We start from the raw sequence: 57,671 nt of genomic DNA, 5'->3' as shown, positions 1-57,671 counted from the left end.
GCCGATCCGCCCCGAGGCCACCAGCGGAGGACGGGGCCAGGCGGTCGACAGGCCGATGATCGCCACCGGCCCGCGCAGGTGCACGAAGGGGAACGCCGAGCCTCCACCGTCGCTGCCGGGCTCGACGTCGTCGCGCCCCGCCGGCGCGTCGAGCGGGAGGTCGGAGCGCAGGTACGGCGCGAAGTACTGCGAGAACCGCTGCGAGCGGTGCGCGCCCTTCGTGTACGCGTCGTGGTTCCCCGGGACGATGCTCACCCGGTCGGGAGGGAACCCGAGATCGCGCTGCAGGAAGTCGCGGACGAGGACGAACTCTCGCTCGAGCGCGAGGTTCGACACGTCGCCCGTGATGACGACGTGGTCCACGTCGAGCCGCCGGATCTCCTTCGCCGCCGCGTGCACCGCGTGCGGCTTGTGGATGGCGCGGCGCCGGAAGCGAAGGTTGATGTAGCCCGTCAGCCGCTTGTTCAGCAGCCGGAACGGGATGGCCCCCTCGAGGGACAGGAGGTGCAGATCAGAGAGGTGCGCGATCCTCACGGGCGCAGTATGGGCCCTTCGCGCGCGGCGGCCAACCGCCGCGCGGGCTCGTCGCTCGCGCTCCGGCTCAGGCGTCGCGCGCGCAGCGGAAGCCGCGCCATGCCCGGCGGCTCGTCGGAAGGTCGTGCCCTCGCGCGGCGCCGCGCAGCCAAGGCCGCCCCAGGATATAGCTGCCGCCCCGCAGCACGCGCTCCTCGCCCATGTCGGGCCCCCGCGGGTCCTTCGCGCTGCTGCCTGGATACTCGGGATGGTAGTAATCGGCGACCCACTCCTCGACGTTGCCGGCGAGATCGTCGATGCCGTCGGGGGTCCGCCCGGAGACGAGCGAGCCCACGGGAGCGAGCTCGAGGAAGCCGTCGCCGTCGTCGAACTCGTCGAACGAGAGCCTCCCGTGGTTCGCGTGGAAGGGGTTGTAGACATGGCCCCACGGGTAGCGACGCCCGGCCGCGCCGCGCGCGGCGCGCTCCCACTCGGCCTCGGTCGGCAGGCGACCGCCGGCCCAGGCGCAGTAGCGCTGCGCATCACTCCACGAGACGAGCACGACCGGATAATCCGGCCGATCGAACCGCTGCCCGCCGGACGCATAGGGAGGCTCGGTGCAGAGTCCGGCCGAGACGCACCGGCGATAGCTCGCGACGGTCACCTCCGTGCGGTCGATCCAGAAGTCCGACAGGTACACCTCGTGCGGTACGAGCTCGTTCGCGAAGCTCGCCTCGGTCTCGTCGACGCACAGATCGCCGCCCGGCTCGAGCTTGCAGAGCGTCACCGCGTGCGCGATCTCGATCTCGCTCGATCCCATCGTGAAGCTGCCCGCGCGCACAAGGACCGCAGGTGGGCCGGGCGCGCGCAGCGCGACGACGCTCGCGGGCGAGCGCGGTCCGCCGGCGCCCGCCGGGAGCGCGGCCTCCGCGCTCGCCGGGAGGCGCGGGGCGCGCCGCGCGCGGGCGGGGGGAGGGGCAGCCACGCCGATCATAGAGACTGCGAAAATCGAGGCCAGCGTGGCCAGCGTAAAGAGAGCCGCCGGACGCATGTCGGAGGCGTAGCATGCTCCAGGCTTGCGGACTGTTTCCGCCTGCTCCGACCGCGCTTCACTGCGCCCGAGGCGGCACCGCGCCCGAGGCGACGCGGTCTGTCGTCTGGGACGTCTTGGGCCCGGCGCGCGGCGCGCGACGCCGCGTCGCGCGCTCGACGCGGCGTCGCGCGTCATGCGCGAAGGTGAGCGCGACGCGTCGCAAAAGTGCGCCGAGCGCCGAGGAGCGATAGACTCGAGGGGCTCGATGTCAACCCTTATGGACAACGCGAACACGATGAGCGCGGAGCTCGACGCCGCGGTGATCGAAGAGCTGCATGAGGCGTTCGAGAGCGGAGAGCTCGTGCTCTTCGTGGGGGGAGGCATCTCGGCCGCGGCCGGGCTGCCGACGTGGCGCCAGCTCGTCGACCTGCTCGTCGAGAGGGTGCGAGAGCAGGTCGGCGACGACGTCGTGACCGCCGAGGTCGCGTCGCTCGCGCGATCGCAGCGCTACAGCGAGGCGCTCGCCGCGGCGGAGCACGCCCTCGGCGCGGCGGAGTTCAACGCGTTCGTCGAGGACGCGCTCGACGACGAGGGGCTCGAGCCGCCGCGCATCGCGCTCGCGATCGCCGCGCTGCGGGACAAGCTGCGCGCGGTACTCACCACGAACCTCAACCACCTGCTCGAGCGGGCCTTCGGCATCGAGTGGGACACCATGTGGCGCGTCACCGACGAGGCCGCGTGGCGGCGGCGGTTCATCCTCAAGCTGCACGGCACGCTGAAGGAGCCGGGCAGCTGGGTGTTCGAGCGCGAGCGCTTCCTCGCGTCGATCGCGGCCCCCGACGTGCGCAGGTCGCTCACGGCCGTGCTCTCGAAGTGCCCCGTGCTCTTCATCGGATTCGGGCGCGCCGACAACAACTTCGACGAGATGCTGTCGGACATCCACGCGCTCTCGGGCAGCTCGCCGCCGCCCCGCTTCGTCATCGTCCCGAGCGCGAGCCTGACGCCGTACCGCCGCGCGACGCTCGTGGACATGGGGTTCCTGCTCCTGCCCTACGACACCGCCGACGGCAGCCACGACAGGGCGCTCGCGATCCTCGAGCGCATGTGCGCGCCTCGCCCGCGCGCGGCGCCGCTCCGCTCCCGCTCGATCGTCCCGCCGCCGATCCCCGACCTGGAGCTCCCGCCGTCGTCGTCGCCGCTCGGCTTCCCGGCATACGATCTCCCGCCCGACCCGGCCGCGTACGACGACGCGGTCACCGTGCCGGGGGCGCTCGACTCTCCGCGGCGCGACCGGGTGTCCGAGCCTCCGGCGAGCCCCATCGAGGTGTTCTTCTCGTACTCGGAGAGCAACCGCGAGCTGCGCGACAAGCTCGAGACGCACCTCGCCATCCTCAAGCGCAAGGGCGTCATCCGCGGCTGGCACGACGGCGAGATCGGCGCCGGCGAGGAGCGCGACAGGGCGCTCGCCGAGCACCTCGAGACCGCGAGGGTCGTCCTCCTGCTCATCAGCGCCGATTTTCTCGCGTCGGACTTCTGTTACGACGTCGAGATGCAGAAGGCGATCGATCGTCATGAGCGGGGTGAGGCGCGCGTCATCCCGGTCATCCTCGACGCCTGTGACTGGGAGGGCGCGCCCTTCGGCAAGCTGGCCAGCCTGCCGCGGGGCGGGCGTCCGGTGACGAGCTGGGTCAACCAGAGCGAGGCCTTCACCGACATCGCCAAGGGCATCCGAAAGCAGGTCGAGCAGCTCACCCAAAACCCCCCGTAGGCTCACCGAGTACCGGCGCCCAGCCGGTGAGCCAATCAGAGGTGCCACCGCCGCCCGGGATCTGGAGCGTCCCCGCGTGGAGCAGCCGGAACCTGGCCGCGCGCGAGGATCTGCTCGCCGAGATCGGCGCCATGCTCGCGAGGCGCGGCATGGCGCCGCTCTGCGGGCTCGGCGGCACCGGCAAGACAAAGCTCGCGATCGAGTACGCGTACCGCAACGCGAGCGCCTACGACACGGTCTTCCTGATCGACGGCCAGAGCCCGGCGACGATGGACGCCGCCTTCATGGCGCTCGCCGCCGAGCTGCGGCTGCCCGATCACGAGCAGCTGGATCCGGCGCGCGCGGTCGCGGCGGTGCGCAACAGGCTCGGGCGTCGCGGGCGCTGGCTCCTCTTCTTCGACAGCGTGCGCGACCCGAGCGAGGTCGAGCCCTACGTTCCGAGCGTCTCGCAGGGAGGCCACATCCTCACGACGTCGCAGAATCCGATCTGGCGCGGGCTCACGACGGTGACCGTCCGCGGCATCGAGCGCGCCGAGTCGGTGAGCTTCCTGCTGCGGCGCACGGGCGAGACCGACGCGGAGTCGGCCGACGCGCTCGCCGAGGAGCTCGGCGACCTGCCGCTCGCCCTGGCGCAGGCCGGCGCGTACATTGAGGAGACCGGGCGCCCGCTCGCGGAGTACCTCGCGCTGTTCCGCCAGCGACCGGCCGCGCTCCTGGAGCGCCCGGTCAGCTTCCCGGTGACGGTCGCGACCACGTGGGAGAGCGCGCTCGCCGCGGTGTTCAGCCACCAGGCCGCGGCGGAGCTCCTCAGCCTCTGCTCATTCCTGCCGATGGACGCGATCCCGCGGCGGGCGCTGAACGAGTACGACCCGCTCGCGCTCGACGACGCGATCGCGATGCTGCGGCTGCACTCGCTGATCGAGGTGCGACCGCACGCGCTCAGCGTTCATCGTCTCGTAAAAATTGTCGTCCGCAACCAGCTGCGACGGGACGACCGGCGGCAATGGATGGAAGCGGCGCGCCGCATCGTCCAGGCTTCCGGCAGGTTCTTCCCCAGCACGGAAGAGGAACGCGAAGGTAGGACGGAGCCGGATTCGGGGTAAGGCAAACCCCCGAAGCAGCCATGGAGGTTCGACCCGCATGTATCCGCCGAGAGCGTCATATACCGTCTCTTCCTGGGTCTTTCCCGACCGCGTATTCTCGTTGCGCTTCAGGTCCGTCGTGAGACCTTAAGGCCCGCGAGAGGAACTATGGTTGCCTTGGCGACGAGCCCCGCCGATGTGTTCTTCTCCTACTCCCCGAGGGACGAGGACCTGCGGCCCAAGCTCGAGACGCACCTCGACGCGCTCAAACGGCAGGGGGTCATCCGGACGTACCAGGGCTTCGCGCTCGGCGGGGGGAGGGAGCGGCGAGAGGCGTTCGCGGCGAGGCTGCGCGACGCCCGGGTCGTGCTGCTGCTCGTGAGCGCGGACTTCCTCAACGCCGACGCGTGGCTCTCGCCGGAGATCCGGGAAGCGATCGCCCGGCACGAGGCGGGGGAATGTCGTGTCATCCCCGTCGTCCTGCGGCCCTGCGCCTGGGAGAAGACGGTGCTCGGCAAGCTGCAGCCGCTGCCCAACCGCGCGCGGCCCGTGACGAGCTACCCCAACCAGAGCGAGGCCTTCACCGAGATCGCGAAGGGGATACGGAGCGCCGTCCGCGAGACGGAGCCGCCGACGCAGCGGCCGCCCCCCCGGCGACAGTCGAGCTCGCCCGACGCCGAGCCGCACATCAAGAAGCTGCCGCCGCGCAACCCGAGCTTCACCGGGCGCGACCAGCTCCTCGACGAGCTGCGGAGCGCGCTCACGACGGGCGGGCCCGCGGCGCTCACGCAGGCCATCAGCGGCCTGGGCGGGATCGGCAAGACGCAGCTCGCCGCGGAGTACGCGCACCGGTACGCGAGCCAGTACAACGTCGTCTGGTGGGTCCGCGCCGAGGAGCCGGCGACGATGGCCGAGGACTTCGCGCGCCTCGCCGCGGCGCTCGACCTGCCGGAGCAGAACGAGGCCGACCAGCGGATCGCGATCGAGGCGGTCCGGTCGTGGCTGTCGCGCAACGACAAGTGGCTCGTCGTCTTCGACAACGTCAACGACCCGCGGGACGTCGCCCCATACCTCCCGCACCCGCGCACCGGGCACATCCTGATCACCTCGCGCAACCCGAGCTTTCGCGGCATCGCCACGCCGCTCACCGTGCCGGCGCTCAATCGCGCCGACTCGGTGAAGTTCCTGCTCGATCGGACCGGGCAGAGCGACGAGCGCGCCGCGGAGAAGCTCGCCGAGACGCTCGGCGGTCTGCCGCTCGCGCTGGTGCAGGCGGCGGCGACCATCAAGGAGACGAGGTCCTCGATCGCGACCTACCACGCCGTCTTCGGCGACCATCAGCGCGAGCTGTTGCTCCGCGGCGTGCCGATGGATTACCCGACGCCGGTCGCCACCACCTGGGGCCTCGCGTTCCAGGAGGCGCAGCGCTTCTCGCCCGTCGCCGTCGATCTCCTGAGCCTGTGCGCGTTCCTCGCGCCCGACGACATCCCGCGCGAGGGCCTCGCCGACGCCGCGCCGCACCTGCCGCCGGCGCTCGCGGAGGCGCTGAGCGATCCGCTGATGCTCGACGAGGCGGTCGCCGCGCTCCGCCGCTACTCGTTCATCGACGTGCACGAGGGCGCGCTCTCGGTGCACCGGCTCGTCCAGGCGGTGGTCCGTGATCGCCTCTCGCCTCAGGACCGGCGGATGTGGGCCGAGGCGGCGGTCCGCCTCGTCGATCACGCGTTCCCCGAGAGCAGCGACGACGTGGAGACGTGGCCCTTTTGCGCCCGCTGGCTGCCGCACGCGCTCGCCGCGGCGAGCCAGTCCGAGGCCTACGACGTCGCGAAGGAGGTGCGCGGGCGCCTCCTCGCCCGGTTCGCCGTCTACCTGCAGGGGCGCGCGGCGTTCGCGGAGGCGAAAGGGTATCTGGAGCGGGCGCTCGCGCTCCACGAGGCGGCGTTCGGCCACGATGACCCGAAGGTCGCGGCCGTGCTGCGCAGCCTCGGCAGCGTCCTGCACGACCTCGGCGACCTCGGCGGCGCGCGGGCCCACCTGGAGCGCGCGCTGGCGATCGACATCGCGAGCTTTGGCCCCGACCACCCGGACGTCGCGCGCGACGTGAACGACCTCGGCAGCGTGCTCATGGATCAGGGCGATCTGCCGGGCGCGCGCAAGCACCTGGAGCGTGCCCTCGCCATCGACGAGGCGACGTACGGCCCCGACGACCCGAGCGTCGCGATCCGGCTCAACAACCTGGGCGCGCTGTTCCGCGACCTCGGCGACTTCGCGGGCGCGCGCGTGCACCTCGAGCGGGCGCTCGCGATCGACATCCGCGCCTACGGGCAGGAGCACCCGACGGTCGCGATCGGGCGCACGAACCTCGGCCGGCTGCTCCACGATCTCGGCGACCTGAAGGGCGCGCGCGAGCAATTCGAGGAGGCGCTCAAGATCGACGAGCACAGCTACGGCTGCTACCACCCGCGCTTCGCGCTGGCGCTGAACAACCGCGGGCGCGTGCTGCGCGACCTCGGCGACCTCGCCGGGGCGCGCGCCGACTTCGAGCGCGCGCTCGCGATCGTCGAGGACACCTACGGGCCGGATCACCCGGACGTCGCGCGGGACATCAACAATCTCGGCAGCGTGCTGCGCGATCTCGGCGATCTCGAGGGGGCGCGGGCGAACTTCGCGCGCGTGCTGAGGATCGCCGAGGCGACCTACGGGCCGGATCATCCGGCGGTGGCGATCGGCTGCAACAACCTCGGCAGCGTGCTGCAAGCGCTCGGTGAGCTGCCCGGGGCGCGCGAGCAGCTGGAGCGGGCGCTCGGCATCGCGCAGGCCACCTACGGCCCGGATCACCCGGTCGTGGCGAGCATCGTGAACAACCTCGGGCGCGTGCTGCAGGCGCTCGGCGATCTATCGGGCGCCTGGCAGCAGATCGAGCGCGCGGTGGCGATCGCCACGAAGGCGCTCGGGCCGTCGCACCCGTCGGTGCAGATCTTCTCGCGGAACCTGGCGCGCCTCGGCGACGCGCTCGGGAGCAGCGCCGAGGCTACCTGAGCAGAAGCGGGGCGGTCGTGCGCCGCGACGGTGAGGTCGGTGCGCGCCCGCGGCGGTGAGGCCAGCGCGCGCTGCGCATGGGGACGCCGGGAGCTCCCCGGCGTCCTCTGCATCCTGGCGGTTCTCTGGCAGTGAAAGTGTAGACGGCTAGCCGATCAGGATCTGCGTCGGGTGCTCCAGCAGCTGGCGCAGGACCTTGAGGAAGGTCGCGCCGACCGCGCCGTCGACGACGCGGTGATCGCAGGAGAGCGTCATGCCCAAGCGGCGGCCCGGCACGACCTGCTCGCCGCGCACGACGGGCTCGCGGCGGACCTGACCCACGGCGAGGATCGCGCCCTCCGGGGGGTTGATGACGGCCCCGAAGTTGTCGATCCCGTACATGCCCAGGTTCGAGATCGAGAACGTCCCGTTCGCCATCTCCTCGGGCCGCAACTTCTTCGCCTTGGCCCGCCCGGCGAGCTCGCGCACCTCGGCGGCGATATCGAGCACCTGCTTGCGGTCGACGTCGCGCACGACCGGGGTGACGAGGCCCTCGGGGACGGCGACCGCCACCGAGATGTCGACGCGCCGGTGGATGAGGATCGCGTCCGAGGTGAACTGCGCGTTGCACTCCGGCACGCGCACGAGCGCGATGGCGCACGCCTTGACGAGGAGATCGTTGAAGCTGATCTTGGGCGGCTTCTCGCCCTCGGCGGCGGTCGCCGCGAGATCCGCGTTGATCTGCTCGCGCAGCGCGTTCAGCGGATCGGCGTCGACGTCGATCGAGAGATAGAAGTGCGGGACCGTCTGCTTCGACTCGGTGAGGCGCCGGGCGATCGCCTTGCGCATCATGCTGAGCGGCCGCACCTCCGGCGCAGCGAGCTCGCCGGGCGCGGCGGGCGCGGCCGCCGCGGCGGTCGGCGCCGGCTTCAGCCCCTCGAGATCGCGCGCGACGATGCGCCCGCGCGGACCCGTACCGGCGACGCTGGTCAGGTCGAGCCCGCGCTCGCGGCCGAGCTTGCGCACGTAGGGCGACGCCTTCACGCGCCCGTCGGACGACGGCTGCGGCGCCGCCGGCTGCGTGGGCGGCGAGACCGCGTCGCCGCGGGCCGCGGGCGGCGCGGTCGTCGCGGGCGCCTCGCCGCTCGGCGCGGCGCCGCCGGCCGGCTGCGCCGCGCGATCGCCCTTGGGTTGAGCTTCCGCCGCGCTCGGCTGCGGCGCCGGAGCGCCGCCGCCGCTCCCCCCGGCGAGGGCGCTTATGTCCTCGCCCGGGTTGCCGATGATCGCGACAGGCTGGCCGAGCTGAACCACGCTGCCCGGGGGCACGAGGATCTTGAGCAACGTCCCTCGATCGAAGGACTTGTACTCCATGGTCGCCTTGTCGGTCTCGACGTCTGCGAGCAGATCGTCGATGTCGATCGTGTCGCCTTCCTTCTTGTGCCACGCACTGATCTGCCCCTCCTCCATGGTTGGGGACAGCTTCGGCAGTTCCAGAACCTTCGCCATGGGTCTATCAACCTTGATCGGGGATGTGCGTCCGCTCAGTCAGCTTTTGTAGAGAACGCGGTGAACGTTTTCGATGATCCGCGCTGCCTGCGGGATCACGTACTGCTCCAGCCGTGCGTTGTAGGGCATCGGAACGTCGAGCGTCGTCGCGCGCAGGACGGGCGCGTCCAGCTCGTCGAACGCGAGCCGCTGGATGCGATCGGCGACCTCGGCGCCGACGCCGCCGTAGGGCCACCCCTCGTGCGCCACGACCGCGCGGTGGGTCTTCGTCACGCTCCGCACGACCGTCTCCTCGTCGAGCGGGCGCAGCGATCGCAGATCCACGATCTCCGCGCTGATGCCCTCCTTCTCGAGCTCCGCGGCCGCCTCGAGCGCCACGTGCACCATCCGGCTCCAGGCGATGATCGAGACGTCCGTCCCCTCGCGCACGATCGAGGCAACCCCGAGCGGCACGATGAAGTCGGGATCGTCGGGCACCTCGCCCTTCACACCGTAGAGCGTCTCGCTCTCCATGAAGAGCACCGGGTTGTCGTCCCGGATCGCCGACTTCAGGAGCCCCTTCGCGTCCGCGGGCATCGCGGGCGCGAGCACCTTGAGGCCGGGGATATGCGCGTAGAAGTGCTCCATCGAGTGCGAGTGCTGCGAGCCGACCTGCCGCGCCGAGCCGTTCGGCGCCCGCAGCACGAGCGGGATGGTGAGCTGCCCGCCGGACATCTGCCGGAGCTTCGCCGCGTTGTTGAGGATCTGATCGAACGCGACGGCGGAGAAGTTCCACGTCATGTACTCGACGATCGGCCGGAGCCCGACCATCGCGGCGCCGATCGAGATGCCGGTGAACCCGCTCTCGGTGATCGGCGCGTCGATCACGCGCCTGGATCCGAACTTATCGAGCATCCCCTCGGTCACCTTGTAGGCGCCCTGGTAGTGCCCGACCTCCTCGCCGACGAGATACACCCGCTCGTCGCGCTCCATTTCCTCGATCATGGCGGCGCGAACCGCCTCCCGGTATCTTAGGACGGTCATCGCGCAAAAGGTCCTGCGTAGGTTGTGGGCTCGAGAACCTCGGGCCCGGGTTCGGGGCTCTCCTCGGCGAAGCGGACCGCATCGGCGATCTCGTCTTCCACCTCTTTATCGATCGCCTCGAGGGCGGCCTTGTGCCCCTTCTCCTCGAGCTCGATGCGCGAGCGCAGGAGCACGTCCTTCTTCTTGCGCTCCTCGAGCTCCTCCTTCGTCCGGTACTTGCCGGGATCGCTCATCGAGTGGCCCCGGAAGCGGTACGTCCTGATCTCGACAAGCGTCGGCTCCGAGTGGGTGCGCGCCCGCGCGATGGCCTCGCCGAGGCGATCGCGCACCTGGAGGACGTGCTCGGAGTTGAAGCGATCGCGCTCCATCCCGTAGGCGAGCGCCTTCAGCGAGACGTCCTCGACCGAGAGCGTCCGGGAGAGCGGCGTCCCCATCGCGTACTCGTTGTTCTCGCAGACGAACACGATCGGCAGCTTCCAGAGCGCCGCGAGCGACATGCCTTCGTGGAAGTCACCGATGCTCACCGCCCCCTCGCCGAAGAACACCATCGAGACCCTGTCCTCGCCGCGGTACTTCGACGCGAACGCGGTCCCGACGGCGATGGGGATGTGGCCGCCGACGATGCCGTAGCCGCCGAGCATGTTGTGCTCTTTGTCGAAGAAGTGCATCGAGCCGCCGAGCCCCTTCGAGCACCCGGTGACCTTGCCGTAGAGCTCCGCCATCGCGGCGCGCGGGGTCATCCCGCGGGCGAGCGCGAGGCCGTGATCGCGGTAGGTCGTCATCACGTAATCGTCAGGGCGGAGCGCCGCGGACGCGCCGACGGCGATCGGCTCCTGACCGATGTAGAGGTGCAGGAACCCACCGATCTTGCTCTGCGCGTAGGCGCGGGCCGCTTCTTCCTCGAAGCGGCGTATCTGAAACATCTTTCGGTAGAGCGACAGATGGAGATCGTCGCCGTTTGTCAGGGTAGTCATCGCGGAGATCTCAGGGGGCAGGACAGCGTTCCAGACAGTCGCCAGCGCGGCGGTCGGCGTGATCGTGAGCGACATGCCGAGCCCGCGAGGGGCGCTTGACGTCGGCCGTTCCGGACAGCGACGCCGCTTACCCGGGCTCCTTTACGGGAGTTTTTTCCGCGTGACAACGCATCCGCGCTCTCAGCCGTTCAACGCGCGGCGGCATCGGCCGCCCCGGCGTCCGGCGCGTCACCTTCGGTGGTCTGCGGCGCGCCGAAGTCGTCGGTTTCAGGCGTCCCGGCGTCCGCGGCCTCATCGTCCTCGTCCTCGGGGATAGCGTCCGTCGCGGGCTGGCTCGGAGCGCTGGCGCTGCCCGACGGGCTCGCGCTCGGCTCCGCGCTGCCCGTCGCGCGCGGCGCGGGCGAGGCCGGCGATGCCGTGTCGGCGGGCTCGTGCTTCGGGCGCGCGGGCCGCGTCGTCGGGGCGACGCGCGGCCGCGGCGGCGTGGGCGCGGGCGACGCGATCGGCGCCGCGCCTGCGGGGGGCGCCTCGACCGGCGCGTCCGTCGATCGCATCGCCGTGCGCACGAGCAGCATGGCCGTCGCAACGACCACGGCCGCGCCGAGGACGATCTGCCCCATCTTCCGCTCGCGGGGAGGGAAGTGGTCGTCGATCGGATCCGCGCGCACCGCGCCGGGCTCCGTGGACAGCGCCGCCGTCGCGGCGACGGGGGCCTCCAGCATGCGCCTTGGCAGCTGGCTGGAGGCGGCCCACTCGAGGCTGTCGGCGAACGCGGCGCCGAACGCGTCGCAGCTCGGGTACCTGTCCTCGGGTCGCTTCGACAGGCCGCGCGCGAGCACCTGATCGAGCGACGGCGGCACGCCGAGCTCCCTCGCGATGGACGGCGGCTCGTCGCTCGCGATCTTCGATGCGACCGAGACCGCGTCGTCGCCCGGGAACGCGCGCTTGCCGGAGATCGCCTCGAACATCACGGCCGCGAGCGAGAACTGATCGCTCTCGGGCGAGAACTTCCCGGCGCGGAACGTCTCCGGCGCGCTGTACGCGGGCGTCCCCATGAGCCCCCCCTGGTGCGTCAGCGTCGAGTCCGGGATCCGGGCGATGCCGAAGTCGGCGATCTTGCCGCCCTTCGTGGAGAGGATGATGTTCTCCGGCTTGATGTCGCGGTGGACGATGCCTGCCCGGTGCGCGATCGTGAGCGCCTCGCCGAGCTCGCGCGCCAGGCGCGCGGCCTGCGCCGCCGAGAGCGGGCGCTCGAGGAGCTGCTGCTTCAGCGTCGGCCCCTCGACGTACTCGAAGACGAGGTAGAGCCCGAAGTCCGGGTCCTCGCCGACGTCGTGGAGCGTGACGAGGTTCGGGTGCGTCACGCGGGCGGCGGCGCGCGCCTCGTGGCGCATCCTCACGACGAGCTGCTCGCGGACGTCGCGCGGGATGCGGAGATCGTCCCGCAGGTGCTTCAGCGCGACGTCGCGATCGAGCAGCGGATCGTGCGCGAGCAGCACGCGCCCCATCGCCCCCTCGCCGAGGAGGCGCTGGACGTGGTAGCGGCCGAGGGAGGCGGGCAGCACGGCGCCGTCGCTCGGCTGTGCGAGCGCGCCGCGGCCGCCATCGGGGGACGATGATCCAGGCACGTCGCGTCGTTTCTATCCGTCCAGCGGCCCCGGCGGAAGGCCTGGCCGGCGTCCCGCTTCCGGTTATGCTCTGCCGCAGCGCGCGCCGGGTCGACGAGCGGCGCTCGAGGCGCTGCGGCGGTGGTTCCCGCAGGGCCCGGCGGCACGTGGTATCCAGCGAGGGCGCAGCGAGCACAGATGAGCACCGAGAGCGCGTCAAAGCCGGCACGGGCCGCCGGAGCACCCAGGAAGCGAGGCAAGGCCAAGTACATCGTGCTCCTCGGCGTCGTATTCGCCATCGTCCTGGCCCAGCAGACCGGGCTCCTCGGCTTCGGCCTGTCGCACCTCCGCGCGGCCACGTTCCCGAAGGACGAGTCCCTGCTCGAATATGTCCATGGCAGCGTTCCCGGTGTGGTGATCGTCGACCCGCACCAGCTTGACCTGAACGCGCTCGGCGCCGACGGCGGCTCGGTGCGGCAGCACATCGAGCGCACCCGCGATGACATCAAGAAGGCGACGGGCATCGATCTCGGGTTCGATGTCGACAAGCTGATCCTCTCCCCGTCGCTCGTGGTCGCGCGCGGGCGTTTCGACGAGCAGAAGCTCGCGGCGCGCCTCGCGCAGCACAGCTACGTCCAGGCGGAGTACAAGGGAGTGAGGTACCTGCTCCGCGCCGGCGAGGACGCGATCGCCGTGCGCGATGGATCGATCCTGCTGTACGGCACCGAGCCCGAGATCCGCGCGGGCATCGACGCCGAGGAGTCCGAGACGTCGCTGGCGAGCCGGGACGAGGTCACCTCGCGCCTCGCGCACATCGGGTGGGATCGTCCCCTCCTGGGCGTCGCCCTGCTCGCCGAGAGCAAGCCGAGCCTCCGCGCGATCCTCACCGGCTCCACCGGCCCGCGCGCCGTCACCGTCGGCGTCTCGACGAAGGAGGGCCTCGCGGCGACCGTCGTGATCGATGCCGCGTCGGCCGACGCGGCCGAGGAGCTCCGGAAGCTCCTGGAGGAGAAGCGCGCGAATGTGGATGCGCTGAAGGCGCTCGCCGGTCCGGAGCCCGGCGCGGCGCTCGCCGAGATCGCGAAGCGCGCGACGCTCACCGTGGATCAGGGCGCAGGTCGGCTCACGGTGCAGGTGGACGTGCGCCCCGAAGAGATCGAGCGGCTGGCGAAGGCCGGCCAGGCGGCGGCTGGCTCGCTCGGGGAGATGTACAAGAACGTACGGTTGCTCCAGCTCCTCGCGCCGGGCCCCTGACATCGCTCGGCGGAGGGGAGCGCGTCCGGCGGCCTCGAAGCGAATGCCGGTGCGCCGAGCGGGTGGAGCCCCGTGCGAGCTAGAGCTCGACGCAGCGCGGGCACCGCGACGCGACGCGGTCGGTCGCGCCGTTGACCCGGGTGCGCGCGGCGTCGCACCGCGGGTCCGCGTCGCCGGCGAGCCCGCAGAGGTGCTGCGCTGCGCGGTTCATCGACGCGAGCGCGCGGCACGCGGTCTCGCACGGCGTCGCGGTCATCCTCTCGGCCTCGGCCTTCTTCGCCGGGCGCTCAGCGCCGGCGGCCGTCGCCCGCGGGGCCTGTGCGGGGGTGCTGTCGGACGCCTCCGGACGCGGCGATGGCGCCGCTGCTGGCGGCGGTGGCGCCCCCGGCGGAGCTGCCTGCGTCATGGCACGGTCCTCCTCGTGGCCTGTCGGTGCGCCCAGGACCTTGTCGAGCTCACCTTCCGCGCGCTCCAGCTCTGCAAGCGCATCCTCGGCCGTCTCGATGGAGCCCTCCTCGCGCGGCGACATGACGGCGGCAGCGGCGGGCTCCGGCATCGCGGGCGCCTGCGCGACGGAGGCGCCGCCGCAGCCCGTGAGCGCGACGGCGCTGAGCCACAGGGGGGCGGCAGCGGCAGACCAGGCTCGGTATCTGTTCATCGGTCCTCCTGCGCCTGACGCCCGGCGCGCGGCTTTCGGCTCATTGCGGCGCCGCGCGGCCCACGCATCCTGCGTGCTGGGATCCTGCTCGCGCCAGGGCGCGGGTTGACGCCCGCTCCGTGCGCTATGCTCGCGGCGATGAATCTGCTTCGATCGATCGGCGCGCTCGCTCTGGCTCTCGGACTCGTCGCAGGCTGTCAGCGGAGCAGCTCGCGCCGACCACCGTCCCAGCCGTCGTACGGCCAGGGTTACCCGCCGTACGGCGCACCCCCGCAGGGCTACCCGCAGCAGCAGCCCGGCTACCCGCAGCAGCAGCCTGGCTACCCGCCGGCGCAGACCGGGCCCGCGCCGGCGCCCACCTTCACCGTGCCCACGATGCCCGGGCTGCCGGTGCTCGGCGATCCCATCAACGACATCCACGTCGGCTGGCTCCAGTCCGAGGCCGGCGTCGTGATGGGCGCGCTGATCGGCGCGCTGCCGTCGGCCGCACAGCAGAAGGTGAACGGCATCCCGTTCATCGCCGATCCGACGGTCGGCGAGGTGAACGCGTTCGCCGGCTGCGACGACCAGCGGATGCCGTTCATGGCGATCACCGACGGGCTGCTCGAGGTGCAGGCGCAGATCGCGCAGTTCAAGGCGACCGACGAGATCTTCGGGACGAGGAAGCTCGACGAGTTCCTGCGGCTGCTCGCGCAGCGGCAGCGGCCCGGGCAGCCGATCATCCGTCCGCCGATGGGCTTCATCGATCCGGCGCAGCACACGGACGCGCGCAAGGTCGAGCGGCAGCGCCAGCTCTACCACGAGCAGCTCGCGTTCGTGCTCGGCCACGAGCTCGGCCACCATCACCTCGGGCACACGGGCTGCGCGAACGGGCAGGGCGGGAGCCGTGGCGTAACGCCCGCGGATCTCGGGCGGATGCTGTCGCGCACGCTCCCCGTCTTCAACCAGCCGAACGAGATCGCGGCGGACGTGGCGGGCGTGAACAACCTGCTCACCGCCGGCGCCCGGCGGCAGGGGTACCGGTGGACCGAGGGGGGAGCGATGCTCACGCTCGGCTTCTTCGCGTCGCTCGATCAGCTCACGCCGGCCGCGATCCTGTTCGCCTTCGAGCAGACGCACCCGCACCCGACGCTGCGCCAGCCCGTCGTGCAGCAGACCGCGAACACCTGGCGTCTGACCGGAGGCACGCCAGTGTTTTCGTTCCCCGGCTTCGGCGGCTGACCCGCGATTTCCCCGAGCCCCTGTGCGGTCGCGAGCGCTCGTCCGGAGCGCCCGCGCGCTGCTTCAGCTTGACGCGACCGCGCAGCGCTCCTCCCATCGCGTCGAAAGGAGTCAGTCATGCAAGCAGAGCTTGGGATCGAGGACCTGAAGGAAGGGACGGGCGCCGAGGCAACGCACGGCCAGCTCGTGACCGTTCACTACGTCGGCACGCTGACCAACGGCAACAAGTTCGACAGCTCGCGCGATCGCGGCCAGGGCTTCTCGTTCAAGCTGGGGGCCGGGCAGGTGATCAAGGGATGGGATCAGGGGGTCGCCGGCATGAAGATCGGCGGCCTCCGCAAGCTGACGATCCCGCCGGAGCTCGGCTACGGCGCTCGCGGCTTCCCGCCCGTGATCCCGCCCAACTCGACCCTCATCTTCGAGGTCGAGCTGCTCTCGCTCAAGTGATGCGCGGCGTCGCCCCCGCAGCGCTGGCCGCGGCTCGCGATCGGCGCACGGGGCGGCGCGCGCGCTTCCGGCGAGGCGCCGCGCCTCGCGCGCCCGCGGCGCCGCTCACGGCTTGATGGGCGCGCCGCACTCGACGCAGAAACGGTTGCCGATGAAGAGCTCGTGCTTGCAGTGCGCGCACCGCGCGACGCGCACCTCGGTCGGGCGCTTCGCGGGCTTCGATGGCGGAGCCTCCTTCACCGGAGGCCTCGGCTCCGCCGCGACCGCGACGTAGCGGCCGGAGCCAGCGGCCGCCCGGGAGCGCCGGTCGGTGAACGGCACGGCGGCCACGCGCGACACCGTGCCCGACGCGCCCTGAGCCTGGCTCCGCAGACCGTTGCCCCCGATCGAGTGGACCTGCTGCCCCGCGATGCGCTCGTCGCTCGAGGCGGCCGCGTCGAGCTCGATCTCCTCGACCGGGGCCTGCGCCGCCTGGACCTGCGGCGGCGGGAGCATCGCGCCGAACTCGTCGATGCGGTGGGGCCGGGTGTCTTCGAGCTCCGCGCTGTCGGGCTGCCGCTCGTCCTGCGCCTCCGGCTGGATGCGGATGATCAGCGCCGAGATGTTGTCGGTCCCGCCCGCGTCGTTCGCCATCTCGATGAGGAGCTCGCAGGCCTCCTGCGGGTCCTGGGTGATGTCGAGCACATCGAGCATCTGCTGCTCCGAGACCATCCCGCTCAGCCCGTCCGAGCAGAGCAGGAAAGCGTCGCCGAGCTGGATGCGCTCCGAGCGGATGTCGACCTTCACCCCGTCCTTCATGCCGAGAGCGCGCGTGATGATGTTCTTCGGGAGCCTCGCCAGCTCGTCCGGGCTCAGGTCGGGCTTCAGCGCGAGGGCGTCGTTGATGAGCGAGTGGTCCTTCGTGAGCTGCTCGATCTCGCCCAGCCGGATCCGGTAGCAGCGGCTGTCGCCGACATGCCCGACGTGGATCTGCTCCGTCGCGCGCGACACGTAGGCCGCGACCACCGTCGAGCCCATGCCCTGGTGCTGGGTGTACGTATTCGAGATGACGAACACATCGTGGTTCGCCTTGCGGATCGCGGCGACGACGCGCCGTGCTTCCGGATCGAGCTCCTGTTCGTCGACCGGGACGGGGCCGGGCAGGATGCCGGCGCGGGTCGCCTCGAAGAAGTTGTCGAGCGACTTTGTCGCGAGCGCGCTAGCGACGTTGCCCGCATTGTGCCCGCCCATGCCGTCCGCCACGACGAAGAGACCGAGCTCGGACTTCACGAGGATGTTGTCCTCGTTGTGCTTTCGCTGGCGTCCAACGTCGGTCACGGCAGCCGCGACGGGTCGGGTGCGGCTGCTCGTCCTGAACTCGCCCATTCGCGGCTGATTATACCTGCCCAGCCCTCCGGACCGCCCACATTCCGGCTGCTTTACCGGTGAGCGGCTCCCCGGGAGCCCGCCGCCTGGCCGGCGACCCTCCGAGACGTACCGGACGAGACGGCGGGCGTACGCGTACCCCGGGGTACGGGATCCAGCGCGAGGCGCAGGCCGAACTGGAAGAATCCGTAGACGGTGGCATCGGTGCCCTCGCCCGGGCGCGAGAGGTACGTGCCGGCATCGAGCTCGGCGAACATCCCGATGCCAAAGCTCGACACCGGGTAGAAATCGCCGCCCAGCGCAATGCGGGCGACATCGATCCCATGGAACACAGAGTCGGAGACTGTCGGCCCTGCGGCCGAGCCCTCCGACCCTGTGAGGACCGCTCGCCGGTATCCCACGCCGTAGCTGATCCAGGGGTCGAAGGCGATGCCCTGGGCGAGGTGGTAGACGAACCCGAGGCCGAGATCGAGGCTTCGACCGGAGCAGCCGTTGCAGCCTTCGGCGGCGGAGAGCAGGGCGTAGGAGCCGCTTGCTTCCAGGACGGTCACGCGGCTCAGGCCGAGTCCAATGTTGCCGCCGAACGCGAAGCCGCCCGAGACCTTCTCGCTGACCGGCTGGCCGGCCGCCATGCTGCCGAAGGGCTGGCTGTAGCCGGCACGGCCCTGGAGCAGGATGTGCCCGCTTCGTTCGTCGGGTCCGGCGGGGCGCTTGGCGCCGGCTTCCGGCCCGGCCTCGTCTTCTTCTTCCTCGGCCGCGGTCTCTCGATTTGCTGGCTGGGCGAGGGCCTGGTTGGCCGAGAGCACCCAGCCCGCTGCCGCCACGCCGAGCGCCGGCGCGGTCCACCTTGTTGAGCGCGATCTCACGAACGGCCTCTAGAACAGCGCGGTCCCGAGCGCAAAGGGGGTGACGGGCCGGCGTGAGGAATGTCGACCGGGCGGAGGAACGACGCAACTGCGCGCCGCGTGCCGACGACAGACCTCCTGGACCATGGACAACGCACCGACCCGCAGCGATCAAGGCAACTACTTCAGGCCCGTCACGTCTTTTCACGCCGCCGCCGAGCCCTTCTCGCCGGCCGCGGCGCTGCGAGGGGAGCCGGCGGGAGCGCCCCGCGATCGACCGGGCTCTGGAGCTCACGGCGGTGGAGCCCGAGCGACCCGAGACACCACGGTGGAGCTCGTGGAGGATCGCGAAGCGCTCACCACGGTGTGGCTCCGCTGCGATCAGAGCGGCTGGAGCACCCCGGTGCGCATCGCCCTCCCGCCGGGCGCTGAGCTCATTCTGGGCAGCGCCCCGGCTGCGGACGTGAGCATCGATGACGCCGCGGTGAGCGCTCGCCACTGCCGTGTCGCGCACCGCGGCGCCTCGATCGAGGTGACGGATCTCGACTCGCGCAACGGCGTTCGCGTCGGCGGCGTGCGGGTACGGCAGGCGATGCTCGTCCCCGGCGGCTGCTTCGAGGTCGGCCGCACGACCGTGTGCGTCGAGGCGGCCCGGAGGGTCCCCCCGATCGAGGAGGGGCCGCCGCTGCCGTCGCTCGTCGGCCGCTCGCGGCCCATGCGGCAGCTCGCCGCAGCGGTGCGGCGGGTCGCGCCGCTCCAGCTCCCCGTGCTCCTGCGCGGCGAGTCGGGCACGGGCAAGGATCTGATCGCCCGGGCGATCCATGCGGAGAGCAACCGAGCCGACCGGCCGTTCGTGGTCCTGAACGCCGCCACGATCCTGCGCGACATCGCCGAGTCCGAGCTGTTCGGTCACCGGCGCGGCGCGTTCACCGGCGCGCATCGGGATCGGCGGGGCGCGTTCGCCGAGGCCCACCTGGGCACGCTCTTCCTCGACGAGATCGCGGCGCTCTCGCTGGAGGTCCAGGCGAAGCTGCTGCGCGCGGTGGAGGAGGGGGTGGTCCGTCCGCTGGGCGCGGAGGGGACGACGCAGGTCAACGTGCGGCTCATCGTCGCGACCTGCGAGCCCCTGGAGACGCTCGTCGCCGAGCGTCGCTTCCGCGCGGACCTCTACGAGCGCCTCGCGGTGTGCCGCATCCACCTTCCAGCGCTGCGCGATCGGCCGGACGACATCCCGCTCCTGGCCGAGCACCTGCTGGCGACCTCCGAGCTCGGCCCGCGGCAGCTCTCCCCCGGGGCGCTCGTTGCGCTGAAGGCGCACCGCTGGCAAGGCAACGTCCGGGAGCTACGGAACGTGCTCATTCAAGCCGCGTTGCGCGCCCACGGCCGCGTGCTGCCGGAGCACGTCACGGCCGTGCTCGCCGATCGGGAGCCCCCGGTCCGCCGGAAGATCACGCCGGCGGACGCGCTCCGCGCCTTCGAGGAGGTGGGCGGCAACATCAGCGCCGCCGCGCGCCTCGCGGACATCCCGCGCTCGACGATGCGGGATCTGCTCCGCATCGCGAGGGAGCGGTGAGCTGACGTCGGTGGGAGAAGCTAGAAGGTGCCCGCGACGCCGAGGGCGGCCTGACCGGGCGCCACGAACGGCGCGATCACGGTGACGCGCGGGCCGTCGGACGCGGCCTGCTGTTTCCGGGGGTACCAGTCGATCATGGCATACGTCGCGGTGCCGACGACCCCGACGCCGAGGAGGACCCAGCCTGTGATCGCCCAGGGGAGCGCGCCGTCGTAGCTGTCGAGCTCGCCCCGGAGGCTCCCGCACGCGGTCTCGAAGCCGGGGAGGTCGCCCGACGGATCCTCGCGCGCGCCGCAAGGTTGGGACCTGCGGTTTGCGGGGATCGTGCTCTCGTGGCTCGCGACGTACGTCTTGATCTGCGTTCCGACGTCGTCGGCGTTGCTGCTCGCGTTGACGGCGATGGCCGACCCGACGATCCCCATGACCAGACCGACCCCCGCGATGCCGGTCCCCGCCCACGCGAGCGGCTTGCGTGCGTACCAGTGGAAGAACGGCTCGCGACCGCCGGAGCTCTGGTCCGGGCTCATCGAGCCCATCGTGTTGCTCGTCGAGACGCTGAGCCCACCGGGGCTCGTCGGCGCTGCGGGCGAGGTGCTCGGCGCCGTCGCTCCGGGTGTCGTCGCTCCGGGTGTCGTCGCTCCGGGTGTCGCCGCTCCGGGTGTCGTCGCGCCCGGTGCCACCGCGCCCGCTGCCGCCGCGCCCGCTGCCGCCGCGCCGGGGGCCGGCTGCGCGGTGCCCACCGGGGGAGGCTGCGCCGGCGTTGGCGGGACCGCGCCCGGCAAGGTCGAGGTGGGCGCGGTCGGCGGCACACCCGGCGCGGGCGTCGGCGCGCCGGCAGCGGGCGCACCGGTCGTCCCCAGGGTCAGCGTCGCGGGCGTGGCTGTGCCGATCTTCGCGTCCACCTGGAGGGTCGCGGATCGGTCCTGATAGGTCGCGAACAGGGTGTGCTTGCCGGGGGTCACGAACACCGGATCGGGCAGCGGCGCCTTGCCGACGAGGACGCCGTCGACGCTGATGTCCGCGCCGTTCGCGTCGGTGGTCACGAGGAGGAAGCCGGTCCGTCGCTTGACGTCGGCGATCGCCTTCTCCGCGGCGGCGCGCTGCTCCGGGGTCGCGGTGGTGTGCTCGCGCAGGAACTGCTGGAGGTGCTTGCCGGCATCCTCCAGGTGATTGGAGCGAAGCTCGCTCTGTCCGAGGTTGAGCAGCACGGCCGGGTGTCGCTTGAGCGCGTAGACCTGAAGAAACGCCGTACGCGCATCCTCGAACCGACCGGCGTCATAGGCCTTGACCCCTTCCTCGTAACGCTGGCGCGCGACCTCCGTGACGGGATCGGACGACTGCGCGAAGCTCACCGGCTCGCTGAGAAGAGAGGAGGTGAGCCCGGCCTCGGTGAGCACAGCTGGCGCGATGAGCGAGAGCAGGAGGACGGGGGCGCAGGCGCGTGTTTTCATGGCTCCTCAGGTCGGGCTTCGCCTCGTCGGCGTCCGCGGAAGATAACGAATGCAGCAAGCCTCGCTGCCGAGGCGGGAAACGGGTGCGCTTCAGAAAGGCGCATCGCGGATGATGCCGCCGCTCTTGTTGCCTCCGGTGGAGCTCGTCCCACGCTGCGTCGGCGCAGGCTTCTTCGGTGCGGGGGCTGTCTTGGGCCCGACCGCCGGCGCCGTGGGCGTCGCCGGCGTCGCCGGCGTCGCGGCGGTGGCAGACATCGTCGCCGCGGGAGCCGGAGGGCTCGCCGGCGCTGAGGCGCTCGGCGTCGGCCCAGCGCTGTCTTCCGCGGCTGCGGCCGCAGGCGGATCGCCGGCGGTCGCTTGCGCGGTGGCGGCGGGGGTTGATGTGGCCGCCGCGGGCGGCGCCTCCGTCGTCGGCGAGGCCGTCGGGGGCCTGGGATCCACGCCATCGTCGTCGTGACGCAGGGCGCGGACGACGAAGAACACGAAGACCGCGCCCACGAGGGCGATGACGAGCCGCAGCGCCGTCTTGTTCGGCCTGGACACGGGGATCTCGATCGGATCGTGGTCCTCCGTGCGGACGGCGGACACAGCTACCGCGTCGGCGCTCCCCACCGCCGGATGCGCCGCGCGAGATCGCGTGCGCGCAGGCCGCGCAGACGGCGGCTCACCCTCGCGGGGCGGGGAGGGGGCTGCCCCCGGACGCGCCTGCGGCTCGGCGGCTCGTGCGTCGGCCCCGGCGCCGAGCTCGGCCGTCGGCGCGCCGGCCACCGCGTCCGGCTCGCCCATTCCCACGCGCGTTTTTCCGGCGGGCGCGGGGGGCTCGCCCGGCCTCGCCGCGCCGCTGCCCGTCGTGCCCGTGGCGCCTGCGCTGGAAGCGCTGCCGGTCGTCTGCGGGTCCGCGAGCGGCTGAGGCGAGGGGCTGGCGTGCGCACCGGCACCCGGTGTGCCCGCCGCGCCCTCGGGCGTGGCCTCCGCTGCGGGCGCTCCCTGCACGTCGTCGCCGATGGCGATGGTCGGGACCCCCTCGATCACGGTGTCGGACACGCCGGACGCGCCGGCCGGCGGCGCTTCGATCACGCGGGCCGCGGGGGCGGTCGACGCAGCAGGGAACGACGCCATCGCGGGCGCTCGCCACGCAGCGGGCGCTTCGCCCAGGGGCGCCGCCGGGGCTTCCGGCGGTCTCGCGGCGGGGGCGCCGGTCTCCGGCTCGGGGGCGCCGCCGCGCTCGCCACCTCGCGCGGTCGACAGCTCGTCGAACGCCTCCCAGGAAGGCCGGATCGACGCCGCGATCCGATCCGCTTCCTCCGCAGAGAGGGAGCGTTCACCAGGTTCCGCGGTCGTCGGTCGCTCCCCCGCAGTCATCGCGGTGAGGAACTTACCACCCGCATCCGCCGCACCGCAATCTCGCGACGGATCTGCGCGCTACCTACCTGCCGCGCGAGGGCCGGGGGCGCGCGCCTCCCGACGCCCCCGGAAGGCATCGCGACCCGCTCATCCGCCGCGCACCTCGCGCAGAAGCGCGTCGTCCCATGTATCGGCGACCTGGCTCACCGTCGTGACGATATCCTCGAACTCTTCGTACTCGAGCGCGCTGAGCCGCCGCAGACAGCGCACCACCACCTCGTCGCGCGACCTGTCGATCGCGAACGCCGCGTCGGAGGTGGCGATGAAGCTGAGCTCCAGGAGGCGCCGGTAGAAGGCCTCCCGCCCGCTCAGGGGGACGGCCATGATGGGAGCGAAGACCATCAGGACCCCCTGGGCCTCGAGCACGTTGACCCCGATCGTCGCGCTCCCGTGCTGGAGCTGCGCGTATCCGGTCTCGTCGAGCGTGTTCGTGCCCGCTCCACCCAGCGATCCGGCCCCGCCTCGAGAGCTCGCGGCGTACCGGGCGAGATACGCGTTGACCATGCTCGTCGCGTCAGCAAACCTCTCCCCCGACGCACGATCCGCGTAGAGGGGTTCTGTGGATGAAGTGGGCGTGAGGTCGGGCACGTGAAACCTCCGGGACGTATCGCCATTCACTCGGCGCGCGGGGCTGCTCTGGCGAGCCGACGGCGCACCACCCCAGCGCAGCTGCATCGTAGCGCCCCGGCCTTCGCGGCGATCACGCTTTTTGCGGCGGCCGCGCACACCCTCGGGTGCAGCGCCGAGGGCGGCGCGCCCGCTGCGCCCGCCGCCCTCTCCGACGAGCAGCGCGCCGCCGCGCTGCTCGATCCGGGCGCGCTGCTCCCGCCCCGCGCCGAGACGGTCGCTCTCGCGGACGCCGTCGCCATCGCGTCGTCGCGGGCCGGGGCCGGGGCGCAGGCTGCCTCGCTCGCGGAGCTCGCCGGCGATCTTCGCGTGCGGCTCTTCCGCCTCGATCAGGCGGCCACCGACGCGCGTGAGGCGATGGAGCTGTACGGCGCGGCGGCGACCGCCTTCCGCGCCTCGGCCGAGCCGGCCCTCGTCGAGCGCGCGTGCCAGGCCGAGCGCCGCCGCGCGCTGCTCGCCGGCGAGCTCGCCCACGACGCCGCCGTCGCGTACCGCGAGCTCTACCTGGTCTCGCGGCGCTACGCGGCCCTCGCCCCGCCCGCGCCGTCCGGCGGCGCGCCGCCCGCGCTCTCGCCGTGCCTCGGCGCCATCGCGGTCGCGCTGGCGCAGGCGGCCGCCTACCGGCCCAGCGGGGAAGCGCTGCGCGCGCTGGAGCAGGAAGGTCACCGCGTCGAGGGCGTCGCGCTCGCGCTCGCGCCGGGGTCTGCGCCGGGCACCTCCGACGCGCCGGCGAGCGCCGCGAGCGCGGTGCAGGTGACGACCGCCGACGCCTCCGGCGATCTCGTCGTCGCCCCCCCGGCGTCCGCCGCGCCCACAGGCCCGGTGAAGGTCACCGCGATCGAGCGGCACGGCTCGGACAAGGGGGCGCGCGTGGTCATCGAGCTGTCCGCGCCGACGACGTTCGACGTCGGCACGCTCCCGGCGGACGAGACCGCCGGCAGGGACGCGCGCATCTTCGTCGACATCGCGGGGGCGACGTCGCGCGGCGTCGCGCGCGAGATCGAGGTCGGCGGCGCCCTGCGGCGCGTGCGCGTCGGCGTGCAGCCGAAGGGCACGCGCGTCGTCCTGGATCTCGCCGCCAACCTGTATCGCCGGGTCTTCTACCTGCCCGAGCCGTTCCGGATCGTCGTCGACGTGAGCACCCGACCTCCGGTGCGCGACGACGAGGGCAAGCCCGGCGGCGCGCGGGAGGTCCGGCGCGTCGTGATCGACCCGGGGCACGGCGGCAACGACACCGGCGCGGTCGGCCCCACCGGGTTGAAGGAGAAGGACGTGACGCTCGACGTCGCCCACCGCGTCGCCCCGCTCCTCGCGCGCGAGCTCAAGATCGAGACGCTCCTCACCCGGGACAGCGACGTCTACGTCCCGCTCGATCTCCGCACCGCGCGCGCGAACGCGTTCCACGCCGACCTGTTCGTCTCGATCCACTGCAACGCGAGCGACAACGGCCGCGCTCGCGGCGTCCAGACCTTCTCGCTCGCGGCGCCTCACGACGCCGAGGGGACGTCGGCCGCGCTCGCGGCGCGCGAGAACGCCGCCCGCGCCGCCAGGGGAGGGCAGGGCGTGGACCCTGGCGATCCCGACGCCCGCCGCGAGGTGGCGGCGATCCTGTCGAACCTCAACGTCGGCGACATGGCGGCCCGCTCGCGCCACTTCGCCGAGCTCCTCCAGCGGTCGTCGCTCGCCTCGCTGTCGCCCCGCTACCCCGACACGAAGGATCAGGGCGTCAAGGGCGCCGGGTTCTTCGTCCTCGCGGGCGCCGACATGCCGGCCGCGCTGTTCGAGACCGCGTTCATCTCGAACCCCGAGGACGAGGCCCGCCTCGCCACCGCCGATTTCCGGCAGAAGATGGCGGACGCCATCGTGAACGCGATCCGCGCCTACCGCGAGGGCAAGTGAAGGGCGAAGCCGGCCCGCGCAGGCCTCGCCCGCGCCGGGATCACCCCCGCTCGAGGCCCATGAGCCGCTCGAGCGAGTCGCGCAGGTCGCTCGCCTCGCCCTTCTTGATGAAGTCGTAGGCGCCGGCCTCGGTCGCGTTCTTCTTCATCTCCTCGTGGTTCGAGTACACGATACAGCGGATGTGCGAGGTCGCGTCGATGGAGCGGAGGCGCTCCAGGCAGCGCACCCCGTCGAGGCCCGGCATCATGACGTCCAGGATGAGCGCGTCGGGCTGGAGGTTGCCCACCGCGACGAGGGCGTCGAACGGATCCTGGAACGTGGTCAGGTCGAACCTCCGCGAGAGGGTCTTGCGGAGCGCGGCGAGGACGGCGGGGTCGTCGTCGACCACGACGACCTTCGGCTTGCCCATCCGCAGGATCTCCGGGATCGGGTAGCCGTACTTCCGGAGGAAATCGAGCACGTCCAGCCGTCGGAAGCGGAGGTGCCGTCCGGGCGTGCGGAAGTGGCGGATTTCCCCCTTGTCCGCCCAGTTGTGGATGGTCTTGAGGTCCACCTGACAGAAGCGCGCGACGTCGCTCGCGGTGAACAGCTCGGGCTGCGTCGTGTTCTCTTTCGGGTTCGTTTCCATGGCTCACTCCTCGAGATCAGGCGTCGCCGGCACGGAGGGGGCATTCGTCAGGGGGGTGTCGAAGCTGGTCGTGGATCTGGGCTCTCGTTCCTGTTTGATGTGGATCGGGGATCCCTGTGCGCAGCATTCTTCAGCGACGAAGCGCCCGTTGCGCAGGACATAACGGGTCGACCCCTCGATGTGTCGCTCGCGGATCTCGTGCGAAGGGTCGCCCGGCAGCGCCAGGTACGGCGGCTCGGCCCCATCGCCCGGGACGAAGCGCGGACAGATCGGCAGGAGCGGCTGGCGTTCCGCGAGCGCCACGGCGCTGCGCACGTCCGCGACCGCGGAGAGCAGCTCGAGCGTGCGCGAAGTCGGCGGGGCGAGAAAGATCTCGCCACGCTCGGCGCGCTCCAGCACCTCCGAAGGCGCGGCCCAGAAGCTCATCGTCGTCTCGTGCCCGTCGTGGCGCCCGATCTGGCCGCGCGGCAGCGGCAGCAGGAAGAAGCGCGCGTCGAAGCGGCGCGTCTCGGCGACGGGCGTGATCCACCGGGCCCACGGCACGAGCGCCGCGAGGGCGAGCTTCAGGCCACGCCGAGCGAGGATCGCGTCGAGCGGCGTCCCGGCGGCAAGCTCCCGCCCGACCGCGTCGATCTCGTCGCCGGACAGCGGCCGATCCGTCGGCAGGATCGCCCCTTCCTCCAGCGTCTCGCGGCACGCCGCCACGCACAGGGATTGCGCCGGCGCCGCGTCTGTCGCGAACGCAGCGGCGCGCGCCGGCGGCGCGGTCGCCCGATCCCTCCAGACTTCCGCGCCGTCCTGCGCGTCCACCTTCCCACCGGGGAACACAACGGCGCCGCCCATGAAGCTCGAGCTCGCGTGGCGGCGGACGCAGAACACCTCGATCCCCGCGCGATCGTCGCGCAGGACGATCACCGTGGCGGCATCGCGAGGTCGGACCGCGGTTCGGTTCTGATCGAAATCCAGCAATATGGGATAAATTTGTTCCACGTGAGCTGTCTTTCGTCAAACCGTCCGCTGCGTCTCATTTCCGGCGTACTCTGCGGTGAGCATGCGGGTTTGGGGCCAAAACAGCCGCCTTTTCCGGCGACTCGGGGACTTCCCGCAAGTGCTTTCCACGCTCTCCCGACATCGATGCCGCAGCGAGCGATCGGTCGCGGCCTGGGTCGGCGAAACTGCGTTATTTGCCGCGTGGATCGGGCGAACTCTGCCACCGACGGAGGCGTCGTTGACGGGCACGGCGCTCACGCCTAGAATCCCGCGCCTCGCTATTTCGGGGGGCTATTCGGCCTCTCCGGACATGTCGCGGAGCCGTAAGCCCCGTTCCGGCAGCTGGGGGTCGACGCCCCGCGGCTTGCATGCGCCAGGGAGCTCAGGACGGCAGCGCCGAACGGCGCATTCGACGCGAGAGGACCTATGAACAAGGCCCAGCTGAAGAAGTTCAAGACCCTGCTTGAGACGAAGCGCGACGAGATCATCAAGAAGGCCAAGCAAACGCTGACCGAGGACATGATGCTCGACGCGAACGATCTCCCTGACGAGATGGATCTCGCGTCGAGCGAGTACCTGCAGTCGTTCACCTTCCGGCTCCGCGGTCGCGAGAAGTCGTTCCTCGACAAGATCCAGAAGGCGCTCCTGAAGATCGAGGACGGCTCGTTCGGCAAGTGCGAGGAGTGCGAGGAGGAGATCTCGGCGAAGCGCCTCGAGGCGCGCCCCGAGACGACCCTCTGCATCCGCTGCAAAGAGGACCAGGAGAGGGTCGAGAAGGACTACGGCTGACGCTGCGCTGTGCGTGAAGGCCCCCGGATCGGCGGCCTTCACGCGCGGTGGTGCCTCCGCGCCGTCGGGCGTGCGCTCCGCCTCCGGTCCACCTCGTGCGGACCGGGCGGGGCCACGCCCGTTCTGTTATTTGCGGGCCGCGGCGCGGCTGCGCGGGGGCTGCGGGCCGCGGCGCTTGGCCGCCGCGAGCACCTCGCGCAGGTACGCGCCGGTGTACGACGCCTCCTCCTGGGCGATCTCCTCCGGGGTGCCCGCCGCGACGACCGTCCCGCCGCGCTCGCCGCCCTCGGGGCCGAGGTCGATCACCCAGTCGCTGCAGGCGATCACGTCGAGGTTGTGCTCGATCACGAGGACGGTGTTCCCGGCGTCGCGCAGGCTCGTGAGGCTCGCGGTGAGCACCTCGATGTCCGAGAAATGCAGGCCCGTCGTCGGCTCGTCGAGCACGTAGAGCGTGCGGCCGGTGGCCTTGCGCGCGAGCTCGCGCGCGAGCTTCACGCGCTGCGCCTCGCCGCCCGAGAGCGTCGTCGCGGGCTGGCCCAGCGTGATGTAGCCGAGGCCGACCCGCGCGAGCGCCGCGAGCCGCTCCCGGACGCGGGGGAGCGCCTCGAACTGCTCGATCGCCTGCTCGACCGTGAGGTCGAGCGCGTCCGCGATCGACATCCCGCGGTAGAGCACCTCGAGCGTCTCGCGGTTGTACCTGCGCCCCCCGCACGTCTCGCACGTGACGAAGATGTCGGGCAGGAAGTGCATCTCGATCCGGAGCACGCCGTCGCCCTGGCACGCCTCGCAGCGGCCGCCCTTCACGTTGAACGAGAAGCGGCCCGCCTTGTACCCGCGCGTCCTCGCCTCCGGGAGGCCCGCGTAGAGCTCGCGGAGGAGCCCGAAGACCCCCGTGTACGTCGCCGGGTTGGAGCGCGGCGTGCGGCCGATGGGGGCCTGGTCGATCGAGATCACCTTGTCGATGTGCGAGAGGCCCTCGATGCCGTCGCACGCGCCGATCGGGGCGGAGCTCCGGTACAGCTCGTTCTTCGCGGCCGGCAGGAGCGTGTCGACGATGAGGCTCGACTTGCCCGAGCCCGACACGCCGGTGACCGTGCAGAAGAGGCCGACCGGGATCTCGGCCGTCACGTTGCGGAGGTTGTGCGCCCGCGCGCCGGCCACGCGGATGAAGCGCCCGTCGGGCTGCAGGCGCTTCGTGGGGATCGCCAGCTGCTTCTTGCCGCTGAGGTACGGGCCCGTGATCGACGCGGGATCGGCGCTCAGCTCCTCCGGCGTGCCCTGCGCCACCACGTTGCCGCCGTGCACCCCCGCGCCCGGGCCCATGTCCACGACGTGGTCGGCCGCGAGGATGGCGTCGCGGTCGTGCTCGACGACGATCACGGTGTTGCCGAGGTCCACGAGCCGCCGGAGCGCCTCGAGCAGGCGCGTGTTGTCGCGCGCGTGCAGGCCCACCGAGGGCTCGTCGAGCACGTAGAGCACGCCGACGAGCGCGGCCCCGATCTGCGTCGCCAGGCGGATGCGCTGCCCTTCACCGCCGGAGAGCGTCTGCGCGGAGCGGTCCAGCGTGAGGTAGTCGAGCCCGACGTCGATGAGGAAGCCGAGGCGCGCGATCACCGCCCGCAGCAGCGGCTCGGCGATCGCGCGCTCGCGCGGAGCGAGCCCGCTGTCGGCCGGGGCCTCGCCCGCGGCGGCCCGGTCGCCGGAGGGCCGCGGCGCCCCCTCCTTGGGCGGCATGAGCCCATCGAGGAAGACCCGCAGCGTGCGCAGCGGCAGGGTGCCGACGTCCGCGATGTTGCGATCGCCGAGGCGCACGGCGAGCGCCTCCGGGCGCAGGCGCCTGCCGTCGCAGGCATCGCACACCCGCGTGATGACGAAGCGGCCGAGCTCGTCGGAGAGCGCGGCGCTGTCCTCGTCGAGATCGGCCTCCTCCTCGTCGGCGAGGGCGGGCTCGCCGCTGCTCAGCAGGCGCTCGAGCCGCGGGATGATCCCCTCGTAGGCCGCCTTCTTCTTCCCCCGGCCGCCGGCGCCCTGGGCGTCGCTCCCGTCGAGGATCGCCTGCCGCACGCCCGCCGGCAGCTTCGCCCAGGGGACGTCCGGATCGCAGCCGAGCGTGCTGACGGCGCGCTCGGTCTCCGTCGCGAGCGAGAGCGAGCCACGGCGCCCCCACGCCACCACGGCGCCCTCGCGGATCGTTCGCCGCGGATCGGGGACCACGCGCTCGGGATCGATGCGGGTCCGCGCGCCGATGCCGTCGCAGGCGGGGCAGGCGCCGTGCGGGCCGTTGAAGGAGAACATCCGCGGCTCGATCGGCGGCAGGGAGATGCCGCAGTCGATGCACGCGAAGCGCTCGCTCATCCAGAGCGGCTCGATCTTCATGCCGTCGCTGGAGATGTCGGCGAGCAGCCTGCCTTCGCCCAGCTTGAGGGCGAGCTCGACCGAGTCGGTGAGCCGACCCTTGATGCCCTCCTTGACCACGATCCGGTCCACGACCACGTCGAGGTCGTGGGCGCGCGTTCGGTCGAGGACGATCTCGTCGCCGAGGTCGACGATCTCGCCGTCGATGCGCGCGCGCACGAACCCCTCGCGGCGCAGCCGCTCGATGTCGAGCTTCAGCTCGCCGCGCCGGCCCCGCGCGATCGGCGCCATGATCGTGACCCGCGTCTTGTCCCCGAGATCGAGGATGCGGTCGACGATCTGCTGCACGGTCTGGGCCTCGATCCGCTTGCCGCACGCGGGACAGTGCGGGGTGCCGACCCGCGCGAAGAGCAGGCGGAGGTAGTCCGAGATCTCGGTCACCGTGCCGACGGTCGAGCGCGGGCTCTTGGCCAGCGCGCGCTGCTCGATCGCGATCGCGGGCGAGAGGCCCTCGATCGACTCCACGTCGGGCTTGGACAGCTGCTCGAGGAACTGCCGCGCGTAGGCGGAGAGCGACTCGACGTAGCGTCGCTGCCCCTCCGCATAGATGGTGTCGAACGCCAGGGACGACTTGCCCGAGCCGCTCGGACCGGTGATCACCACCAGGCGGTCGCGCGGAAGCGACACGCTGACGTTCTTGAGGTTGTGCTGCCGAGCGCCTCGAACGACCAGTCGATCCATAGGGAGAACCGGAGAGCTATCACACACGGAAGCGGGCGTGGCGCGCTCCTGCTCGTCGCGCCCCGCTCCCCTGGCGCGTCTCCCCGCTTTCCCGGAGGGCGCGTCGCGTTTCCTGCTCGCTCGACGCGCGCGGCGCGTCTTCCCGCTCTTCCGGCGTGCAGCGCGTCGAGACGCACCGCGCCGGACAGGGTCTTCCGGATGTCTCGCAATTCTTCTCACGTCGCTGCGCCGCGAGCTGGATTATGAGGGGGCGCGCGGGGTGACGTGGAAGCGCAACCAAGGAGTCTCTTGATGGCGGTCGGCGCCGGTGCTGCGCTCGGCGCGGTCGCGCTCCTGGCGCGGTACGCCCCCGAGCTGGACGCGCTGCTGCTCATGCCGCCCGCTCCGCCCGGGCACTCCGCAGCCCTTCCTGCCGCGCCGCGTTCCACGGCGCCGGCCTCCCCCTCGCCCGGCGCGCCCGCTCGCCCGGGGGAGCCGGGCGAGGAGGGGGAGGCCGCTCCGGGCTCGCCCCCGGGGCCGGCCCCGCTTCCGCGGGACGCGAGCCCGCCGGCCTCCGCGGCCCCGCTCGTCGATCCCTTCGCGGACGATCCGGTGGCGCGCGCCGCGTGTCCGGCCGACATGACCCTCGTGGACGGCGATTTCTGCCCGTCTCTCCCGTATGTCTGCGCTCGCGCCGGCGACGGGATCGGCCACGGCTGCGCCGAGTACGCGCGCGGCGCGCGCTGCCGGGCGGCCGTGGACCCCCGGCGCTTCTGCATCGACCGCCACGAGTGGCCGAACCGGGTCGGCGAGCTCCCGCGCGTCTATGTCGACTGGTACGAGGCGAAGTCGCTCTGCGCCTCGATCGGCAAGCGGCTCTGCCGGCGCTCCGAGTGGATCCTCGCTTGCGAAGGACCGAAGCGCCTGCCTTATCCTTGGGGATTCGTGCGCACGCCCAGCCCCTGCAACATCGATCGCGCGGCGATCGCGTTCGACATCGACGCGATGACGGACGAGGCGACCCGCGAGGGCGAGATCACCCGGCTGTGGCAGGCTGATCCGATCGGGTCGCACCCGAGCTGCATCAGCGCCTACGGGGCGTACGACCTGTCCGGCAACGTCGACGAGTGGACCGACAACCTCGCCGATGATCCGGGCACGCCGCGCCCGGCCACGCTCAACGGCGGCTACTGGGGCCCCGTGCGGAACACGTGCCGCCTCACGACGGGGGGGCACGGGCCGACCTTCAGGTTCTACCAGGCCGGCTTCCGTTGCTGCGCGGACACGGTGGACGGCGTCGTCACGCCGCCGCCGCGGCCGTTCATCGAGCGCGACCGCGAGAAGGACGGCGTGTACGACTGACATGCGCGAGCGCCTCGCTTTCGTCGCCGCCCTCGTCGTCGCCGCCCTGGTGAGCGCGCTCCTCTTCGCCCCGCGCTTGCAGCGGCGGCCGGAGCCGCTCGACCTCGCGAGCGCGGCGCCGCAGGCGAGCGTCCCCGCGCCGGAGCCGGCGCCGGCGCCGCCCGCGCTCGCGCCTCCTCCGCCCCCGCCGCTCCCTGCGTACGTGCGCGTCAACCCTGCGAGCGCCACGGCGTGCCTCGATGGGATGGTGCTCGTCGACGGCATCTACTGCCCCTACGTCGGGCACCGCTGCGCGGCGTACATCGACGAGGAGAAGGATATCTGCGCGCGGTTCGAGCCCGAGGTCCTCTGCGAGGGGCGCCTCCAGCACCGGCGCTTCTGCGTCGACGTGTTCGAGTACCCGAACATCGAGGGCGTCCACCCGGCGGTGATGGTCAACTGGCTGGATGCGAAGCGCGCCTGCGAGATCGAGGGCAAGCGGCTCTGCTCGGGCGAGGAGTGGGAGTTCGCGTGCGAGGGCCCGCAAATGTGGCCCTATCCCTATGGAATCGCTCGCGATCCCGAGGTCTGCAACATCGACCGGAAGATCGCGATGCCCGTGCTCGAGACGTTCTCCGACCCCTGGAAGATCTCGGCGGAGGTCGAGCGGCTCGACCGCCGGGTCGCGTCCGGCGAGATGCACCGGTGCGTGAGCCCCTTCGGCGTGCGCGACATGACGGGCAACGTCGACGAGTGGGTCAACAACGAGCTGGGCAAGCTGGACGAGCAGCCGTTTCGATCGACGCTGAAAGGCGGGTACTGGGGGCCGATCCGCTCGCGGTGCCGCCCGGTGACCTCGACGCACAACCGGTGGTTCCGCTTCTATCAGGTCGGGTTCCGGTGCTGCGCCGACGCGCTCGACGGGGGCAAGGCCGTGGCCCCCGCCGCCAGGACGGCCCGCATCCCGCACCGCAGCCCGATGGTCGATCCGGGCGGGCGGCAGGGTCCGTGAGGGGATCGCCGCCCGGCCGCGGATGGCGCTGTCGCGAGGGCGATCCACGCCGGACCGCCATGGAGCCACCGAGAACCTTTGACGGCCGAACCGCTCCCCTTCCAACTGCGCGCGGCTTGGACTACGTTGTCGGCCGGTGCGAAAGTGCGCGGCCCCGATGGGGGCTTCGCTCGTGCACCAGGGCCTATAGCTCAATCGGTCAGAGCCCCCGGCTCATAACCGGGCTGTTCCTGGTTCGAGTCCAGGTGGGCCCACGAAAGCCACGAAACACAAGGAGACAAGGAAGCACGTGAGCATCCGCGAGCAGATCGCATTCCTCGAAGAGCTGTCGGCCATCGACAGCGAGATCCGCCGCATTGATGAGCAGCTCGACAAACAGCGCGGCAGCCTGGAAGGGATGCGGTCCGAGCTGAAGCGGCTAGAGGAACGGCTGAAGGCCGATCGGGAAACCCTGGCGACCATGGAGAAGACACGCTCCGAGCTCGTCATCGAGTTCCGCCAGATGTCGAACCAGATCGAGCGCTCGCGGGAGAAGCTGCAACGCTCCCGCAACGAGCGCGAGTCGAACGCAGCGCAGCGCGAGATCGAGGAGCTGCGCAAGCTGCACCGCGATCGCGAGGAGGAGATCGAGCGCCTGAACTCGGCCTCCGAGGGCGCGCGCGTGGCGATCGAGCAGACGGAGGCGAAGCGCGTCGAGCTCTCTGGGGCGATCGACGGCAGCGCGCCGGGGACACAGGCGTCGCTGGCCGCGCTCGAGGCCGAGCGCGCGCAACGCGCCGAGGCGCGCCAGCAGGTGGTCAGCAAGCTGCCGGTCGTCCTGTACCGTCGCTACGAGTCGATCCGCACTCGCAGGCCTGTCGCGATCGCCCGCACCTACGACGGTACGTGCCTCGGCTGCCACCTGTCCGTGCCGCCGATGATATTCCAGAAGATGCGCCGCCAGGACGAGTTCGAGCGGTGCCCCAACTGCAACCGGATCCTCTACTACATGCCGCCAGAGCCCGCGCCGGGCAGCTCGCCGCCCGCGGACCCCTCCCGCGCCTGACCCCGGGTGCGGATTGAAGACCTGCTCCGCCTGCTTCAGGCTCTTTTCGCAGGACAGCGGCTTCTGCCCGGTCGATGGGCAGCGCCTCATCCCTGTCGCCCAGGCCTCGCCGCCGAGGCACCGGGAGGACCGGCGCGTCGGCGCGACCCTCTGCGGCGGGCGCTACCAGGTCTGGCGCATCGTCGCGGACGGGGGCATGGGGCGCGTCTACCAGGCGCTCGATCTCCAGGTCGGCCGCAGCGTCGCCCTGAAGATCCTCCACCCCGAGGTCGCGCTCGACGAGGTGAGCGTCGAGCGCTTCCACCGTGAGTTCGAGGTCAGCGCGTCGCTGCCCCACGAGCACATCGTCGAGGTGCTCGCCTTCGAGAGGACCGAGGACCACAGCTTCGCGCTGGTCATGGAGTACCTCGAGGGGGAGGAGCTGCGGACGGTCCTGAAGCGCGACAAGGTGCTCCCCCCCGAGCGCCTGGTGCGGATGCTGTCGCAGGTCGCGCTCGGCCTCGTGGAGGCCCACGAGCGCAAGGTCGTGCACCGCGATCTCAAGCCGGACAACATCTTCCTCGTCGGCACGCACGACGGCGACCGGGTGAAGATCCTCGACTTCGGCAGCGTGCGCGACAACAGCGAGGGCGCGAAGAAGCTGACCGTCGTCGGCACGACGATCGGCTCGCCCTTCTACATGTCGCCCGAGCAGGCGCAGGGGCTGCTCGCGCTCGATCATCGCGCCGACGTCTGGTCGGTCGCGGCGATCGTGTTCGAGTGCGTCACGGGGCGTGTCCCGTTCCAAGCGTCGACCGGCCCGATGATCCTCGTCAGCATCATGGGCAGCAACCCGCTGCCCCCGAGCGAGGCGGGCAAGGCGTACGGGGTGCCCGCCTCGCTCGATCCGGTGATGGAGGCGGCGTTCATGAAGAGCCCGGAGGCGCGCCTCCCGTCCGTCGGTCTGCTGGCCGATCGCGTCGGTCAGGCGTACGGCCTCGCGGGGTCCCACCGCGACTGGGCGAGCATGCCGCAGAAGGAGCTCGCGGCGCAGATCCGCGCCGCGATGCCCGCCGTCCTGGCCCGCCACGAACAAGGCTCCGCGCGCGCGGCCGTCGCCGGCGCAGGGCGACCGCCCGTCGCCGCGGTCGCCGCACCGTCGCCGCGAGCCGCCGACGCGTTCGCCGAGGATATCGTGATGGGGGTGCCCCAGCGCGTGCCGCGGTGGGTCGTCCCCGCGGTGGCCAGCGCGGCCGTGCTGCTCTGCGCGCTCGTTGCCCTGCTGATCGCGCGCTGAGATGTCGCGCTGGAGACGCGCCCGCCAGGCGCCGCAGCGCGTGAAGACGTGCATCGCCGCAGCGCGTGAGCCCCGCCAGCGCCGCGGCGCGGTGCGCCCGTCCTCACGGGCGCCGGGAGCCCCCGGTTCGCGCGGACGTCGCCGCTGTGTTATTTGTGTTGACCATGAGCACTCATCCTTCAACTCGGACCCGCAAGCCCCGTTCCGCCGCGATGTGCCTGATCGCACTCTCCGGGCTCGCCGTCCTCGGCTCGGGCTGTAGCCAGAGCGAAGCGGCGACCTCCCGCGGCGCCGCCGATGTGCCTGCGGCATCACCCCAGGGCGGAAAGTCGAAGGTCGAGGATGCGGTCTACACGCTCGAGATGAAGCCGGCGGGGACGTACAAGGCCGGCCAGGAGGGGGTCGTCGAGGTCTCGCTCCTGTCGAAGGGCGACTACCACATCAACGACAAGTACCCCATCAAGTTCAAGGTCGCTGAGGCGGCCGCCGAGGGCGTCACGTACCCGAAGCCCTTGCTCAAGCGAGAAGACGGCGCGTTCGAGGAGAACAAGGGCACCCTCAAGGTTCCGTTCGTCGCGGCCAAAAAGGGCAAGACCAAGGTGGCGGGCGTGCTCTCCTTCAGCATCTGCAGCGCCGCGAATTGCCTGATGCAGAAGCAGGAGCTCGAGGCGGTCATCGACGTGCAGTAGGCACAACGGTAAACTCGGCCCCACGTGAATAACGACACCTCAGGTAGCCGGGGGGGCCAGCCCAGCGAGGTCGGCCCCAGCCAGACAGTTCAAGGCAGTGCAGCCGAGCGGGCCCGAAAGGCCCTCTCCGAGCTCGACACCATCGCCTCATCGATGGCCCGGCGCTTCAGCGAGGAGCAGCGGGTCCTCTCCTTCCAGCAGTACCTCGAGCTGTTCGCTTCCAATCCGGTCCGCTTCGGGCGCGACGCGGCTCGCTACGTCCGCGACATGTTTGATCATTTCGGCACGCGGACGATCAAGAAGCCCTGGGGTGAGCTGACGCGCTTCCAGCTGTTCGATCTCCCGTGGGAGCTCCCTCCGACCGGGCCGGAGCAGCAGGGCGCGACGGCGTCGGCCGCCTACCACGGGCGGGATTTCGCGCTGATCGGACACGAAGAGCTCCAGGCCGAGGTCTACCGGGTGCTCTGCAACTTCGTGCGCGAGGGCAGGGCCAACCGGCTCGTCCTGATGCACGGGCCGAACGGATCGGCGAAGAGCACGCTCGCCGCCTGCATGCTGCGCGCCCTGGAGCACTACTCGACGCTCGACGAGGGCGCCGTGTACCGCTTCCACTGGGTGTTCCCGAGCCGCAAGACGATGCGCGGCTCGATCGGCTTCGGCGGCGACGTGAAGGCGAGCGCCGCGGACGGCACGAGCTACGCCCACCTCGAGGACGATCAGATCGACGCCCGGCTCGTGATCGAGCTCAGGGACCACCCGCTCTTCCTGCTCCCGGTGCGCGAGCGGCGGGTGCTCATCCTGAAGCTCTACGAGGACGCCGGCGCGGCGGAGCCGCCGCCCGAGTGGCTGATGAGCGGCAAGCTGTCCCACAAGAACCAGCAGGTCTTCGAGGCGCTCCTCGTGGCGAGCGGCGGCTCGCTCGTCGAGACGCTGCGGCACGTCCAGGTCGAGCGGTACTTCATCTCGCGCCACTACCGCGTCGGCGCCGTCACGATCGGTCCGGAGCTCTCGGTCGACGCCGGCGAGCGGCAGATCACGGCAGATCGCTCGCTCGCCTCGCTCCCGACCTCGCTTCAGGCCACGACGCTCTTCGAGGCGCACGGCGAGCTCATCGAGGCCGCCGGGGGCGTGCTCGAGTTCAGCGATCTCCTGAAGCGCCCGCTCGACGCCTTCCGCTACCTCCAGCTCACGCTGGAGACGGGCGAGGTCAGCCTTCCGCAGCAGACGGTGCAGACGAACGTCGTCATGATCGGCAGCGCCAACGACGTGCACCTCAACGCCTTCCGGGAGCACCCGGAGTTCCCGAGCTTCCGCGGGCGCTTCGAGTTCCTGCGCGCGCCCTATCTCCGGAGCTACCTCGACGAGCAGACGATCTACGACGCGCAGATCGTCCCGTTCGTGACCCGCCACGTCGCCCCGCACGCGACGCGCGTCGCCGCGCAGTTCGCCGTGCTCACCCGCATGCGTCAGCCGGAGGCGAAGCGGTACCCCGACGCGCTCGCGCCGCTCGTCTCGAGCCTCACCGCCGTCGAGAAGATGGAGCTGTTCGCGACGGGAACGGCGCCGGAGCGGTTTGACGTCGAGGCGCAGAAGGTCCTGCGCGCGGGCATCGAGGCCATCTACCACGAGAGCGATGCGTCCGTGGACTTCGAGGGGCGGCTCGGCGTCTCGCCGCGCGAGGTGCGGTCGCTCCTGCTCGACGCGGCGCAGAGCGTGGATCACGCGTGCCTCTCGCCGTTCGCCGTGCTGTCGGAGCTCGACGCGCTCTGCAAGCGGCAGGCGGAGTACGACTGGCTCAAGGAGAAGCAGCTCGCGGGCGGCTACCACGACCACCGGCTCTTCCGCGAGGTCGTGCGCACGCGCCTGCTCGACACGCTCGAGGAGGAGATGCGGACGGCCAGCGGCCTCGTCGACGAGACCCGCTACGCCGAGCTGTTCGATCGGTACATCTCCCACGTCGGCGTCTGGGTGAAGGGGGAGAAGATCCGGAACCCGCACACCGGCGACTTCGAGAACCCGGACGAGCGCATGATGCGCGAGGTGGAGGCGCTGCTCGGCGTCCGCACGAAGCACGACGATCACCGGCGCGGTTTGATCTCGGCGATCGCCGCGTGGGCCATCGACCACCCGGGCCAGAAGATCGTGAACGCGGTCGTGTTCCCGCAGCAGATCCGCAAGGTGCGGGAGGCGGTGTTCATGGAGCGGCGCAAGGGCGTGGCGCTGCTCGTCCGCGACCTGGTCGCGCTCCTCCGCGACGCGCAGAGCGACGGCAAGTCCGACAAGGGCTGGGGTGAGCTGCGCGAGGAGGAGCGCAGGAACGCGACGCGCGCGCTGGAGCGGCTGCGCGGGATGGGCTACTGCGACCGCTGCGCGCTCGACGCCGCGAGCGCGCTGCTCCGCGCGCGCTTCGCGGAGCTCGTCACCTGAGCTGAAGCATGCTCATCGACTCACACTGCCACGTCGATCCGCAGCATTTTCGCGAGGGCGCGGACGCCGTCCTCGACCGCGCGCGGGCCGCCGGCGTCGACGCGTTCGTGGTCGTCGGCGTCGACGCCGATCTCTCGGCGGCGCGCTTCGCCGCGGATCTCGCGGCGCGGCGCGCCGACGTGCACGCCGCGGTCGGCGTCCATCCGCACGACGCCTCCGCCATGGACGACAGGATGCTCGCGGAGATCGAGGCGCTCGCGCGCCGCCCCGAGGTCGTGGCCGTCGGCGAGATCGGCCTCGACTACCACTACATGCACTCGCCCAGGGACACACAGCAGCGCGTCTTCGCCGAACTCGTCGCCCTCGCGCGGAGGGTCGAGAAGCCGATCGTCATCCACACGCGCGAGGCGCCGGAGGACACGCTCGCGATCCTGGAGCGCGCAGGGGCGAGCGACGTGGGCGGCATCATCCATTGCTTCTCCGAGGATCGCGCGTTCGCCGAGCGGGCGCTCGCGCTCGACTTCGATATCTCGTTCTCCGGCATCGTCACCTTCAAGAGCGCGCGCGCGATCCAGGAGGTCGCCGCGTGGGCTCCCGGCGACCGGATCCTTGTCGAGACCGACAGCCCCTACCTCGCGCCCGTGCCGTTCCGCGGAAAGCGGTGCGAGCCAGGGCACGTTCTGCACACGGCCCGCTTCGTCGCGGAGCTCCGGGGCGAGCCCTTCGAGGCGCTGGCCGCGCGCACCGCGGAGAACACCCGCCGGCGGCTGCGGCTCCCGAAGGCCGACGCGTCCGCCTCGCTCACCGCCTGAGACGAGCCCGCGCCCGCGGCGCCTCCGGGCTCGCCTCGTGCGAGTTTCAAGGCATAGTGACAGGACGATGGCGCAGAGGTCACGCGACGGCCGCCGGATCGCATCCGCGTGGGCGCTCTCCGTCGCTGCCCACGCCGGGCTCGTCGGGGCAGGCGCGGTGGTCGTCGCGGGCTCGCTCTCGGCGCGGGAGGTGACGCTCGCGCGCACGGTCGGAGCGCCGGCGGCGATGAGCGCGTCGATCGAGATCGACCTGCCCGTGGTCTCGGACGGCACGCTCGACAGCGCCGCCGCGATCGCGCCCGAGCTGCCCGCGAGCCTGGCGCGCGGCGGAGGGGAAGCCGCGGCGCGGCCGGATACGGGCACGAGCGGCCGCGGCGGCACCGAGGCGGCCGAGCTGCCCGCGCTGAACCTCGCCGACAGGGACGACGCGACCTTCCTGTCGCCCGAGGTCCGCTCGCGCCTCGACAGGAGCCAGATCCAGCGCATCCGCTCGTCGTCCCATCGCGCGTCGCGCGAGGACTGGCGAGCCAGCCGGGAGCCCATGGAGCTCACGTTCCTCGCGGGCGGCCGCGTCGGCAGGCGGGCCGAGCGACGTGCCGCCGCCGAGCGCGATCCGTCGGTCGGGGCGCGCGACGGCGGGGCGCCCGAGCGTCGGGGCAGCGCGCTCGGCGCAGCTGCCCGGCCCGCGGGCGTCGAGAGCGAGGTCGACGTGTCCGGCGCACCCGGCGCGACGCTGTCCCTCGGAGCGAGCCCGCGCGCGGTCGGCGGGGCCGTGGAGGGCGGCGAGCGCACGTCCGCGGGGCTGGGCGTGCGCGACGGGCGGTCCGGCGGGGATCATCGCGACAGCGCGGCGGTCCCGCTGGCGCGGCCGAGGGTCGCCGTGGGCACGCCCTCGGTCCCCGCCGACGTCGCGGGGCGCCCGAGCGACACGGTCGACAGCGAGCAGGAGGTGGCGACGGCGATCCAGTCGCTCGTTCATGCCAGCTCGGCCGGTGGCGCGCGCGGGCTCGGTCCGGGCGGAGAGGCGGGGCCGGGCGCGATCGGATCGGGCGGCGTGGCGGGCCGCGGAGCGCGCTCCAGCGCGCTCGGCTCGGGGCGCGGCCGGCTGCTCGACAACGACCCGCTCGATCGCCGGCGCAACCTCTACATGCGGCAGGTCATGGCCAAGCTGCACCCGCTCTGGGCTGACGCGTTCCCCAAATGGGCTGCGGGTGAGGGGCTCCAGGGGACCGTGATCGTGACGTTCGTGATCCGCGCGGACGGGACGGTGGAGAGCGCGTCGGTGACGCGGCCGAGCGGCATCCCCGAGTTCGACGAGAACTGCCGGCGCGCGGTGCTGCGCGGCGCGCCGTACCCGCCGGTGCCGCCCGAGCTCGGCGAGAGCTTTCGGTGGTCGATGCCGTTCGAGGCGAGGAACCCCGCCGTCCTGCCGAAGCACCCCGCCCGCGATCGATGAGTCGATGCGATCGATGCGATCGATGCGATCGATGCGATCGATGAGCCCGACGCCCCGACCGACGCGTGTCGACGGCGGGCTCGCAAGGGCAAGACATCGCTTGACAGGCTGGGAACGGGGCGGTACTAGTCCGCCCTCACTTTTGCCGAAGTAGCTCAGCTGGCCAGAGCAGGCGTTTCATACGCGCCGGGTCGGGGGTTCGAGTCCCTCCTTCGGCACCAGCAATGGTGACAGTCGGCCGCTGGCCTCCCTGACCTCAGGGCCAGCGTTTGCGACGAACTCCTCAAGGTCGGACGTGGACGAGGGATCCTTCCTCGCTGCTGCTGTGCACGGCGTGCCAGCCGTCGGGGAGCGCCGGTTCGGCCCACAGGAAGATGCGCCGCGCATCGACGGGCGTCAGCGCGATGTCGTGGAAGCCTTGCGCTTCGCCGACCCCGGCGCCCCAGTACATGCCGGTGATCGCGTGGCCCGGCGCGAAGTCCATCACCCAGGGGGCGTCGGCGACGTCGAAGCTGTCGGCCACCTCGCGCGGGTCGATGTTGCGCGTCACGTGCTTGCTCCGCACGCGGAACGTGCCGCGCGCCGTGGACGCGCTCGATGCGGGATCGCGGAGCTGATCGCGTCCGGAAGAGATCAGCGTGGCGTAGATCGGCTTCTGCCCCTCGTAAGCCGTCAGGGTCTGGTTGGCCAGGCTGACATCGAGCCAGCGCTGCGAGCCCTTGGCGAACTCGGGGAGCTTGGCGCGCCGCACGATGACGACGAGATCCTGAGAGCGCAGCCAGAAGCCGTCGCGCGCCTCCTCGAAGCGGACGCCGGCCACCGTCCTGAACTTGCCCGTGAGCGGCACGCCCGTGTGCCGCTCGAGCTCGTCCTCGTCGGGAGTCGCCTTGCCGCGGCCGATCGACCACGTGTTGACGTCGTGGCGATGCACGAACGCCACGGGCAGCCCGACCTTCTCGACGTCGAGGCCGTGCCACGGCGAGCCGAGCGCGGCCTGCAGCCGATCGGTCGGGATGAGCCGACCGTCCGGCGTCACGCCGAGCCTGCGGCCGTCGCTCTCTCCCGCCGTGAAGGTGCGGGTGATCGCGACCCCGCTGCCCTTGCGCAGCGCCACCGTCTTCATCGCGGAGCGCAGATCGACGGGCGCGCCGTCCTTCGCGCCGAGCTCGATGCCGAGCGCGGCGAGGGATGGGAGCGGCGCGATCGCGTCGGCGAGCGGGAAGAGGAAGTATCCGGCCTCGGTCCTCCGCCCGTCCTCGCCGACGCCGTCTCGCTGCGGCAGCAGCACCGGCGGTCCGGTGGCGACGCCGCGCTCATCCAGCGGGACGTCGTTGGCCGACGCGCCGAGCTGCGTGTCGCTGCGCTGGACGCGCTCGAGATGGCGCTCGAGATCCGGCTCGGCGTGCCGCAGCTCCTCGCTGCTCGGCACCCCGAAGTACGCCGGGGTTCCCTGGGTCCGCGCGCGCCCGTAGCGGTAGGGGAGGGGTCGCGACAGATCGGGCGGCGCCGGCAGCACCGCGACCGCGTCGGTGTGCAGCGTCGCGCCGTCGCCCGCGCAGACGAAGCCGCGGGGGCGGATGGCGTACCACCCTCCGCTGCACCCCGCGCGTCCGTACGGCTCCGCGGACCGCACGACGGCGGCGCCGGGATAGAGCTCTCCGAGCCTGCGCGCGCCTGACTGCGGGCGCGCGAGCACGGGCGTCCCCGCGCGGAGCGCGATCAGCTTGGGCCCGTCCGCGGGCAGCGCGACGACCTCGAGCTCGCCGCCGTCGCCCGCTTCGTCCTTCGACAGCTCCACCGATGCGCCTGCCGCCTTGCAACCGGACATGGCCAGCACGACGACCAGGCCTGCGAGCCCGTCGAGAAGACGCGGCCGGGCACCGCCCCCGGAGCGTCGTGGCGCGCGGGTCAGCGGCGCCCGGAGGTCCGGAGGCGAGACCGGCCGGGAGAGCTCCGTCGGCAGGGAAGCGAGCGGCATCGGCCGACGCATGCCCGACTTGCGCGCCATGGGCCAAGTTCCAGGGCGCCGCCTGCGTGCGTGCGCGACATGCGCATCGCCCGCGCGCGTGCCGCCCGGCCGCTGGCGCCGTTCGAGCGACGACGCCATGAGATGCGCGTGCGCCTCCGCCCCGCGTTGGTGGTCCTCCTGCTCGCGCCCTATGCCGTGGTTTTCTATGCATTCCTGGCGCTGCGCCGCGCCACCGCGTCGTTCCGACCGCGGCACCCGTGGCGCACGTGGGTGAGCCCGAACCTCCTGATCGGCGGATTTCTCCTCCCCGGCGACGTCGCCGAGCTCCGCCGCCTCGAGGTCCGCGCGGTGATCAACGTGTCGCGCGAGCTCTACGATCCGGTGCTCGCCCTGCGCGCGGCGGGGGTCGAGTACCTGCGCATCCCCTGCTGGGACATGTGCGCCCCCACGATCGAGGAGGCCGCGCGCGGCGTGGCGTTCCTCGAGCGCCATCTCGGCGCTGGCCATCGCGTCCACGTCCACTGCGCGAGCGGCGTCGGGCGGAGCGTCACGCTCGCGCTCTGCTACCTCGCCACGCGTGGTGGCCTCGAGATCGGCGAGGCGATCGCCTTGCTCGAGCGGCAGCGCCCGCGCGTCGCGCTGCGCCGGGTGCAGCGCGAGTTCGTCGAGCGGTACGTCGCCTGGCACCGCGCGCAACCGGAGGCCAGCGAGCGCGCGTCGCCGCCCGCGATCACCTCCTGCGCAGCAGGGACCTCAGGCTGAAGAGCCCGAGCGCGGGCGCCGCGAGCGCGAAGCCCCCGCCGCATCCCGCGAGGACGAGCGCGGCGCCCCACGGCGTGGCGACGAGCGCCTCCGGCAGCGCGGCCCTCAGCGCCACGCCGCAGCCGACCGAGACCGCCGTGAGCGCGGCGACGCGGCCGATCCGGACCTGATCCAGCCCGAGCCCGCCGATCTCGCGCCGCAAGCGGAGCGCGAGGGCGATCGCCTCGACCCACCCCGCGACGACGGCGCCGAGCACCACGCCGAGCACGTCGAGCCGCTGCATCAGGAGGAGCGCGACGACGGTGCTGACGACCACGCGATAGAGCGCGTAGCGCGCCGGCGTCCTCGTGTCCCCCAGCGCGAACGAGGCGGTGATCAGCACGCGCCCCGCGGCGTTCCCGAGCAGCGCGAGCCCGTAGGCGCACACGAGCGGCTCGACCCGCGCGGTCGACGCCCGATCGAACGTCCCGGTCTGCAGCAGCAGCGTGATGAGCTCCCGCCCGAGCACCATGAACACGGCCGTCGCCGGCACGGTCAGCACGGTGATCCGCGCGAGCGACGCTCCGAGGCGGCGCGCCAGCGCCTCGTTGCGCCGCGCGACGTCCGCCTCGGCCGTGTCGCGCGCCATCTCGGGCAGCGCCACCGCGGCCTCCCCGGTGCCGAGGATGCTCATCGGCAACAGGTAGATCGTCTGCGCGTAGTTGAATGCCGCGTTCGCGCCGGCGCCGAGGAAGCTCACGAGGAGCGTGTCGACGAGCCCGGAGACCTGGATGATCCCGCGGCCGAGCAGCGCGGCGGGCAGCTTCTCGCCCGCCTCCCGGACGCTCGGGTCGCGCGTGTCTAGGCGCGGCTTCAGCCCGCCGAGCAGCGAGCGCGCCGAGGGGAGCAGCAGCGCGAGCTGCAGCGCGGCGCCGGCGAGCGCGCTCCACGCGAGCGCCTCGGCGAGCGGCTCCCCGCGCATCCCGAGCCACGCCCCGCACACGAGCAGCCCCGCGATCTGGGCGGCGCTCCACGCGACGGGCGCGGCGTAGGGGAGGAAGAACCGCCGGTGCGCGTTCAGCACGCCGAGCCCCCACGCCGACAGCACGAGCAGGCCAGTCATCGGGAAGATGATCCGGACGATCCGCGTCGTGCTCGCGAGCTTGTCCTCGTCGAAGCCTGCCGCGACCAGGAAGGACAGCCACGGCGCCGCGATCACGCCGACGATCGACGCGGCCGCGGCGGCGACGAGCAGGAGCCCGAGCGCGGAGAGCGCAAAGTGCGCCGCGCGGCGCGCGTTGTCGGCCGCCCGGAGGCGCGCATAGACCGGGATGAACGTCGCCGAGAGCGTCCCCTCGCCGAGGAGGTTCTGGGTGATGTTCCCCGCGCGGAACGCCGCGGCGAGCACGTCGGCGAGCTCGGATGTGCCGAAGAAGTGCGCTGTCACCCGCTGGCGGATCAGCCCGACGAGCCGCGAGAGGATGATCCCCGCGGTGACCATCGCCGACGACCGCGCCGCGCCCGGCGCCGCCTCCTGTCCAGCGGCCGGCCGGCGCGCGCCGGTCGCCGCGGGGGCGCCCGGGGCCGCGCTCGCCGGCGCGGTCCCTGCCTGCGTGGCGGCGGGCGGATCGAGGTCGGGCGGCACGGCGGCGCTTCTATCAGACCTCCCGCCCCCGTGCGACCTCGGCGCCGGCTGGCCGGCGAGTCAGTCCCTGAGCCTCGCGGCGCCGATCCGCTCCGCGTGCGCCAGCACCCGCCGCGCGATGTCCGGACCCTCGCTCCGGCGATCCAGGTGCCGCGGGATGAGCCCACGCTCCGCGGCCTCCCACAGCTCCGGCTGGGAGATCCCGGTCTCGGTCCGCGAGCGCAGCTGCGACAGGGAGATCTCGACCGTGGGCAGGAGGATCGGGTCCTGAGGATCGCGGAGGAGCGCCGGGTCGATGCAGCACGACAGATCGTTCGCCCCGCCGGAGCGCGCGTTCAGCGTGGGGATATCGAAGCGCGCCTCCAGCGTGCGGATCACCGACGCGTGGTCGAGCACGGTGCTCACCGCGCAGCCTCTCCGGACGAACGGGCCCGCGACGATCGACGGGACCCGGAACCCGAGCTGGGAGAACAGCGGATCGTCGTCCGTCGCCGTGGGCGGCGCGACGTGGTCAAAGAAGCCTCCGTGCTCGTCGTAGGTGATCACGAAGAGGCACTGACCCCACTGCGGGCTCCTCGCGAGCGCGTTGTAGATGCTGGCGATGAGCACCTGCCCGAGCTGCACGTCGTGGTCGGGGTGATCGTCGTTCGCGGTGGCGCCGAAGAACTGGGGATCGATGACGGAGAACGCGGGGAGGAGCCCCGCGGCCGCGTCCTCGAAGAAGCGCTCGATCCCGGAGACGCCCTTGAACTTGAAGTACGCCCCCGAGCACCACGGCACGTCATGGTAGTAGTTCCTGCTCGAGATCCCCGCGTCGCTCAGCAGCTCGAACACGCTCGTGAAGCCGGTGACCGGCACGTTCCTGGAGACGCCCCTCGACGTGGCGCCGTGCAGGAAGAAGCGGTTGGGCCAGGTCGGTCCGAGCACCGAGCAGAACCAGCGCTCGCAGATCGCCGACGCGTCGGCGAGCGCGTAGAGGATCGGCAGGTGCTCTCGCACGTGGTAGCCCATCACGTCGCGCTGATCCGGCCCTGCGTGGGCGGCGACGAACCCGTCGTTCATCCCTTGATTCCACTGCGCGTGGGCCGCTTCCCAGCTGTGCGGCGGGTCGACGGGCGTGAAGTTGTCGAGCTGGAAGGGCGAGATCCGCGCGCCGTCCGGCGCTCGGTTCGACTCGTTCCCTGTCAGGCCGTCGATCCGCCTGCCCTCCTTCAGCCGCAGCGAGCCGAGGTAGTGGTCGAACGAGCGGTTCTCCATACAGAGGACGACGATGGTGCTGATGGGCGCGAGCAGCTCTGCGGGGCTCAGGCCTCCCGTGTCGGCGCAGCGATCCGCAGGAACGCCGCCTACGCCGCCCGCTCCCGCCTGTCCCGAGCCGCCCGTTCCCCCTGCGCCGCCGGATCCGTCGCTTCCGCCCGAGCTATCCGTGCTCGAACCGACGTTCCCGAGCATCGTCGCGCTCTCCGTGGCGGTGCATCCGAAGGTCGCGGCGCCGACCGCTGCGCCGAGCCCTGTCAGCACATGGCGTCGAGTCAGCGGCTCACGCGGCAGTACATTCTGTTTTTTCATCACACACAGGATCCCCAGGAACGCGGGGCCGAGGAAGGACTTTTGGTCTGCCCTCGATTCAACAATGCCCCGCGCGTACCCCTGAGTAACCGCCGAGCAACCGCCGCGTGACCCACGTGACCTTTCGTGCACACCCGCACGACTGCCCACGTAACCAAGAAAACCTTTCTTTTCGCGAGGTCAACACGGTGATATGGGTAGAAACGCGGGGGCCGACGTTTGCACTCTGTCCACTTCCGATGAGCTCGAATCCGCTCCCACCTACGCCCGCCGGGATACATACCGTCGAGAACGGCCGGTCGATGAGGCCGCTGAGACCGCTCCGGCTTTGCATCGTGGACATGAACAATGGCCACGTGAACCAGGCGATGCGCTGCCTGCGCGGGCTTGCCGCAACGTTCTTCGAGCGTGTCCAGGGGCACAATCCGGGCGTATTTTGCGAGGTTGTCGAGGCGTCTCCCCGGGACACCAACACACCCATCCCTACGGACTGTGATCTGTACCTCTCCTCGGGGGGCCCCGGCTCTCCGTTCGATGGAGAGGGTGAGCCGTGGACGCTCGACTTCGCGCGCCTGCTGGACGGCGTGGTCGAGTCGGCGGTCCAGGGGGGCGCGGAGCGGCGAGCGCTCTTCGCGATCTGCTATTCGTTCGAGCTCGTCGTCCATCACTACCGGCTGGCCGACGTCGTGCCGCGCGCCGATCGCAAGTTCGGGGTCATGCCTATCTACACGACCCCGGTCGGCCAGCAGCACCCGTTGCTGTCTCCGTTCGGCGATCGTCTCTTCGCCTTCGAGCACCGCAACTGGGAAGCGGTGAACCTCGACGAGCGCCGCCTGGGCTCCCTCGGGGGCCAGCTCCTCGCCCGCGAGAGCCGTGACGGGATCTCCAAGGGCCGGGCGATTCTCGGGCTGCAGGTCGCGCCGGGGGTCGAGGCGGTCCAGTTCCATCCGGAAGCGGATCGCGCCGGCGTCATGAGCTGGCTCGCGCGTCCTGAGCAGGCGGCCGCCTTCAAGGCGACCTATGGCGAGGTCACCTACCACGCGATGCTGCGCACCCTGGACGATCGAAGGCGGCTCGCGCGCACCTACGCGCTCGTGATCCCAGGTTGGCTCGGTCGCTGCTTCAACGAGATCGCCGGCCCTCGTGGCTACGCGGAGCTCCCGCCGATCGAGGACATCCCGTGCTCACGCTTCGACGCGCACTGCCGCGCCGAAGATCCGGCCACGCCCTCCGCGCGACCCCCCGGCTCTGGCGAGCATGCCGCGCGCGGCGCCTGAGCAGAGCATCGAGGCGGCCTGCACAGGGGAGCTGCCCGAGGCGGCACGCTGCTGAAACGAACGAGAAAGAAGGCGGCGGCAAAGGGGAGCGAGGCGCGAGCGACGGGACACGGGAGTGGGGAGAGTGGGAGAGGGGAGAGACCGGGGCGAGATAGAGGTGGAGCGCGGTGTGGCCGGGTGAGCCGCTGGCCGCGCTGGCCGCGGACGAGCCGACGAACGACTGCTCGCGCCTTGCGCGCTGGCCTACCTGCGGCTTATGGTCACAGGATAAAGGATGAGCGCGAGCAGGGTTCGCGGGCCAGCATCCGGTGCCGGGGGTTCCTCGGGCACGCACTGAGAGAGAACGCATGAATCACTCGCGTCCGGCCGCTCCGAGGAGTCTACCTTCGCCGGACGTCCGTGAGCCGGGCGCGCCCGAGGAGGGGCATCGCGGCGACGCGTCGCCGGCGGAGACCGCGGTCGCACAGCCATTCGCGCCGACCGAGGATCCTGACGCACAGGAGGCCCAGCCCGATTCGCAGCTGGGCGTGACGGATCCGATCGCCATGTCGCAGGTCCGTGACGCGCTGAAGCAGCTGAGCCGCGAGCGCGGGACCGAGCCGCACGTGCTGCTCATCATCTACCACCGGCACGGCGCCGAGACGGTGCGGCTGACCGACGGGGTCGGGGTCGTCGTGGGTCGCGATCCGAGCGCCGACGTCGCGATCCCCGAGCGCAGCCTGTCGCGGCGCCACGCGCGCTTCACGTTCCAGAGCGGCGACGTGCTCATCGAGGATCTCGGCTCGACGAACGGCACCTTTCTGAGCGGGCAGCGCGTGGAGCAGGGCACCCTGAAGCCCGGCGACGAGGTGGTGCTCGGGGAGATCACGGCGTCGTTGCGCGTCATCGCGAGCGCCGAGCTGCCGGTGCTCAACCTCGACGCGCTGGACGGGCGCCGCGGCGCCCTGGAACGGAGAGAGCTGCCGAACGTCGACAACCTGATGGGCGGGCCGACGCCGGCGGGCGGCGTGCGCGCGGTCAACGACGAGGGGCTCGTGATGCGCAGCCCCGCGATGCGGCCGGTGCTCGAGACCGCCATGCGCCTCGCGCGCTCGTCCGCACCCGTGCTGCTCCAGGGCGAGTCGGGGACCGGCAAGGACGTGCTCGCGCGTCTGATCCACGAGGCCGGCCCGCGCCACAGGAAGCACATGGTCCGCGTCGGTTGCAGCGGCGTGCCCGCGCAGCTCCTGGAGAGCACGCTCTTCGGCCACGAGGCCGACGCCTTCCCGGGCGCCACCCAGGCGCAGGAGGGCGTCTTCGAGACGTGCGCGGGCGGCACCGTGGTGCTCGACGAGGTGGGCGATCTCCCGCCTTCCTCCCAGGCCGCGCTGCTGCGCCTCCTCGATACCGGTCGCATGAGCCGCATCGGATCGACCAGCGAGATCGAGGTGGACGTGCGGATCGTCGCGACCACGTACCGCGATCTCGAGGCGATGTGCGATGCGGGCACGTTCCGCTCGGACCTGCTCTACCGGCTCAACGCGGTGCCGCTGCGTATCCCTCCGCTCTGCGAGCGGCGCGAGGACATCGGGCCGCTGGCACAGCGCTTCCTCCGGCAGGCGAACGAAGCGCACCGGCGCAACGTGCGCTCGCTCGATCCGGAGACGCTCGCGCTGCTGGAGCAGTATCCCTGGCCCGGCAACGTGCGCGAGCTGCGCAGCGCCATCGAGCGCGCCGTCGTCATCGCGAGGGGAAACGTCATCACTGCGCTCGACCTGCCGGAGAGCATCAACGCCCTCGCGGCGCGCAAGCGCTCCACGCCGCCGCCGCCGGACCGGCCTTTCGTCGAGATCGCGCCGCCCAGCTCCGCGCCGATGATCGGGCTCAAGGCGCAGATGGACCGCCTGGAGGCCGAGATCATCCTCGAGGCCCTCCGCGCGACCAACGGCAACCTGGCGATGGCGGCGCGGCGGCTCAGGATGCCGCTGCGCACGCTCCAGGAGAAGATCGCCAGCCAGGGCCTGAAGCGCTCCGATTACCGGGACGGCCCGCCCTCGCGGTCGAAGTAGGACTCGAACGGGCGGAGCGCCGGCGGCTCAGCCTTCGTCCTCCAGCACCGCCAGGGCGGCGTTGCGCCCGCAGGCGCCGTGGACCCCGGCGCCGGGGTGCGCATAGGACGAGCCCAGGTAGAGGCCGCGGACCGGCGTTCGGTAGCGGAAGTAGGGGAACACCGGCCGGAAGAAGAGCTGATGCCGGATGTCGGCCGAGCCGCCGCCGAGATCGCCGCCGATGAGGTTTGCGTCCATCGCCTCCAGGTCGTCCGGCGCCCAGATCTTCCGGGCGAGGATCCGCTGCCGGAAGCCGGGGGCGAGCTCCTCGATCCGCGCCTCGATGCGGTCGGCGAAGCGCTCGCGCGAGGACGCCCAGCCGCCGTCGATGGAGGAGGGGACGCGCGAGTAGGCCCACAGGGTGTGGCGCCCGGCCGGCGCGCGGGTCGGATCGGCCAGCGACTGCTGCCCGATCACGAGGTACGGGTGCTCGGGGAGCGCGCCGGCGCGCACCTGCCGCGTGAACTCGGCGAGATCGTCGAGGCTGTCGCCCGCGTGCACGACCGCGGCGCGCGCGGCGTCCTCGTGGGACCACGGCGCCGGGCCGTCGAGCGCCCAGTCCATCTTGAAGGTGCCGAACCCCTGGCGGAACCGGCGCATGGCGCGCTGGACCCGGGCGGGGACGAGCTCTGCCGCGAGCAGGCGGAGGTAGAGCGTCGGCGCCGCGACGTCGGCGACGATCGCGCGGCGCGCGCGGATCTCCTCCCCGTCCGCGAGCCGGACCGCGGCCGCCCGTCCCTGCCTGGCGATGATCTGCTCGACCCGGGCGCCGCAGCGGAGGCTGCCGCCGCGCTCCTCGACGCGCCGGAGCAGGGCGCGCGTGATCGCGCCGGCGCCGCCCTCGGGCACCGCGAAGCCGCCGCTCGAGGCGAGCAGGGTGAGCATGAAGCCGACGATCGCGCCGCACGGATCCTCCGGGCCCACGTCGGTGTGGAGGGCGAGGCCGGGGATCACCCGCCGGGCCGCCTCGGTCCGGAAGGTGCGCGTCGAGAAGCCGCGGCCGCTCGAGAGGGCCACCTGCGCGAGGCGGAGCAGGTTGAGGGGCCCGAAGCGGAGCAGCGCCCCGAGGGCCGGCGGCGTGGCCAGGAGCGCGTTCAGCAGCCGCTCGCGTGTGGCCGCGTGCCAGCCGGCGATCCGGCGCCACGCGGGGCCGTCCTCGCCGAGCGACCTCGCCGTCGCGTCGACGTCCCGCGCGATCGAGGCGCAGGTCCCATCGGGCGCCGGGTGAGCGCTGTCGATCGGCGCGTGCCGCCAGACGAGGCCGGCCCCCGGCAGGTCGAGCGGCAGCAGCGCGGGGCTCGTCTGCCCGAAGGGGAAGAACGCCGCGCCGAGATCGTGGTGAAACCCCGGGAGCGTCACCTCGCGCGTCCGCACGGCGCCGCCCGGCTCCTGCTCGGCCTCGAGCACGAGCACCGAGAAGCCCGCGCGGGCGAGGTACGCCGCCGCGGCGAGGCCGTTCGGTCCCGCGCCCACCACGATCGCATCAGGGTCTCCGCTCTGCATCGTCGTCTGCGGCTCCTCAGCCCGCGAGCTGCGCGCTCGGCATGTTGCGGTTCGAGGCGATCGCCTGGCCATTGCGCCCCACGACGAGCACGCCGACGGCGATCACGTCCGGGAACATCGCGACGCCGCGCTGCGCGGCCCGGGCGGGCGCGACGCCGTCGGCGAGCCAGTCATAGACCGTTCGCGCGAGGAGGCGTCGCGCGATCTCCTCGCCGACCCCGGTCGCCGCCACCGCCCCGTGCGGGCCGGCGTAGATCCCCGCGCCCATCAGCGGCACGTCCCCGACGCGGCCGCGGAGCGAGTAGGTCGACCCACCCGTCGACGCCGCGGCGGCGAAGCGGCCGTGCGTGTCGCGCACGACGGCCCCGACCGTGTCGCACTCGACCGGATCGGCGTCGAAGTTCCAGAACCGCGTCGCCGTGAGCGCGTGGAACCGCGCCGCGTCGTTCGTGTAGTCGCTGTCTCCCCCGTCGCCGCGCAGCGCCGCGAGGGCGCGACCGTGCCTCTCGCGCGCCGCCTCGGTGACCGGATCGTGGTCGGCGAACCCGAGCCGGCGCGCGAACGCGGTCGCGCCGGCGCCGGCGATGATCAGGTGGGGCGTCTCCATCACCTTCGCCGCGACCAGGACGGGGTTCTTCACCCGCTCGACGCACGCGACGGCGCCGAACCGTCCATCGCTCGCCATCACGGCCGCATCCATCTCGATCGTCCGCCCGTCGAGGCGGAGGTTCGAGCCCGTCCCGGCGTTGAAGCGCGGGTCGTCTTCGAGGCGGGCGGTCGCCGCGATCGCCGCCGCGAGCGCCTCTCCGCCCGCGTCCAGCGCGCCGAGCGCCTCGTCGGCGGCCCTGGCGCAGCTGTCCGTGCCGTTCTGCGGCGCGGCCACCCCGCCGTGCGTGAGGATGACGTATTTCACGTCGTTCTCCTGCGCGTACCATGGCCACGCGCCGCCGCGAAGCCGGCCGGACGCGCAGCGGCCAGGACGGGGAGCCGTCGAGCGGGGAGCGCGGGGCCATCGAGCGGGGAGGCCGCGCGGCTCCCGGGCAGGGCCGCTGCGCTCGACACCCTGCCGCGCTCCTGATACGTCGCGCGCTCAGCCCGGAGCGGGGCCGGTGCCAGCTGACCGCCCGCTGCGGGGAGAGCGCGGCCAGGTCGAAGGCCGCCTGCGAAGCCGCCGAGCGAGGAGAGCAGAGACCGTGGCCAAGAACGAAGCGCCGAAGACCGCCATCACGCCCACGCGCAACGAGGACTACCCGGAGTGGTACCAGCAGGTCGTGCGCGCGGCCGACCTCGCCGAGAGCTCCCCGGTCCGCGGCTGCATGGTCATCAAGCCGTGGGGCTACGCGATCTGGGAGAACATCCAGCGCGAGCTCGACAGCATGTTCAAGGCGACCGGGCACAAGAACGCCTATTTCCCGCTGTTCATCCCGAAGTCGTTCCTCGAGAAGGAAGCGGAGCACGTCGAGGGGTTCGCGAAGGAGTGCGCGGTGGTCACCCACCACCGGCTCGTGCCCGGCCCCGGCGGCGGGCTCATCCCCGACCCCCAGGCCCGGCTGGAGGAGCCGCTCATCGTGCGCCCCACGTCCGAGACGATCATCGGCGCCTCGTTCGCGAGCTGGGTCCAGAGCTACCGGGATCTGCCGCTGCTCATCAACCAGTGGGCGAACGTCGTGCGGTGGGAGCTGCGGACGCGCCTGTTCCTGCGGACGTCGGAGTTCCTCTGGCAGGAAGGGCACACCGCGCACGCGAGTGAGGCCGAGGCGCGCGAGGAGACGCTGCGCATGCTCGGCGTCTACGCGACGTTCGCGCGCGACTTCATGGCGATGCCCGTCCTCGAGGGCCCGAAGACGGCGGGCGAGCGCTTCCCCGGCGCGGTCGACACCTACGCGATCGAGGCGATGATGCAGGATCGCAAGGCCCTGCAGGCCGGGACGAGCCACTTCCTGGGGCAGAACTTCGCCAGGGCGAGCGGCATCAAGTTCCAGACCAAGGCGGAGACCGAAGAGTACGCCTGGACGACGTCCTGGGGCGTGTCGACGCGCCTCGTCGGCGGCCTGATCATGACCCACAGCGACGACGACGGCCTGGTGCTCCCGCCGCGCCTCGCGCCCGCGCACGTCGTGATCCTGCCGGTTTACCGGGGCGACGACACGCGCGCCAAGGTCGACGAGTACATCGATGGGCTCGCGAAGGAGCTCCGGGCGCAGCGCTTCGGTGAGCGGCGTGTCGAGGTCGAGATCGATCGGCGCGACATCCGCGGCGGCGACAAGCAGTGGGAGTGGGTGAAGAAGGGCGTCCCCGTCCGGATCGAGGTCGGGCCGCGCGACGTTGACGGCGGTGTGGCCATGGTCATGCGCAGGGACCGCTCGCCGAAGGACAAGTCGAGCATGGCGCGCGCAGAGCTCACGGGGCGCATCACCGAGATCCTCGCCGACATCCAGGCGACGCTCTATGGGCGCGCGCTCGCGATGCGCGACGCGAACACGCATGTGATCAACAGCCGCGCCGATTTCGACGCGTTCTTCGCGTCGAAGGAGGGCAAGGAGTCGCAGGGCGGGTTCGCGCTGGCGCACTGGTCCGGCGATCCGGAGATCGAGACGGCGGTGAAGGACGCGCACAAGGTGACCATCCGCTGCATCCCGACAGGCGGGTTCGAAGGCGCGCCATGGGCCGACGCGGTGACCGGCGAAGGGACGTGCATCTTCACCGGCAAGCCCAGCCCGCGGCGCGTGGTGTTCGCGAAATCGTACTGAGCCGAGGCGCCCGCCGGCTCACCGGGCAGCCGCCGGTTCACCGGGCGCGCGCGGCGTCGCCGGCGCGCCCGGCGCCTCGCCGGAGAGGACGCCGCGCGCCCCCTCGGAGCAGCGGCGCCTCAACGGCCGAGCGCGGGGAGCACGTGCTCTGCCAGGATCGCGGGGAGAAGCCGCAGCTGCGCGCAGTGTCCGCCGGGGCCCGCTCCGGCGTAACCGCGCACGTAGAGGCTGCCGCCGTCGTACATCCGGGTGAGCCGCAGCGCGTCTCCCGCCTCGTCGTCGCCGAGGCTCGGTGCTCCGGGCGGCGCGCCGTCGCCGCTGGAGGTCACCGCGATGGGGCTCGCTCCGAGCTCGCGCAGCAGGAAGGTGGCCACCTCTTTCGTGGACGCGTAGCCGCTCGTCGGGATCTCGGTGTGCGTCAGGTAGAAGACGGGCGCGCCGCGCGCGGCGGCGTTCGCCAGGGCCACGTAAGGGGCAAGCTGGCCCTGCACGAGCGACGTCTGCCCAGGCATGTAGGAGCCATAGAGGGAGTCGAGCAGGATCAAGGCGTCGACGTGGCGGCTCCCGCGCTCGACGACCCTGCCGATCGCGCCCGACCCGGCGCTCCAGGACGACAGCACCAGGCGGCGTGCGCGCGCGCCCGCGATCCCGGCCGCAGCTCCGACCTCGCGGTCGATGGCCTGGAGCAGCGCGTCCCAGCCGCCGCCTTCGAGGGCGCGCGCGTAGGCGCTCGATCGGGTCCCCAGATCGACCCCGGCGATGACGAGCTCCAGGTCCCTGGGAGCCAGCACCTTTCGGATCGCCTCGGCGCCGTGAAAATGGACGAGCAGATCGTAGCCGCCGTCCGTCGAGATCGCGCGTGCCGGCGGGACGAGGAGCCTGCCCACCGGGAGGGGGCGCCAGCGCTCGTAGCCGCCGAAGCCGTGGTCGGCGAAGTCGCACCCCGCCTGCGCTTCGCGCTCGTCGAGCGCCATGTGCTCGGGCTCGCCACCCCTGGGCAGCGGCGACGGCTCCGCGGACGCGCTCGACGGCGCCGGGACCGGCGAGGCGCTGGGCTCCCGGCTCCGGCGCAACAGCAGGACGCTGCCCATGACGCCCAGGCTCGCTGCCAGGAGGAGCGCGTCGCGGAGCTGCCGCGTCCTGCGGCCGCTCAAGACCCGGGAGTGGTCACGGTCGGCACCCACTGCGTCGAGGGAGGCTTGCCCGGGGTTGGTTTGCGCATTCCCCCTGCGCGATGGGCAGGAGGAGCTCGTCATGCCCGAGCTCCTTTCCCGGCAACAGCTGCGGTTGGGGGATCATGACGCCGCGGCGCGCTCCTGGCCGAAATGCCGGGGCATCGGAGAGCTCGATCAAGTCTAGCATCCGGGCCCTGTAGGCGCGCTCTGTGGCGCTGCTTACGTGGGTGCGGCTCGGGAGGTGTCCTCGCCGCGCCGGGAGATCACGCGCCGGGCGGGACCGACTGTCCCCACAGCTGCTGGTAGATCTCGCTGAGCTTCTGGTGGGTCTCGGCCGTGAAGCCGTTGACTCCCTGATGGGGCCAAACGAAGCCGTCGCCCATGGCCTGATTGCACGAGAAGGAGATGAGCAGGTCGACCGGCGTGGGGTTGTTCGGCCGAATCATGGAAATGCCCAGGCCCGGGTAGAAGCAGTTGCCGCGGTCCGCGGTGAAGCTGCCCTCATCGCCGAAGATGTCGAGGATCTGGTCCTTGAGCTCCTCATCGCTGTCGCCGGTCGTGAGCTGACGCTGCTGGAGGATGACGAAGTTCTTGAAGCGGGGCTGAGCGGGGAGCACCGGTGTGCTCGCCGTCTGACCAGGGATGAGGTTGGGCGGGATCAGGCCGGGGAGCGCCTGCTGCAGCCCCTGGAGAGCGGCCTGGCCCATCTGCTGGAGCTCGGGCGGGATCCCCGGAATGAGGGTGGGGGCCTGGGTCGTCGTGGGCGTGGGGGCCAGCTCCTGCCCCTGGAGGCGGAGCACCGTGATCTGCGCCTTGTCCATCTCGTCGAACGGCGCGGAGCGGGCCGCGCAGCCGAAGACGAGGGGGGCGAGCAAGACGATGCCTGCGAATGTACGGGTGGTGAGGTTCATGTTCACTTTGACGGTCATCTAGCACGGCTATGCGCCGGAAGGTGAACAGCGACCGCACACGGAAGGCCCTCGCGCGGGTCCACCCCCGGGGGGGTCACATGGTGCTCGCGCCGAACTCGTAGAGCGCCCGGATCTCGATCAGGCGCGCCGTGATGTCGGCGCGCGCCACCGTGGCGATCCGCTGCGTGCCCACCGCCTCGACGCAGAACGAGGCCGTCGCCGTCGCGTGGAGCATGCCGCGTCGGAGCGCGAGCGGCGTGATCTCCGGCTGGCAAGCGAGGTAACCGATGAGCCCGCCTGCGAAGGCGTCGCCGGCCCCCGTCGGATCGACGACGTCCTCCAGCGGGAAGCCGGGCGCCGCGAACACGCCGTCCTCGTCGAAGAGCAGCGCGCCATGTTCGCCGCGCTTGATGATCAGCCGGCGCGGACCGCGGGACAGGATCTCCTTCGCGGCGCGCCGGATGTTGTACTTGCCCGAGAGCTGGCGCGCTTCCTCGTCGTTGACCACGAGCGTGTCGATGCGGCGCAGCATCGCCGCGACCGCCTTCGGCTCCCCCTCGATCCAGAAATTCATGGTGTCAGCGAGGACGAAGCGCGGCGAGCGGACCTGCTCGAGCACGTCGAGCTGGAGCGCGGGGTGAATGTTGCCGAGCAGGACGAAGGGCGTGTCGCGGTAGGCCTCCGGCAGCTTCGGCGCGAACGACGCGAACACGTTGAGCTGCGTGTCGAGCGTCGTGCGATGGATGAGATCGACGTCGTAGCGCCCGGCCCAGCGGAACGTCTTCCCCGCAGCGCGCTCGACGCCCTCGACGGCGATGCCCCGGGCGCGCATCGCCGCGAGCGTCTCCTCGGGGAAGTCGTCGCCGACCACGGCGACCGTGCGCACCGGAGCGAAGCACGACGCGGCGAACGACGAGTAGGTGGCCGAGCCACCCACGACGTTCCTTGCGCTGCCGGAGGGGAGCTCGAGGTCGTCGAAGGCCATCGAGCCAATGATGAGGATCGCGGAGGAGGTCGTCACAGAAGCCTCTTAGTCAGGTTGGCGCGCAGCCGCTAGCTGCGCGGTTCGTTTCAGCGACACCGTCGCCGCGCCCGTGTGGCCGGGCGAGGCGATGCCGGCCCGCTGCTCGCTGCCACGGAGAGGGCGCGGCGCCAGCCTTCGCCGGGGAGCACGCTCACTCCGCCTTCTGCCGAGGGCCGATGAGCCACTCGAGCCGCGCCTGTGCGTCGGGCGAG

Annotated in this window: 45 protein-coding genes and 2 tRNA genes (2 of these 47 running past the window's edge); 23 read left to right on the top strand and 24 right to left on the bottom strand. The window is 72.0% G+C overall.

Annotation, left to right across the window (positions count from 1 at the left end; genetic code table 11):
* Together WME75_RS19885 and WME75_RS19880 are read right to left on the bottom strand one after the other, a co-directional pair.
* On the bottom strand, window positions 1-534 hold the 5' portion of the coding sequence (locus WME75_RS19885) for a metallophosphoesterase family protein (protein WP_437493117.1). 411 nt of this gene lie to the left of the window's left edge; the window shows 534 of its 945 coding nt (coding positions 1-534); its start codon is at window positions 532-534; the stop codon falls past the left edge of the window.
* A 67-nt stretch (window positions 535-601) separates the two neighbouring features.
* Window positions 602-1,507, bottom strand: coding sequence for a formylglycine-generating enzyme family protein (locus WME75_RS19880; RefSeq protein ID WP_437493115.1), 906 nt, complete (start codon window positions 1,505-1,507; stop codon window positions 602-604).
* Between the two features lie 304 nt (window positions 1,508-1,811).
* On the opposite strand from WME75_RS19880, the gene WME75_RS19875 reads away from it, so the two are divergent.
* The 3 genes from WME75_RS19875 (at window position 1,812) to fxsT (ending at window position 7,435) form a co-directional block, all read left to right on the top strand.
* Window positions 1,812-3,314: an SIR2 family protein gene (locus WME75_RS19875; protein WP_437493113.1), complete on the top strand. Its 1,503-nt coding sequence runs from the start codon at window positions 1,812-1,814 to the stop codon at window positions 3,312-3,314.
* A 26-nt stretch (window positions 3,315-3,340) separates the two neighbouring features.
* Window positions 3,341-4,417, top strand: coding sequence for an ATP/GTP-binding protein (locus WME75_RS19870; protein ID WP_437493111.1), 1,077 nt, complete (start codon window positions 3,341-3,343; stop codon window positions 4,415-4,417).
* 147 nt (window positions 4,418-4,564) lie between these two features.
* Window positions 4,565-7,435 carry an FxSxx-COOH system tetratricopeptide repeat protein gene (fxsT, locus tag WME75_RS19865; protein WP_437493109.1) on the top strand — a complete coding sequence of 957 codons (2,871 nt, stop codon included), beginning with the start codon at window positions 4,565-4,567 and terminating at the stop codon, window positions 7,433-7,435.
* Window positions 7,436-7,582: 147 nt separating this feature from the next.
* On the opposite strand, the gene WME75_RS19860 is transcribed toward fxsT, so the two are convergent.
* The 4 genes from WME75_RS19860 to WME75_RS19845 form a co-directional block, all read right to left on the bottom strand.
* Window positions 7,583-8,920: a dihydrolipoamide acetyltransferase family protein gene (locus tag WME75_RS19860; protein ID WP_437493107.1), complete on the bottom strand. Its 1,338-nt coding sequence runs from the start codon at window positions 8,918-8,920 to the stop codon at window positions 7,583-7,585.
* Between the two features lie 39 nt (window positions 8,921-8,959).
* On the bottom strand, window positions 8,960-9,943 hold the full coding sequence (locus WME75_RS19855) for a pyruvate dehydrogenase complex E1 component subunit beta (RefSeq protein WP_437493105.1): 984 nt from the start codon (window positions 9,941-9,943) through the stop codon (window positions 8,960-8,962).
* Window positions 9,940-10,917, bottom strand: coding sequence for a pyruvate dehydrogenase (acetyl-transferring) E1 component subunit alpha (gene pdhA, locus WME75_RS19850; protein ID WP_437493103.1), 978 nt, complete (start codon window positions 10,915-10,917; stop codon window positions 9,940-9,942). Before pdhA ends, WME75_RS19855 begins: the two co-directional genes overlap by 4 nt.
* Window positions 10,918-11,105: 188 nt before the next feature.
* Window positions 11,106-12,545: a serine/threonine-protein kinase gene (locus tag WME75_RS19845; RefSeq protein ID WP_437493101.1), complete on the bottom strand. Its 1,440-nt coding sequence runs from the start codon at window positions 12,543-12,545 to the stop codon at window positions 11,106-11,108.
* Window positions 12,546-12,722: 177 nt separating this feature from the next.
* On the opposite strand from WME75_RS19845, the gene WME75_RS19840 reads away from it, so the two are divergent.
* Complete coding sequence (locus tag WME75_RS19840) at window positions 12,723-13,778, top strand: hypothetical protein (protein ID WP_437493099.1); 1,056 nt, start codon at window positions 12,723-12,725, stop codon at window positions 13,776-13,778.
* A gap of 79 nt (window positions 13,779-13,857) precedes the next feature.
* On the opposite strand, the gene WME75_RS19835 is transcribed toward WME75_RS19840, so the two are convergent.
* On the bottom strand, window positions 13,858-14,436 hold the full coding sequence (locus tag WME75_RS19835; protein WP_437493097.1) for a hypothetical protein: 579 nt from the start codon (window positions 14,434-14,436) through the stop codon (window positions 13,858-13,860).
* A 138-nt stretch (window positions 14,437-14,574) separates the two neighbouring features.
* Between WME75_RS19835 and WME75_RS19830 the strand changes: the two genes are divergently transcribed.
* Window positions 14,575-15,657 (top strand): M48 family metalloprotease, encoded by a 1,083-nt coding sequence (locus WME75_RS19830; protein WP_437493095.1) that lies wholly within the window; start codon window positions 14,575-14,577, stop codon window positions 15,655-15,657.
* Window positions 15,658-15,774: 117 nt separating this feature from the next.
* On the top strand, window positions 15,775-16,104 hold the full coding sequence (locus tag WME75_RS19825) for an FKBP-type peptidyl-prolyl cis-trans isomerase (protein ID WP_437493093.1): 330 nt from the start codon (window positions 15,775-15,777) through the stop codon (window positions 16,102-16,104).
* A 105-nt stretch (window positions 16,105-16,209) separates the two neighbouring features.
* Here WME75_RS19825 and WME75_RS19820 read toward each other — a convergent pair whose 3' ends face one another.
* Both WME75_RS19820 and WME75_RS19815 read right to left on the bottom strand, forming a co-directional pair.
* Window positions 16,210-17,469 carry a protein phosphatase 2C domain-containing protein gene (locus tag WME75_RS19820; protein WP_437493091.1) on the bottom strand — a complete coding sequence of 420 codons (1,260 nt, stop codon included), beginning with the start codon at window positions 17,467-17,469 and terminating at the stop codon, window positions 16,210-16,212.
* 53 nt (window positions 17,470-17,522) lie between these two features.
* Complete coding sequence (locus WME75_RS19815) at window positions 17,523-18,275, bottom strand: hypothetical protein (RefSeq protein WP_437493090.1); 753 nt, start codon at window positions 18,273-18,275, stop codon at window positions 17,523-17,525.
* Window positions 18,276-18,459: 184 nt separating this feature from the next.
* Here WME75_RS19815 and WME75_RS19810 point away from each other — a divergent pair, with 184 nt between their 5' ends.
* Entirely contained in the window at window positions 18,460-19,887 is a 1,428-nt protein-coding gene (locus WME75_RS19810) for a sigma 54-interacting transcriptional regulator (RefSeq protein WP_437493089.1), read from the top strand.
* A 20-nt stretch (window positions 19,888-19,907) separates the two neighbouring features.
* Here the strand turns inward: WME75_RS19810 and WME75_RS19805 are convergent, their stop codons facing one another.
* The 3 genes from WME75_RS19805 to WME75_RS19795 all read right to left on the bottom strand — a co-directional run bounded on the left by WME75_RS19805 (window position 19,908) and on the right by WME75_RS19795 (window position 23,246).
* A complete protein-coding gene (locus WME75_RS19805; RefSeq protein WP_437493087.1) occupies window positions 19,908-21,338 on the bottom strand; it encodes a hypothetical protein in 1,431 nt (476 codons plus the stop codon).
* A gap of 90 nt (window positions 21,339-21,428) precedes the next feature.
* Complete coding sequence (locus tag WME75_RS19800) at window positions 21,429-22,700, bottom strand: hypothetical protein (RefSeq protein ID WP_437493085.1); 1,272 nt, start codon at window positions 22,698-22,700, stop codon at window positions 21,429-21,431.
* A 129-nt stretch (window positions 22,701-22,829) separates the two neighbouring features.
* Window positions 22,830-23,246 carry a YbjN domain-containing protein gene (locus tag WME75_RS19795; protein ID WP_437493083.1) on the bottom strand — a complete coding sequence of 139 codons (417 nt, stop codon included), beginning with the start codon at window positions 23,244-23,246 and terminating at the stop codon, window positions 22,830-22,832.
* Between the two features lie 84 nt (window positions 23,247-23,330).
* Between WME75_RS19795 and WME75_RS19790 the strand changes: the two genes are divergently transcribed.
* Entirely contained in the window at window positions 23,331-25,268 is a 1,938-nt protein-coding gene (locus tag WME75_RS19790) for an N-acetylmuramoyl-L-alanine amidase (protein ID WP_437493081.1), read from the top strand.
* A gap of 40 nt (window positions 25,269-25,308) precedes the next feature.
* Here WME75_RS19790 and WME75_RS19785 read toward each other — a convergent pair whose 3' ends face one another.
* Window positions 25,309-25,896: a response regulator gene (locus tag WME75_RS19785; RefSeq protein ID WP_437493079.1), complete on the bottom strand. Its 588-nt coding sequence runs from the start codon at window positions 25,894-25,896 to the stop codon at window positions 25,309-25,311.
* A 3-nt stretch (window positions 25,897-25,899) separates the two neighbouring features.
* Entirely contained in the window at window positions 25,900-26,811 is a 912-nt protein-coding gene (locus WME75_RS19780) for an NUDIX hydrolase (RefSeq protein ID WP_437493077.1), read from the bottom strand.
* 501 nt (window positions 26,812-27,312) lie between these two features.
* Here WME75_RS19780 and WME75_RS19775 point away from each other — a divergent pair.
* Window positions 27,313-27,675: a TraR/DksA family transcriptional regulator gene (locus WME75_RS19775; protein WP_437493075.1), complete on the top strand. Its 363-nt coding sequence runs from the start codon at window positions 27,313-27,315 to the stop codon at window positions 27,673-27,675.
* A gap of 126 nt (window positions 27,676-27,801) precedes the next feature.
* Here WME75_RS19775 and uvrA read toward each other — a convergent pair whose 3' ends face one another.
* On the bottom strand, window positions 27,802-30,771 hold the full coding sequence (gene uvrA, locus WME75_RS19770; RefSeq protein ID WP_437493073.1) for an excinuclease ABC subunit UvrA: 2,970 nt from the start codon (window positions 30,769-30,771) through the stop codon (window positions 27,802-27,804).
* Between the two features lie 291 nt (window positions 30,772-31,062).
* Between uvrA and WME75_RS19765 the strand changes: the two genes are divergently transcribed.
* From WME75_RS19765 to WME75_RS19720, 10 genes are all read left to right on the top strand, one after another.
* Window positions 31,063-32,112, top strand: a complete 1,050-nt coding sequence (locus WME75_RS19765) for an SUMF1/EgtB/PvdO family nonheme iron enzyme (RefSeq protein ID WP_437493071.1) — start codon at window positions 31,063-31,065, stop codon at window positions 32,110-32,112.
* Window position 32,113: 1 nt separating this feature from the next.
* Window positions 32,114-33,103 carry a formylglycine-generating enzyme family protein gene (locus tag WME75_RS19760; protein ID WP_437493069.1) on the top strand — a complete coding sequence of 330 codons (990 nt, stop codon included), beginning with the start codon at window positions 32,114-32,116 and terminating at the stop codon, window positions 33,101-33,103.
* A 180-nt stretch (window positions 33,104-33,283) separates the two neighbouring features.
* Window positions 33,284-33,357, top strand: a tRNA-Ile gene (locus WME75_RS19755).
* A gap of 35 nt (window positions 33,358-33,392) precedes the next feature.
* Window positions 33,393-34,148 carry a zinc ribbon domain-containing protein gene (locus tag WME75_RS19750; protein ID WP_437493067.1) on the top strand — a complete coding sequence of 252 codons (756 nt, stop codon included), beginning with the start codon at window positions 33,393-33,395 and terminating at the stop codon, window positions 34,146-34,148.
* A gap of 13 nt (window positions 34,149-34,161) precedes the next feature.
* Window positions 34,162-35,424 (top strand): serine/threonine-protein kinase, encoded by a 1,263-nt coding sequence (locus WME75_RS19745; protein ID WP_437493066.1) that lies wholly within the window; start codon window positions 34,162-34,164, stop codon window positions 35,422-35,424.
* Between the two features lie 212 nt (window positions 35,425-35,636).
* Window positions 35,637-36,113 (top strand): hypothetical protein, encoded by a 477-nt coding sequence (locus WME75_RS19740; protein WP_437493064.1) that lies wholly within the window; start codon window positions 35,637-35,639, stop codon window positions 36,111-36,113.
* Between the two features lie 153 nt (window positions 36,114-36,266).
* Window positions 36,267-38,540, top strand: a complete 2,274-nt coding sequence (locus WME75_RS19735) for a PrkA family serine protein kinase (RefSeq protein ID WP_437493062.1) — start codon at window positions 36,267-36,269, stop codon at window positions 38,538-38,540.
* An 8-nt stretch (window positions 38,541-38,548) separates the two neighbouring features.
* A complete protein-coding gene (locus WME75_RS19730; protein ID WP_437493060.1) occupies window positions 38,549-39,352 on the top strand; it encodes a TatD family hydrolase in 804 nt (267 codons plus the stop codon).
* Window positions 39,353-39,419: 67 nt separating this feature from the next.
* The gene (locus WME75_RS19725; protein ID WP_437493058.1) at window positions 39,420-40,808 is read left to right on the top strand and encodes an energy transducer TonB family protein; all 1,389 of its coding nucleotides are present in this window, start codon (window positions 39,420-39,422) and stop codon (window positions 40,806-40,808) included.
* A 144-nt stretch (window positions 40,809-40,952) separates the two neighbouring features.
* A tRNA-Met gene (locus WME75_RS19720) sits at window positions 40,953-41,029 on the top strand.
* Window positions 41,030-41,091: 62 nt separating this feature from the next.
* Here the strand turns inward: WME75_RS19720 and WME75_RS19715 are convergent.
* Entirely contained in the window at window positions 41,092-42,786 is a 1,695-nt protein-coding gene (locus WME75_RS19715; RefSeq protein ID WP_437493056.1) for a L,D-transpeptidase, read from the bottom strand.
* A gap of 132 nt (window positions 42,787-42,918) precedes the next feature.
* Between WME75_RS19715 and WME75_RS19710 the strand changes: the two genes are divergently transcribed.
* Window positions 42,919-43,539 carry a protein-tyrosine phosphatase family protein gene (locus WME75_RS19710; protein ID WP_437493054.1) on the top strand — a complete coding sequence of 207 codons (621 nt, stop codon included), beginning with the start codon at window positions 42,919-42,921 and terminating at the stop codon, window positions 43,537-43,539.
* On the opposite strand, the gene murJ is transcribed toward WME75_RS19710, so the two are convergent.
* A complete protein-coding gene (gene murJ, locus WME75_RS19705) occupies window positions 43,508-45,163 on the bottom strand; it encodes a murein biosynthesis integral membrane protein MurJ (protein WP_437493052.1) in 1,656 nt (551 codons plus the stop codon). The two genes, WME75_RS19710 and murJ, sit on opposite strands and share 32 nt — an antisense overlap.
* A gap of 60 nt (window positions 45,164-45,223) precedes the next feature.
* Window positions 45,224-46,732 (bottom strand): alkaline phosphatase family protein, encoded by a 1,509-nt coding sequence (locus WME75_RS19700; protein WP_437493050.1) that lies wholly within the window; start codon window positions 46,730-46,732, stop codon window positions 45,224-45,226.
* Window positions 46,733-47,034: 302 nt separating this feature from the next.
* Between WME75_RS19700 and WME75_RS19695 the strand changes: the two genes are divergently transcribed.
* Window positions 47,035-48,009, top strand: a complete 975-nt coding sequence (locus WME75_RS19695; RefSeq protein WP_437493048.1) for a hypothetical protein — start codon at window positions 47,035-47,037, stop codon at window positions 48,007-48,009.
* A gap of 347 nt (window positions 48,010-48,356) precedes the next feature.
* Window positions 48,357-50,057 carry a sigma 54-interacting transcriptional regulator gene (locus tag WME75_RS19690; protein WP_437493046.1) on the top strand — a complete coding sequence of 567 codons (1,701 nt, stop codon included), beginning with the start codon at window positions 48,357-48,359 and terminating at the stop codon, window positions 50,055-50,057.
* Between the two features lie 27 nt (window positions 50,058-50,084).
* On the opposite strand, the gene WME75_RS19685 is transcribed toward WME75_RS19690, so the two are convergent.
* Window positions 50,085-51,599 (bottom strand): phytoene desaturase family protein, encoded by a 1,515-nt coding sequence (locus WME75_RS19685; RefSeq protein WP_437493044.1) that lies wholly within the window; start codon window positions 51,597-51,599, stop codon window positions 50,085-50,087.
* Window positions 51,600-51,615: 16 nt separating this feature from the next.
* Entirely contained in the window at window positions 51,616-52,512 is an 897-nt protein-coding gene (locus WME75_RS19680; protein WP_437493042.1) for an isoaspartyl peptidase/L-asparaginase, read from the bottom strand.
* Between the two features lie 280 nt (window positions 52,513-52,792).
* Here WME75_RS19680 and proS point away from each other — a divergent pair, with 280 nt between their 5' ends.
* Window positions 52,793-54,349: a proline--tRNA ligase gene (gene proS, locus WME75_RS19675; protein ID WP_437493041.1), complete on the top strand. Its 1,557-nt coding sequence runs from the start codon at window positions 52,793-52,795 to the stop codon at window positions 54,347-54,349.
* A 119-nt stretch (window positions 54,350-54,468) separates the two neighbouring features.
* Here proS and WME75_RS19670 read toward each other — a convergent pair whose 3' ends face one another.
* From WME75_RS19670 to mtnP, 4 genes are all read right to left on the bottom strand, one after another.
* Window positions 54,469-55,503 (bottom strand): hypothetical protein, encoded by a 1,035-nt coding sequence (locus WME75_RS19670; protein WP_437493039.1) that lies wholly within the window; start codon window positions 55,501-55,503, stop codon window positions 54,469-54,471.
* A 284-nt stretch (window positions 55,504-55,787) separates the two neighbouring features.
* Window positions 55,788-56,453, bottom strand: coding sequence for a hypothetical protein (locus tag WME75_RS19665; RefSeq protein ID WP_437493037.1), 666 nt, complete (start codon window positions 56,451-56,453; stop codon window positions 55,788-55,790).
* A 76-nt stretch (window positions 56,454-56,529) separates the two neighbouring features.
* On the bottom strand, window positions 56,530-57,456 hold the full coding sequence (locus WME75_RS19660; RefSeq protein WP_437493035.1) for a PfkB family carbohydrate kinase: 927 nt from the start codon (window positions 57,454-57,456) through the stop codon (window positions 56,530-56,532).
* 154 nt (window positions 57,457-57,610) lie between these two features.
* Window positions 57,611-57,671: the final stretch of an S-methyl-5'-thioadenosine phosphorylase gene (gene mtnP, locus WME75_RS19655; RefSeq protein ID WP_437493033.1), read on the bottom strand. 827 nt of this gene lie beyond the right edge of the window; 61 of the gene's 888 nt are visible here — the last part of the coding sequence; the start codon falls outside the window, past its right edge; it ends in the stop codon at window positions 57,611-57,613.

Source organism: Sorangium sp. So ce1014, from assembly GCF_051521505.1.
Lineage (GTDB): Bacteria > Myxococcota_A > Polyangia > Polyangiales > Polyangiaceae > Sorangium.
The sequence above is the reverse complement of the archived record's forward strand: the minus strand, read 5'-3'. Positions and strand labels throughout refer to the sequence as shown.

Excerpts from the sequence above, each read along its gene's own strand:
- WME75_RS19725 (WP_437493058.1), top strand. The coding sequence starts at position 39,420 with ATGGCGCAGAGGTCACGCGACGGCCGCCGGATCGCATCCGCGTGGGCG.
- WME75_RS19860 (WP_437493107.1), bottom strand. The coding sequence starts at position 8,920 with ATGGCGAAGGTTCTGGAACTGCCGAAGCTGTCCCCAACCATGGAGGAG.
- fxsT (WP_437493109.1), top strand. The coding sequence starts at position 4,565 with ATGGTTGCCTTGGCGACGAGCCCCGCCGATGTGTTCTTCTCCTACTCC.
- pdhA (WP_437493103.1), bottom strand. The coding sequence starts at position 10,917 with ATGACTACCCTGACAAACGGCGACGATCTCCATCTGTCGCTCTACCGA.
- WME75_RS19785 (WP_437493079.1), bottom strand. The coding sequence starts at position 25,896 with ATGGAAACGAACCCGAAAGAGAACACGACGCAGCCCGAGCTGTTCACC.
- WME75_RS19810 (WP_437493089.1), top strand. The coding sequence starts at position 18,460 with ATGGACAACGCACCGACCCGCAGCGATCAAGGCAACTACTTCAGGCCC.
- WME75_RS19825 (WP_437493093.1), top strand. The coding sequence starts at position 15,775 with ATGCAAGCAGAGCTTGGGATCGAGGACCTGAAGGAAGGGACGGGCGCC.
- WME75_RS19805 (WP_437493087.1), bottom strand. The coding sequence starts at position 21,338 with ATGAAAACACGCGCCTGCGCCCCCGTCCTCCTGCTCTCGCTCATCGCG.
- WME75_RS19665 (WP_437493037.1), bottom strand. The coding sequence starts at position 56,453 with ATGACCGTCAAAGTGAACATGAACCTCACCACCCGTACATTCGCAGGC.
- WME75_RS19760 (WP_437493069.1), top strand. The coding sequence starts at position 32,114 with ATGCGCGAGCGCCTCGCTTTCGTCGCCGCCCTCGTCGTCGCCGCCCTG.
- WME75_RS19700 (WP_437493050.1), bottom strand. The coding sequence starts at position 46,732 with ATGAAAAAACAGAATGTACTGCCGCGTGAGCCGCTGACTCGACGCCAT.
- WME75_RS19710 (WP_437493054.1), top strand. The coding sequence starts at position 42,919 with ATGCGCGTGCGCCTCCGCCCCGCGTTGGTGGTCCTCCTGCTCGCGCCC.
- WME75_RS19840 (WP_437493099.1), top strand. The coding sequence starts at position 12,723 with ATGAGCACCGAGAGCGCGTCAAAGCCGGCACGGGCCGCCGGAGCACCC.
- WME75_RS19875 (WP_437493113.1), top strand. The coding sequence starts at position 1,812 with ATGTCAACCCTTATGGACAACGCGAACACGATGAGCGCGGAGCTCGAC.
- WME75_RS19730 (WP_437493060.1), top strand. The coding sequence starts at position 38,549 with ATGCTCATCGACTCACACTGCCACGTCGATCCGCAGCATTTTCGCGAG.
- WME75_RS19800 (WP_437493085.1), bottom strand. The coding sequence starts at position 22,700 with ATGACTGCGGGGGAGCGACCGACGACCGCGGAACCTGGTGAACGCTCC.
- WME75_RS19835 (WP_437493097.1), bottom strand. The coding sequence starts at position 14,436 with ATGAACAGATACCGAGCCTGGTCTGCCGCTGCCGCCCCCCTGTGGCTC.
- WME75_RS19820 (WP_437493091.1), bottom strand. The coding sequence starts at position 17,469 with ATGGGCGAGTTCAGGACGAGCAGCCGCACCCGACCCGTCGCGGCTGCC.
- WME75_RS19695 (WP_437493048.1), top strand. The coding sequence starts at position 47,035 with ATGAGGCCGCTGAGACCGCTCCGGCTTTGCATCGTGGACATGAACAAT.
- WME75_RS19740 (WP_437493064.1), top strand. The coding sequence starts at position 35,637 with ATGTGCCTGATCGCACTCTCCGGGCTCGCCGTCCTCGGCTCGGGCTGT.
- WME75_RS19880 (WP_437493115.1), bottom strand. The coding sequence starts at position 1,507 with ATGATCGGCGTGGCTGCCCCTCCCCCCGCCCGCGCGCGGCGCGCCCCG.
- WME75_RS19735 (WP_437493062.1), top strand. The coding sequence starts at position 36,267 with ATGGCCCGGCGCTTCAGCGAGGAGCAGCGGGTCCTCTCCTTCCAGCAG.
- WME75_RS19690 (WP_437493046.1), top strand. The coding sequence starts at position 48,357 with ATGAATCACTCGCGTCCGGCCGCTCCGAGGAGTCTACCTTCGCCGGAC.
- WME75_RS19795 (WP_437493083.1), bottom strand. The coding sequence starts at position 23,246 with ATGGTCAACGCGTATCTCGCCCGGTACGCCGCGAGCTCTCGAGGCGGG.
- WME75_RS19855 (WP_437493105.1), bottom strand. The coding sequence starts at position 9,943 with ATGACCGTCCTAAGATACCGGGAGGCGGTTCGCGCCGCCATGATCGAG.
- WME75_RS19830 (WP_437493095.1), top strand. The coding sequence starts at position 14,575 with ATGAATCTGCTTCGATCGATCGGCGCGCTCGCTCTGGCTCTCGGACTC.
- WME75_RS19775 (WP_437493075.1), top strand. The coding sequence starts at position 27,313 with ATGAACAAGGCCCAGCTGAAGAAGTTCAAGACCCTGCTTGAGACGAAG.
- WME75_RS19685 (WP_437493044.1), bottom strand. The coding sequence starts at position 51,599 with ATGCAGAGCGGAGACCCTGATGCGATCGTGGTGGGCGCGGGACCGAAC.
- WME75_RS19715 (WP_437493056.1), bottom strand. The coding sequence starts at position 42,786 with ATGCCGCTCGCTTCCCTGCCGACGGAGCTCTCCCGGCCGGTCTCGCCT.
- WME75_RS19765 (WP_437493071.1), top strand. The coding sequence starts at position 31,063 with ATGGCGGTCGGCGCCGGTGCTGCGCTCGGCGCGGTCGCGCTCCTGGCG.
- uvrA (WP_437493073.1), bottom strand. The coding sequence starts at position 30,771 with ATGGATCGACTGGTCGTTCGAGGCGCTCGGCAGCACAACCTCAAGAAC.